Origin of the sequence: Streptomyces sp. NPDC003300 (genome assembly GCF_040610915.1) — a bacterium.
In the GTDB taxonomy this organism is placed as follows: domain Bacteria; phylum Actinomycetota; class Actinomycetes; order Streptomycetales; family Streptomycetaceae; genus Actinacidiphila.
On the sequence record NZ_JBEXNE010000002.1, the window covers coordinates 400690 to 458360 of the forward strand.

Sequence of the window (57671 nt, forward strand, 5' to 3'; positions counted from 1 at the left end):
CCGTGACCCGCGCCGACGGCATCACGAACGGCGCGGGTCGCACTCCGGTCAGGCGCTGTAGACCTCCAGTTCGGAGAGCTGCCCGGCGGGCCAGCCGGTGTTGGCGGTGAAGTTCAACCGCACGTAGCGCGCGGTGACCGCCGACGGCAGGTTGATCGTCACGGAGTTCCCCGACGCGGGGTTGAACGTGTAGTTCTGCGCGGGGATCTGGGTGGTCAGCGGGACGCTGGGGCCGGCCTGTACGGAGATGGTCTGGGAGCGGGTGCTCCAGGCGGTGGGCGGCGGCAGCTTGAGCACCAGCCGCTTGACGGTGGTGGTGAGGCCGAGGTCGACCTGGATCCACTGCGGGAAGGCGTTGTTGTTGCTCTCCCAGTACGAGTTGGGGTCGCCGTCGACCACGTTGCCCGAGCCGTAGACCTGGGTGTGGCTGCTCTCCGAAGTGGCCTTGCCCAGGGCGAGGTTGGTGCCCGGCGGCACGGTCGTCGCGTCGGTGGTGACGCTGACCTGGTTGGACGCGGGGGACACGTTGCCCGCCGCGTCGACGGCCTGGACGGTGAAGGTGTAGGCGGTGGACGGGCTGAGCCCGGTGACGGTGGCGGTCGTGGCGTTGCCCGCCGCGCTGCCCGCCTGGGTGCTGGTGGAGCCGGTGACCCGCATGATCCGGTAGCCGGTGACGCCGACGTTGTCGGTCGAGGCGGTCCAGGCCAGCGCGGCGGTGGTGTCGGTGTGCCCGGTGACGTGCAGCGTGCCGGGCGCGGTCGGCGGTACGGTGTCGCCGCCGCCGGAGACCAGCGGCTGGGTGGGGCGGACCGCGGTGAGGGCGATCTGGCCCTTGAGCATCTTGCCGCCGTCGCCGGTCAGCCGCAGGTAGTAGTCCGAGGAGCAGGCCGTACCGTCCTCGTCCAGCGCCAGGAAGCCGGAGTTGGTGGGCGTCCACGCCTGGGACTCGGCGGTCTTGGCGATCTGGTTGCCCTCGTTGTACTCGTCGAACATCGAGATGTAGATGCCCTGCACCCCGGCCCGGCAGACGTTGTAGAACTGCCGCCACATGAAGTCGCCGTGCGCGCGCTGCCGTCCGGAGACGTCACCGGGCAGGACGCACGGCTGGTAGTCGATGCCGTGCGCGGCGCAGTCGGCCTCGTCGCCGACGGTGTAGGTGTTGTAGGCGTTGTCGGAGTCGCCCGCGTTGCCGATCGCGCCGACCATCCACGGCGAGATCATGTTGAACGCGTGGTAGACGTCCGAGTAGCCGGTGCGGGTGCCCGCGCCGCCGGTGCGCCACTCGCGCGGCACCCCGCCGATGACGTAACAGCCCTGTCCCTTGAACCAGTTGATGACGTCGATGCAGGCGTCGGTGCTGAACGGGTGGTTGTTGTCGTTGAAGCCGAAGCCCCAGATGCAGACGACCGGCTTGCCGTTCTGCGTCGCGTACGCCGAGGAGGCCGTGTGGGCCTTCATCTTGTTGGTCCAGTCCGTCTTGATCTCGGACTGCATGTTCGTCCAGCCGGTGACGTCGTACATGATGTAGAACTTCCGGCTGTGCGACTCCGCGGCGCTGCGCACCTTGGTGGCCATCGCGTCGCGCGTCGGGCCTTCGCCGCCGGTGGGGTTGAAGCGCTGGAGCGCGGCGGTGTCGATGCCGTACTGCTGCATCCACTGGAAGTGCGTGTCGACGGTCTGCTGGTCGTAGGACGAGAAGAGCGTCGCGGGCTGGCCGTTGCCGAGGGCGGCGTATCCCGTCTGGTAGGTGTGGGTGTACTCGCGCATGTCCGGCCAGCTACTGATGCCGGTGTTGGACGGTGACGGGGTCTGGCCCCAGTTCTGCGTCCAGTGCCACCAGCCGTTGATCGGGGCGCCGTCGCCGATGCAGGCGAACCAGCCCTGATAGCCGACCGTGACCTTCCCGACCACGTCTCCCGGCCCGCTGGCCGCTGTCGCGCTGCCCGCGGCGGCGGTCTCCGCGACACCTAGGGTTCCTGCCGCAGTGGCCGCTATGGCGGCTTGCAGGAAGACCCGGCGTGTGACACCCATCTGGACTCCTCCGATCGGCTGTCAACTCCCGCCGCCCGCGCGGCCGTCGGGCACTCGGGTGAGTGCTCGGGCGAGTGCTCTGCGGCAGGGGCCGGAAGTCTGGTGCGGGGGATCGTAACGACAGGGTTACGTGAGCGCAATAGATCGCGCAGCAGGCGAAATAATTGACAGAGATGACGCAAGAACCGTTCTGTCGTGGTTTTCGGTGGTGCCGCGCGGGATGGGCGCAAAGGTTCACAAGATTGGAACCGGGATCTCAGCGGAATCCAAGAAACGATTCATACGGTCCTCCGCATGGATGACGAACAGACGTCCGGCGGAGCTGGGGGTGACGCCGGGAGCGGGGCCGGAGACGTGGCCGGAGACGTGGCCGGAGACGTGGCCGCGGACACAGCCTGGGACGATGCCGGGAACGAGACGGGGAGCGGGGCCGCCGCGCACTGGTGGACCCGGCGGCCCCTCGTCGTGTCCACCACGACACTCGCGGTGATCGCGGTGCTGACGCTGGCCACCATCATCCAGTCGCCGTCCGCGCGGGCCGGGGCGGACGGAAAGGCGACCAGCGGCGCGACGGACAAGGCGTCCCCCTCCCCCGCCCCCACCACCGCGAAGCCCTTCACCCCGGCGCAGGCGCCCTCGACCGCCACGCCCTCGACCACCACGCCGCCGACCACCACTCCGCCCTCCCCCTCGGCCGCTCCCCCGCAGAAGACGACGGCCACGCCGGCGCGGGACACCCAGGCCGAACTGCGCGCGGCGATCAAGGCCCTGTCCGACACCGGCTCCGGGCACTTCTCGGTCGCCGTGACCGAACTGGGCGGGGACAGCGACGACAGCGGCAGCACGGTCGCCACGTACGACAGCGGCGACACGACGGCGTACGACACCGCGAGCATCGTCAAGGTCGACATCCTGGCGGCGCTGCTGCTCCGGCATCAGCGCGCGGGCACCCAACTGACCTCCGAACAGCGTGACTTGGCCACCGACATGATCGAGCAGAGCGACAACGACGCGGCGCTCGCACTGTGGGAGGCCATCGGCGGCGGGCCGGGGCTGGCGTCCGCCAACGCCTCGCTCGGCCTGAGCCACACCACCCCCGGCAGCGGCGAATTGTGGGGCCTGACCCAGACCACCGCCGCCGACCAGATCACCCTGCTGCGCGCGGTCTACGGCGACGGCGACGACTCCCCGCTCAGCGCCGCCTCACGCGACTACATCTCGGACCTGATGCACGCGGTCACCGCCGACCAGCGGTGGGGCGTGTCGGCCGCCGACTCCGACGGCGGCGACTACGCGCTCAAGAACGGCTGGCTGCCGCGGAGCGCCACCGGCCTGTGGGACGTCAACAGCATCGGGAAGGTCGAGCACGACGGCCATACGCTGCTGGTCGCGGTGCTCTCCGGCGGCCATGTGTCGGAGCAGGACGGGATCGCGCTGGTGGAACGGGTCGCGGAGGCGGCGGCGAAGGCCGTGACGTAAGGAGAAGGCCCGTCCCGTAGGAAGCCAGGAAGCCGCCCAGGGGTGCCCGGGACTCCGGCGCTCAGGCCGCCGACCAGGCGATGACCGGCGGTACGACGCGGGCGCACAGCGGGTGCCCCTCGGGGCCGGTGAGGCCGAGGCGCCCGGTGAGCCGCCCGGACCGTACGGCGGCGGCGAGCACGTCCGGCTCGACGGCTTCGAGCAGCAGCTTGGCGCGGCGGAACACCGCGAAGGACCCGTCCGCGCCGACCCCGCCCCAGGACAGATAGACGAAGCGCCCGCCCGGCCCGCCCTGCACGTACGGGCCGGTCAGCTCGGCGCCGTCCGCGACCGTCCGCGCGACGCACTCCAGCGTCCATACGGCGCGGTCCGCGTCGCCGGGGGTCGGGTCGAGCAACTCCCCCGGTTTCGCGCGCCGTTGAACGGCGACGTGGATGTCCGTGTATCCGGGGAAGCCCGGGGCCTCGGCGCAGGCGCGACCGGGAAGGTCGGTGCCTTCGATACGGAGCGTGACGGGCGTGGAGGTGCCGGGCGTCGCTGGGGCCATGCGGTCATTCTGGCATTCCGCCCATCCGGCCGGACGGGTTTGTCAGTTTGGATTGACGCGACATTGCGCGTCAGCCTAGCCTGACACCCATGGATACCAACAGTGTCTCCGCGGCCGTGAACTCGGACGACCCCGCGGTCGGCCTGCGGGCCGTCGGCGCGCTGCACCGGCTCGCCGAACAGGTCGAGGCCGCGCATGTGGCGCTGGCCCGCCGGAAGGGCTGGTCGTGGGAGCAGATCGGCGACGCCCTCGGGGTGTCGCGTCAGTCGGTGCACGCGAAGTACGGAAAGTGAGGCCCCCGATGCCGGAGAACACCGCTCACGCCCGGTTCAAGCTCGTCATGGAGCAGGCGGGCGAGGAGGCCGCCCGGCGCGGCGACCGCCGGATCGGCACCGATCACCTGCTGCTCGCGCTGCTCCGCGACGAGTCCGCCCAGCCCGCCCGCGCCCTCGGCGTCACCCTCGCCGAGGGGCACGCCGCCCTCGAAGCGCTCGACCGGGCCGCCCTCGGCTCGCTCGGCATCCACCTCGACATCCCCCTCGCCCCGCCGCCGGTCCGCGGCCGGCGGCGTATCACCCTCAATTCGGCCGCCCGCGCGACCGTCGTCGCCGCCAAGCGCGAGGCCGAGCGCGAGCGGCGCGGACGCCGTATCGAGCCCCGCCATCTGCTGCTCGCGCTCCTGCCCGCCCCGCACCCCGACCCCGCCGCGACGCTGCTCAGCGCCCTGGACCTCGACCCGGCCACCGTCCGCGAACGCCTGGCGGGCTGCTGAGCCCACCGCCGCCGGGCGGTCCTACGCCTCCGCCGGAGCCAGATCGTGCGGCGCGATGCCCAGGACCCGGTGGAGTTCGCGCTCGCCGAGCGCCGTGACCTTCACCGCGCGGCCGGTGCCGATACGGGTGGCCCAGGCGCGGGTGAGGACGAGGCGGCAGAGTTCCGCGCCCGCGGTGCCGCCCAGGTGGGGGCGCCGCTCGGTCCAGTCGAGGCAGGGACGGGCCAGCGGGCGGCGGGACGAGGGCGGCCCGGACAGATCCGCGCCGAGGCCGGTGAACCAGGCCACGCCGTCGTCGGTGAGGGCGAAGCCGGTGTCCTGCCGGAGCAGGCCGTTGCCGGTCAGCGCGTCGGTGAGGGCCACGCCCAGCCGGCCGGCGAGGTGGTCGTAGCACGTACGGCCGCGCGCCATCGCCCGGCCCGCGCTGTGCGCCCGCAGCCCGGCGCCCGTGGTCCGGGGTACGGCGACGGCCACCCGTTCCGCCATGTCCTCGACGAATCGAGCCGCTTCGGGGCCGGCCAGGCGTACGTAACGGTGCCGCCCCTGGTGTTCGCGGGCCAGCAGCCCGCCGTCGACCAGGCGGGTCAGGTGCTCGCTCATGGTGGACGGCGCGACCCCGCAGTGCCGGGCCAGCTCCCCGCTGGTCCAGGCCCGCTTGTCCAGCAGCGCCAGGCACACCGCGGCCCTGGTCTCGTCGGCCAGGAGCGCGGCGAGGGCCGCGAGCCGGGGGACGGCGGGGTCGGCGAGCGCGGGGGTACGGGGGTCGCCGGTCCTCGGCGCCCCCGGGGTCCTGGTGCGGGTGGTCATGTCCCCATCCTCGCCCCGCGACGTTTCGGCGGCCACCGAAAGGCCGGGGGCGGGAGGGCGCGGGGTCCGAGGCGCTACGGGGACGGGTGTCGGTGCGGGGACGGGGGTGGATACGGGGTTGGGCGTCGGTGCGGGGACGGGCGTCGGTGCGGGTTCGACCGTCGGTACGGAGTTGGGCGGCGGTGCGGGTTCGACCGTCGGCGGGAACCGTCCTTCGGCCCCGAGCCCGGACCCGCGCAACGGACGGCGGGCCCGGGCTGGTTGGACCGGCTGCTCGTGTGACGAGGCGTCAGTCGGTGGGCGCGGCCACGTCGATGAGCACCTTGCCGATGACGCTGTCCTCCACCGCCTGGTGGGCTCGGGCCGTCTCGGCGAGCGGGAAGCGGTGGAAGGGCAGCCCGGCGTCGGGGCCCGCGTGGAGGGCGTCGTCGGCGACGGCGGCCGTGACCGCCGCGACGGCGTGGGCCTTGGCGGCGGGCGGGACCGTATAGACCAGGACGCCCTGCCAGCGGAGGTTGAGCGCCATGGAGGGGCGGACCGGCACGGTGGCCGAGGCGTCGTCGTCGGCGTAGAAGGCGATGACGGCGTCGGGGGCGGCGACGGCCCGGTCGAGGGCGGCGTTGGCGGCCGGGGCGACCTCGACCACGATGTCGACGCCGTCCGGGGCGATCCGGCGGATCTCGGCGGCGGCGTCCTGGGCGCGGTAGTCCACGACGTGATGGGCTCCCGCGGCCCGCGCGAGGTCGCCCTTGGCGGGTCCGCTGACCGTGCTGACGACGGTGGCCCCGGCCCAGCGGGCGAGCTGGATCGCGGCGTTGCCAACGGCGCCCGCGCCGCCCGCGACCAGGACCGTACGTCCGTCGAGGGCGCCGGGGGCGAGGCGCTCGGGGCCGCCGTCCGCGACGGTGAGGGCGCGGTGCGCGGTGAGGGCGGGGATGCCGAGGCTCGCGCCGAGGTCGAAGGAGGCGTGGTCGGGCAGGGCGACGGCCTGGCCCGCGGGCAGCGCCACGTACTCCTGCGCGGTGCCGTCCGCACGGCCGTACGCGGCCTCCCAGATCCAGACGCGCTCGCCGATCCGCGTCTCGGGGACGCCGGAGCCGACCGCGTCGATGACGCCGGAGCCGTCCTGGTTCGGCACCTGCGCCGAGGCGGGGGCGGTGTTGCGCCGCGACTTCCAGTCCGTCGGGTTGACGCCGGAGACGTGGACGCGGACCCGTACCTCGCCGGGTCCCGGCTCCGGGACCGGGCGCTCGGTGAGCGTGAGGACGTCGGGGCCGCCGTTGCTGGTGTAAGTGATCGCCTTCATGCCGCGTACAAGTGACGTGCCCGCCCGTTTCTTCCCCGTGGCCGGAATCCACTGGTCCATTTGATCCGCCCGCCGCGTAAATCCCGGTGCCCGCCGGGCGGCCGGGTGATCCTTGGCCGCAAAGCACCGGCCAGGCCGACTCTGGCCGGGACCACCGGCCGGGCTGCCCCCTGGCCGCGGCTATGAGGCGGCCGGGACATCCCCGGCCGCGACCACCGGCACGACCTGGAGCGCCCATGACCACTCCGGATTCCCCCGTCGACCGCACCGGCACCTTCTACGAGGCGGTCGGCGGCAGTGACGCGCTGCGCCGCCTCATCGACAGCTTCTACGAGCAGGTCCTCGTCGATCCGCTCCTCGCCCCGGTCTTCGTGCACTTCACCCGGGCCCATGTCGACCATGTCGTCGTCTGGCTCACGGAGGTCTTCGGCGGCCCCGCCGAGTACACCGCCCGCCTCGGCGGCCACCAGGCCCTGCTCTCCCAGCACCTGGACCTGCGGATCACCGAGGAACAGCGGGCGCGCTGGGTGGAGTTGATGCTCGCGACCGCCGTGAAGGAGCTGCCCGCCGACGCGTTGCTGCGGCAGCGCTTCGCCGAGTACATCGAGTGGGGCACGCGGATCGCCATGTCGGTCTCCCACCAGGAGAGTTCCGATCTCGGCGACCCCGGTCCCGTACCGCACTGGGGCTGGGACGGGCTGGCGCGGTAGTCCGGGTATTCCGTGAGTAAAAATTCGTCGCCGACGGCTCCGGCGGGCATATTCGGAATAGCCCCGTCCGAAATTCTCCCCGGCGGGAATCGGCAGGTGGACGTTTGCGCATTCACCGCTCAACCCCTTTACCGGGCGGCCGAGTTCGGAGTCGTAGCCCTTTTGGGCAGCTGTTCGCCCGGCAAGTGCGCTTGTTATGGTGCCGGGCATGAAAACCTCCGAAACGCTGACACCGTTACTGCTCGATCATTTCGGCCAGAACCAGCACGAGGAGAACGTCGAGCTGCGCGCGCTCGGCCCGGTGGCGCTGGTGGAACTGCCCGGCGGGGTACCGGCCTGGGCCGTCACGCACCACGAGACGCTGCGGCAACTGCTGGTCGACCCGCGGGTGTCGAAGGACCCGCGGCAGTGGCCGCGCAACACCGAGGGGCGGCTGCCCGAGGACTGGCCGCTGCTGAACTTCGTCAGCCTCCCCGGGATACTCACGCGGGACGGCGCCGAGCACCGGCGGCTGCGCGCGCTCGCGGGCCAGGCGATGACGCCCCGCCGAACCGCCGCGCTGCGCCCGCGGATCGAGGAACTGGCCCACCGCCTGCTGGACGAAGCGGCCGCGCGCGGCGACGAGTTCGACCTGCGCGAGGATTACGCGCTCCCGCTGCCGGTCAAGGTGATCGCCGAACTGCTGGGCCTGCCGCCGATGGACGGCGAGCGGCTGCGTACGCTCTCCGACGCCGTGCTCAGCAGCCACCCCGCGGCCAAGGGCAACCAGACGCAGGAGGCCCAGGACCAGCTCCTGGTCCTGCTCGCCGAGGCGGCACAGGCCAAGCGCGAGAGCCCCGGCGACGACCTGACCAGCGCGCTGATCGCCGCCAGCGAGGAAGGCGACCGGCTGAGCGAGGACGAGGTCGTGGTCATCATGCTCACCGTGCTGGTCGGCGGTCACGAGACCACCGTCAACCTGATCACCAACGCGGTCAGGGCGCTGCTCGCCAACCCGGAACAACTGGCACGGGCCCGGTCCGGCGAGGTCTCCTGGGGCTCCGTCATCGAGGAAGTCGTGCGCTACGACTGCCCGGTCGGCCACTTCCCGCTGCGCTACGCCCTCGAGGACATCCCGGTCGGCGACGTGGTGATCCGGCGCGGCGAGGCCATGCTCGCCTCCTACGCCGCGGCCGGCCGTGACGACCAGCAGTTCCCCGACGCCGACAGCTTCGACGTCGCGCGCCCCAATTCCCGCCAGCTCTCCTTCGGTAACGGCCAGCACTTCTGCATTGGCGCCGGACTGGCGCGGCTGGAGGGCGAGATCGCGCTGAGCGTCCTGTTCGAGCACTTCCCGAAACTGCGGTTGTCACGGCCGTCGGGGTGCCCGGTGCGGTCGTTCATCATCAACAGCGCCAGCGAACTGTGGGTTTCCGGTTCGGGCTCGGGTTCTTAACTCCGGTTCCAGCTCAGGTTCTTAACTCCGGTTCCAGCTCGGACTCCGACTCCGGCGAATGGGCCGTAATTTCCTGGGCTCCGCTGACGCCTTCGGTGGACACGAGGGTTCACCGCTGCTCGTAAGCTGAAGGCGTGGCATTCATGAGCACCCCGCACCGCTGCTTCCCGTGACCGGGAGCCTTCGAGGGCGATGCCGGACGGCGTCGCCCTCCTCGGCGTGCCCATAACGCCGCCTTCTGGCTCGTTCCGCCCGCGGAGCGGGAATCCGGGCGCGCGCGGGCGCGGTCCCTTCCTTTCACCGTTGCCAGGAGTGCTCTCCATGCCCGTGCCGCTTCCCCCTGCCCTCGCACAGATCCTCGACGTCCTGCGCTGCCCGATCTGCCGCGGCCCCCTCCGGCCGGACCGGGGCGCGTTGCGCTGCCCCGCGGGCCACACCTTCGACCTCGCCCGCCACGGCTACGTGGGCCTGCTGACCGGCACCCGCGCCGTCAGCGCCGACGACGCCGCCATGGCACAGGCCCGCGCCCGCTTCCTGGCCACCGGCGCCTACCTCCCCATCCGGCACGCCGTGGCCCGGCTGGCCGCCGACGCCGGGCCGGGCACCGTCCTGGACGTCGGCTGCGGCACGGGCTACTACCTGGCCGGTGTGCTCGCCCGGCTCACCGACGCCCGCGGCCTGGGGCTCGACGCCTCGGTACGCGCCCTGCGCTCGGCCGCCCGCGCCCACGAACGAGCCGCCGCGGCGAGCTGGGACGTCTCCCGCCGCTTCCCGGTCGCCGACCGCGCGGCCGACCTCGTACTGAACGTCTTCGCGCCGCGCAACCCGGCCGAATTCCGCCGGGTCCTGCGCCCGACGGGCCGCCTGATCGTCGTCCGTCCGACCGACCGCCACCTGACCGAACTGCGGCACCGCGTACGGGCCATGGTCACCGTCGACCCCGCCAAGGAACAACGCCTGCACCACGCCCTCGACCCCCACTTCATGGCAACCAGGACCGAGCGGGTCGACTACCTCGCCCCGCTCACCGGGTCCGACGCCCTGGACCTGGTGGGCATGTCACCGAGCGCCCGCCACGTGAGCCGCGCGGACGCCGGGAGCGGCCCGCTGCCAGGTCACGTGACCGTCTCCGTCCTGGCCACCGCCTACCGGCCGCGGTGACCGTCCGGCGGCGGAGTCGGCGCTGGCCTAGGACCTGTCCAGGGCCGACTCCGCCGCCGCCAGGATCTCGGTGACGCGCAGGCCGAAGCGGGCGTCGCAGGCGTGCGGAGTGCCGGAGGTGAGCGCGGTGATGGCGTGGGCCAGGGAAGCCGTCGCCTCACCCGCGACGCCGTCGGGGTAGGTCACGACGCCCTGGTCGCCGCGCAGTTCGATGACCACGCCCGCGGCGGCGGGCGGCGCGGTCAGCGTGAGGGTGGAGGTGCTGGAGGCACCGAATTCGTGACGGAGCGTCAAATGTACGGTGTCGCCGGGGCCGTTGGCCGCGGTGACGGCGGTGACGTCCCCGAGTACGGGCAGCAGGACGGACAGCGCGTGCGGGCCGACGTCCCACAGACCGCCCTTCTCCCGCCGCCACGGCGAGTCCGCGAAGGGGTTCTCGTCTCCGGTGAAGACGGCGCTGTACCAGTCCGTGCGGCCGGTGTACCACTCGCCGCGCGCCGCCTGCTCCTCGATCCACCCGGCTGTCGCCGGGTCGAAGCGCAGGGTGAAGAAGACCACCGACCCGACTCCGGCCGCCGTGACGGCCTCGGCCACCGCCTTCGCGTCCTCCACGGTCGTCGCCACTGGCTTGTCCAGCAGCAGGTGACGGCCCGCGCGGGCCGCCGCCACCGCCAACGGCGCCTGCAAATGCGGCGGCAGCGCGACCGCCACCGCGTCCACATCCGCGATCAGCGCCTCCGCGTCCCCGTACGCCCGCGCACCGAACTGCGCCGCCACCTCAGCCGCCGCCTCCGGCCTCCGGCCCCAGACCCCGACGAATTCCACCTCCGGGTGGGCGGCGAGAGCGGGTCCATGGGCGAGCCGGGCCCAGGGGCCGGTGCCGAGAAGTCCGAAGCGCATGGTCATGACGCCGAGCCTACCGGCGTCCCGCCCGGTCACGGCTACCCGGCGGGGTCCGCCGCCGGGGTGCGGCTGCGCGAGGGGCCGGGCTCCTGGGGTGCGCTTGCGTGAGGTGGGTTCGCCCTTACGGCACCGCTGCGCGGTGGGGTTCGCCGCTGGGTGCGGCTGCGCGAGGGGGGCTGGGCTCCTGGGGTGCCCCTGCGCGGGGGCTGCGCCCCTCCGGTACCGCTGCGCGAGGTGGGGTTCGCCGGTAGCCAGCGAGCCGAAGGCGGCGCCGGTGTTGAAAGGGAGAACGCGCACAGCGACCGAGGAACGAGGGAGCGAGCACGATCGACCGTCGACACCGGATCTAAGCCGCCGGAGGCGAGAGGGCGGCAAAAAAAGGGGATCGCGGTGAGCTGACACAAGAGGGCTCCCACGCACGGTGAGGATGCGCGAGGCGGCTCCCCGCACGGTGGGCTCACGCAGGACGGCTCACACGCACGTGTTCGCCGTGGGTGGGTGCCGTCTCGCGTGAGGTCGCCGTGGGGTGCCTGCCCCCCGGGGTCAGTTGACCGTGGTGGGTGCCGTCTCGTACCAGTTCACCGTGGTGCGAACCGCCTCGCGCGAGCTCGCCCTGGGGGTGCCGTCTCCCGTGGGGCCACCATGGTGGGTGCCGTCTCGTACCAGCTCACCGTGCGTGGGTGCCCTCTCGCGCGGCTGAGCGTTGCGGGTGAACGTGGGTGGGGCCGTCTCGCGTGAGGTCGCCGTGGGGTGCCTGCCCCCCGGGGTCAGTTGACCGTGGTGGGTGCCGACTCGTACCAGTTCACCGTCGTGCGAACCGCCTCGCGCAATCTCACCCTGCGGGGGAGCCGTCCTTTCTATGCGCACCCCGATCCCCTTTTTTTGCCGCCCTCTCGCCTCCGGGCGCTTAAGCCCGGTGTCGACGGTCGATCGTGCTCGTTCGCTCGTTCCTCGCTCTCTGTGCGCGTTCTCCCTTTCAACACCGGCGCGCCCTTTGGCTCGCTGGCTACCGGCGAACCCACCTGCGTAAACGCACCCCAGCGGTGAACCCCACCGCGCAGCGGTGCCACAGGGGCGCAGCCCCACGCCCAAACGCACCCCAGCGGCCAACCCCACCTGCGCAGCCCTGCCGCAAGGGCGCAGCCCCACGCGCAAACACACCCCAGCCGCCAACCCCACCTGCGCAGCCCTGCCGCAAGGGCGCAGCCCCTCGTGCAAACACACCCCAGCGGCGAAGCCCACCGCGCAGCGGTGACAGGCGGGGCTCCTGGGGCGTTGCCGCTGGTCACGTAGGGGCGTTCACAGTGGGTTAACACGTGGGCAACAGTCGGGAAAAGGGATTTTGCGACGCTGCGGGTGGCTCGATCAGCGCAGCTCGGCCAGCACCCGCGAAGACTGTTCGTTAAGGATGGCGTCCCGTGACCTACAAGGCTGAGTACATCTGGATAGACGGCACCCTGCCGACCGCGAAGCTGCGTTCCAAGACGCGCATCCTGGCCGACGGCGCCGAGCTCCCGATCTGGGGCTTCGACGGTTCCAGCACCAACCAGGCGGAGGGCCACGCGTCCGACCGCGTACTCAAGCCGGTCTCCTCGTTCCCCGACCCGATCCGCGGCGGGGACGACGTCCTGGTGATGTGCGAGGTCTTCAACATCGACGGGACGCCGCACGAGTCCAACACGCGGGCCGCGCTGCGCGAGGTGGCGGAGAAGTTCGCGGCGCAGGAGTCGCTGTTCGGCATCGAGCAGGAGTACACGTTCTTCCAGGGCTCGCGTCCGCTCGGGTTCCCCGAGGGCGGGTACCCGGCGCCGCAGGGCGGCTACTACTGCGGGGTCGGCGCGGACGAGATCTTCGGCCGTCCGGTGGTCGAGAAGCACCTGGAGAACTGCCTGGCCGCGGGCCTGGGCATCTCGGGGATCAACGCCGAGGTCATGCCGGGGCAGTGGGAGTTCCAGGTCGGGCCGCTGAGCCCGCTGGAGGTCTCCGACCACCTGTGGGTGGCGCGCTGGCTGCTGTACCGCACGGCGGAGGACTTCGGCGTCTCGGCGACGCTGGACCCGAAGCCCGCCAAGGGCGACTGGAACGGCGCGGGCGCGCACACGAACTTCTCCACCAAGGCGATGCGCGAGGGCTACGAGGCGATCATCGAGGCCGCCGAGTCGCTGGGCCGCGACGACAAGCCGCTGGAGCACATCAAGAACTACGGCGTAGGCGTCGAGGCGCGGCTGACCGGCGCGCACGAGACCGCTCCGTGGAACGAGTACAGCTACGGCGTCTCCAACCGCGGCGCGTCGGTGCGTATCCCGTGGCAGGTCGAGGTGGACCAGAAGGGCTACATCGAGGACCGCCGCCCGAACGCGAACATGGACCCGTACGTGGTGACCCGGCTCATGGTGGACACGTGCGGTACGGCGCTGGAGAAGGCCGGACTGGTCTGACCTGCGTCAACTCCGTTGTACAGGGCGCCCGTCACGGTCAGGTGACGGGCGCCCCGGCGCGTCGGGACCGCCGCGCGCGAGCGGTATCTCGTGACCATCGGATGATCCACTCGTTTGACGGGGCGTGAACACGCGCTCAGCAGAAAGCGATTCCGCCGATGACGAGCCCGGCCCGGTCGCTGTGGAAGAGGCGGAGGCGGCGCTCGTCGAGCACTACCCGCGCCTGGTACGGCTGGCGTATCTGGCGCTGCCCACCGCGCTCGGCACGCATCGCAGAGTGCTGACCGCGCACCGCCTGGTGCAGCGGTCGCTGCCGCGCGACCGGCGGTATCCGCCGGGGACGGCGGGTGCGTCGGACGGGCCGCGCGGTGAGGCGTACGCGCTGCTGCGGCACGAGGTGTTGCGCGAGGCGCTGGCCTACGGGCGGCACGGCGGCGGCCGTTGGGGCTGGCGGGAGCGTGTGCGTACGGCCGCCGCCGGTGGTACGGCGCTGCCGCAGGTCGTCGGCTTGCGGCTGCATCCGCGGGCGGGCGGCAGCGAGGAGTTGGCGCTGGACCGGGCGCTGGCGGAGTTGGCGCCCGAGGCACGGGCGGCGTTCGCGCTGCGCGGGGTCGAGGAGTTGGCCGACGCCGAGGTGCTGGCCGTGCTGAGGTCCGCGGGCGCGGCCGATCCGCGCGGCGCGATGCGGGCGGCGGCGGCCGTCAAGGGCGGCCAACACCTGCTGACGGCCGGTGAGTTCGATCCCTGCACGCTCCAGGTGGGGCCGACCGACCTGCTGCGGCGCAGGCAGCGCAGGCGCGCGGGGCTGGTGACCGGGGCGGCCGTCGCGGTGGCCGCCGTGCTGGTGTCCGGCTGGGCGGTGTGGGGCAGCGGCGGCGACGGCGGTACGGCGTCGTACGCGGCGCCGGGCTCTCCCGCGTCCGGTGCGGGGGACGCGGCCCGCGCGCTCGATCCGGCCGCTCTCGTACGGCCGGACGCGGCGCTGTGGGCGTCGACCGCGCGGATGGACTTCACGGCGTGGCCCGCGCGCGGCGGCCGGGCCGACGACAAGGCGCTGCTCGGCCGGGCGCTCGCGGTGTGGGCGCGCCCCGGCGCGGACGTGGACGTCTCCTCGACGCCCGGCACTCCGCGCAACGCCCCCGCCCAGCCGCCGCAGTTGCTCTTCGCGGGGAATGTCGACGCGGCGGCGGTGGTGATCTTCTACGACGGTCTGCGGATCGTCCGTTACGCGCAGCCGCGCAGCGGTTCGGGGCGCGCCGCGCTGGACTTCGCGCAGGTGCAGGACGCCGATGTGACGACGGCGGCGGCGGTCGTGGTCGACCGGGTGGACGGCAACACCCGTTTCCTGACCGCCCCGTGGATCGCGGACGCGCAGACCCGCGATCTGATGCGGCCCAACGTCCTCGGCGCGCCGCTGCACCGCGACGCGGACGGGGTGACCGATCCGGTACGGATGCCGGGCGCGGGGGCCGCCGCGGGTGCGTGCGGCGGCGCCTGGCCGGTGGTGCAGCTCAAGTCGTCCTCGAGGATCGTGGAGAGCCACACCTTCCTGCTGACCGACCTCGGCGACCTGTCGCCGGTACACCTCACGTACACCCCGCCTCCGGGCGGCGGTGTCCCGGCGCGGCAGCCGCGTGAGGCCACCGGGGCTCAGGCGCTGGTCAGTTGGGCGCACAGCGCCTGCTATCTGGGCGAGTTGCGCGGGCAGGGCGTGAAGGCCGTCAACAACTGGGAGTTCGCCCGTACCCCGCTGCCCGAGGGCGGCGGGGAGGCGTCCTGGACCTGCGCCCGCGCCGACACCTGGCGCGGCCCGGGGCAGGCCACCGTGACCTTCGTCCCGCCGTCCTCCCCCGCCGCCGCGCCCGGCACCGTCGCCGGCCGGCAGACCGACGGCAACGCGTGCAGCCGCTTCGGCCAGCACGTCATGGCGGGCGTCATGTGGCAGTCCCCCCGCTCCCACTGGTACCTCGTCGCCGCGGGCAGCCGCGACGTCACCCGGATCACCGCCACCGCGGGCGTCCACGCCTCCGCCGACGGCCCCTACCTCTCCACCCGCGCCCCCCGCGGCACTCGCGCCACCCTCACCGCCCACCTCACCACCGGCGCCACCCTGACCCCGCTCCCCGCCTCGTAGCGCCCGGGGCCGCCGGAGCTATTCGTGGGCCGGTTGGGGGGTGGGGGCTGCGGTGGGGACGGTGAGGCGCATGCGGACGTGGTCGCCGGTGCGGCCGTCTTCCTGCCAGCCCTGGTGGGTGTAGAAGGCGCGGGCGCGGGCGTTGGGGGCGAAGACCTCCAGGCGGGCGGTGGTGAGGCCCGCGGCCTGCCAGACGGCGACGCAGGCGCGGTGCAGGGCGGTGCCGGTGCCGGTGCGCCAGACGGAGGGGTCGATGTGGAAGTGGAAGAGGGTGTCCTCGTCGTGCCGGGCGGCGAGCACGGCGAAGCCGACCACCCGGTCGTCCCTGACCGCGCACAGCACGGTCCGGTCGTCCGAGGAGATGGCCCTGGCCGTACCCACGCGCTGTCGTTCCAGCTCCGCGGGGCCGCTGTACTCCTCGGCCGGGAGGTGGCCCGCGTAGTAGCTGGCGCGGGCGCGGGCGTGGATGTCCGATATCGCGCTCAGGTCTTCGGGCGTGGCAGGGCGGACCCTGATGTGCGGGGAGCTCATATGGGCGTGGACGCATCCAGGGCAACATTGGTTCCCTCCGGCGTACGACCCGGCCGTAAAACTTGACGCGCCAAGGGGAGCCCGCGGTTCCCGCCGTCCGCGATTCAGTGCGGAAACGGCCGGATCGCGGGCTCCCCTCACGGGCGCCCGACGGTCCTCAGCGACCGGTCCTGAACACCGCCACCGTCCGGCCCGGCACGGTGAAGGTCCCGGTCCCCGCCGCGTACGTCGAGGTCCTGACGACCGGGTCGGTCCCGGCCGCCTGCACCGGGTGCAGGGCGTACGAGGTTCCGCGCGCCGCCTCCACCCGCTGCTTCTGGGTCGTCGGCGTCGCGTTGAAGACGATCACCAGGTCGCCGGCCTTCATGGTGATGACGCCGGGCGTCTCGTCGGGGCCCGACAGCGGGAAGGAGACCTGCTGTTGGACCTGGGCCGCGGTGCCGAGCCGGAAGGCGGGCTCGGCGGTGCGGATCCGCAGCAGATCCTGGTACGCGGCGGAGGCCGCGGTGATCTGCGCGCAGCCGGGGCTGAGCTGGGGCTGCGTCAACAGCGGCTTGGCGTAAGGCCACTTGGCCTGGTTGTCGGCCGCGGGCGGAAGTCCCCGGCCGAAGCCGGTGCCGTCGGCGCACTGCCAGTGGATCGCGTTGAACCAGTCCCCGGAGTCGAAGGAGTTGCGGTCGAGGGACTTGGAGCGCAGCAGGTCCGAGCCCGCCTGGTAGAGCGCGGGCCCCTGGGAGAGCGCGGCGGTCGCCTCGGCGACGACCTGCATACGGGCGCGGTCGGCGGCCGAGGTGCCGACGGGGAGCTTGAAGGCGAGGGCGTCGTAGAGGGATTCGTTGTCGTGTGCGTCGACATAGGCGAGGGCGTCGCCCGGCGCGTCGGCGTATCCGGCGGGTGCGCCGTTGTAGTCGATCTCGGCTCCGGTGACCCGTTTGCCCGCCGAGTCGGTGAAGCCGAACTCCTTGAGGTTGCCGGTGAGTCCGACCTTGATGAGGTCCTGGTAGTGCAGCAGCCGGGCCTTCTGCTCGGCTGGCGTGCCGTTGTTCACCGAGGAGTTGGGGTCGGTGTAGAGGCCGGAGGCGAAGCCCTGCACGCCGGGGTCCTCGTCGAACGGACTGCCGCCGCGTACGGCGTCGCGCGCCCGGTCGGAGAAGGTCGCGATGCCGGTGCCCGCCATGTTGGCCTGGGTGGCCTGGACGAAGCGGGCGTCGTCGGCGACCTCGCCGAAGTTCCAGCCCTCCCCGTAGAGGATGATCTTCTTCCCGTCCACGCCGTCGTGACCGGGCGTCAGCGCGTCCAGCGCCTTGCGGACGGCGAGGATGTTCGCCTTGGGGTGGTGGCCCATCAGGTCGAAGCGGAAGCCGTCGACCTTGTACTCCTTGGCCCACGTGACGATCGAGTCCACGACGAGCTTGCCCATCATGGTGTTCTCGGGCGCGGTGTTGGCGCAGCAGGTGGAGGTGGCGACCGAGCCGTCCGGCATCAGCCGCTGGTAGTAGCCGGGCACGATCTTGTCGAGGACGGAGGTGTCGGCCTGGCCCGCCGCCGAGGTGTGGTTGTAGACGACGTCCATGACCACGCGCAGGCCCGCGTTGTTGAGGCCCTGCACCATCTGCCGGAATTCCGTGGTGCGCTGCGGCCCGTCGGGGTTCTTGGCGTAGGAGCCCTCGGGCACGGTGAAGTGGTAAGGGTCGTAACCCCAGTTGTAGGCGTCCTTCGCCGCCGCCGCGGTCACGCACGCCTGCTGCCGCTCGCTGTCGGGCGCGTACGAGGCCAGGTCGCAGGCGGGCTTCGCCTGGTCCCGCTCGCGTTCGGGCACCGTCGAGAAGTCGAAGGCGGGCAGCAGGTGGACGTAGTTGACGCCTGCCGCGGCGAGCGCCTTGAGGTGGGTCATGCCCGCGGACGAGGTGTCGGTGAAGGCGGCGTATTTCCCGCGGTCGGCGGCCGGGACGGTGCTGTCGGCCACCGAGAAGTCGCGGATGTGCAGCTCCTGGATCTGCGCCCGGCCGATCGGCGCCGCGGCCGGTTTGGCCTGCCGCTCCCAGCCCTTGGGGGCGAGCTTCGGGTCGTCCAGGTCGACCAGCAGGCTGCGCTCGGAGTCGGTGGTCAGCGCGACCGAGTAGGGGTCGGTGACCTTGTTGACCACGAGCTTTTGGACGCTGGGGGCCCAGACGGTGACGTCGTACAGATACGTCTTCCCGGTCCACGACCGGCTGCCGGTCACCGACCAGACGCCGCTGGCCTTGTCCCGCCGCATCGGTACGGTCCTGCCGTCGATCTCCACGCTCACCCGGTGCGCGGTCGGCGCCCACAGCGACAGCCGCGGGGTGCCGTGCGTGAAGACCGGGCCGAGGGTGTCCTTCGCGGCGGCGGCGCCGTAGACCGCGTCGAGCACGCCCTGGGTCTGGACGCCCGTCGCGGCCAACAGGGCTCCGTTGGCGGCGCGTTGGGTGGCGATGATCTGGCCGCTGAGCGCGTCGGTGGCGCGGGCCCGGTCGCGCGGGTCGATCGTGAAGGCCGAATACCCCTTGAGCTGCGGGTACTTGGCGAGCTGGGCGGCGGTGAGACCGGTCGCGGTCTTCGTCAGCCGCAGCCACTTGCCCTCGCTCGACAGCGCGCCGTCCTTGACGGTGATGCCGCCGTCGGGCGCGTAGACGAGCTGCTGGGACGCCGCCGCGGCGGAGGTCTGCCAGGCGACGGTGTCACGGTCGATCCACTGGGCCTGCGACTTGGTGAGGTCCAAGTCAGCTCCTGATCCCTGGGGTTGCGGCAGGAGATACTTTTCCGTGCCGCCGAGCAGCCACACCTCGTGGCCGGTCCCGGTCAGGTCGAGCGACTGGTCGCTGGGCAGGTCCTTCGCGTCGCCGTTGTGCAGGATGTAGCTGAGCGAGGTGGCGCCCGCGGCGAGCGGGACCTCGTACACCGCGCCGTAGGAGTCGATCCGGGCCGGCCTGACGGGCGAGGACCAGTCGGTGGGGGTGGCCGCGCCGGTCCAGACGTGCAGGCCCCAGCCGGTGTAGTCGCCGTCCGCGCGGTGGTAGTGCAGGACGGCCTTGCCGGTGTCCTGCGGCGGGTAGGCGCCGTCCGGCGCGGTCGTGGCCACGTCCGGGCTGCCCTGCTTGATCCACACCTCGCCGGTCGCGGTGAGGTCGATCGCGCGGTCGCCGTCGGTGTCCTTGACGCCGTCCTTGTTCACGACGATGAAGCCGACATCGGACGCGCCGGGCTTGAGCCTCACATAGGCGAAGGCGCCGTACGCGTCACGGCCGGTGAAGGCGTGGCCCGCCGGGTACGTGGTGGCCTCGCCGTCGGCGATGTCGCCCCAGGTGTACAGGCCCCAGTCCGCGTAGTCGCCGTCGGTCCGCTGGTAGTGGACCACCGCGTAGTCGTGGCTGATCGCGGTGGGCGGCGGGGTGACCGGGGTCGTACCGGTGCTGGTCGCGGCGGTGGCCGCGGCCGTACGTCCGGCGGCGTCCACCACAACGGCCTTGTAGCGTACGGGCGTTCCGGCCGCCGTCTTCGGGTCGATCGTCTGCGTCACCTTGTACGGGGCGTGGTCGGCAGAACCGAGCACCTGCCACGTGGCGTTGCCGGTCTGGGCGGCGAAGACGACCCGGTTGAGGCCGCCGCCGCTGACGTCGGCCGTCAGCTCGACGGTGCCGGTGGCGCCCGCCTCGGGTGCGGCCAGCGTGATCGTCGGCTTCGCGGTGGGCGCGGGCAGCGGCCCCGCGGCCTGGTAGACCACCGAACTCAGCGCGGGCACCGTCACCTTGAGCGAACCGTCCGCGCCCGTGGTGAGCGTCCCCGTCGTCCCGTACAGCGCCCGGTACGCGGCCTTCGCCGCGCCCGCAGCCGGGATCGTGACCGTCTTCGCGGCCGTCGCGTTGTTGGCCGCCACCAGGTAGTCGTCACGCGTCTTCGCGTCCGTGCGGGAGTACGCGTAGACACCGGCCGCCGTGCCGGGCTCCGCGTACCGCTCGGTCTGGACCCCGTCGCGCAGCGCCGGGTGGTCCTTGGTGAGCTTCGACAGCGCGGCGATGGCGCGGTAGAGCGGGTGCGTCGGGTCGTACGCGTCGTCGGCGTGCGTGCGCGCCGTACCGATCTCGTCGTCGTCGAGGTAGTCGGCGACCTGGGAGGCGAACATCGTCTGCCGGGCGTCCTTGTCGCCGCCCGCGCCCGTGAAGCCCTGCTCGTCGCCGTAGTAGACGACGGGGTTGCCGCGGCCGAGGAACATCACCTCATTGGCCAGCCGGTCCCGTCGCACCAGCTCGGCGTCGTCCGCCGCCGGGTTGTCCTGTTTCAGGAAGGAGCCGATCCGGCCCATGTCGTGGTTGCCGAGGAAGGTGACCTGCTCGTACGCGTTGGCCTTGTCCGTCGTGTAGCGGTAGTCCTGGCCGTAGACCCCGGCGAGCTTCGCGGGCGCCGCGCCCTGCGAGGCGTAGGCGCGGGCCGCGTCCTGGAAGGGGAAGTCGAGCGTCGCGTCGAGGCGGCCTTGCGTGACGTACGGCGAGGTGATCGCCGGGTCGGCGGAGTACGTCTCGCCGAACATGAAGAAGTTCGGCCGGCCGTGCCTGGCCGCGTAGTCGTCCAGCGCGGTCGCCCACTGCGTCCAGAACGGCAGGTCGACGTTCTTGACTGTGTCGATCCGGAAGCCGTCGATCGCGAAGTCCTTGACCCACTTCTCGTAGATCCGCTCCATGCCGCTGACGACCTCGGGCCGCTCGGTCCACAGGTCGTCCAGGCCGCTGAAGTCGCCCTGGTCCGCGCTCTCGCCCGCGAAGGTCGAGTCGCCGCGGTTGTGGTACATCGTCGGGTCGTTGAGCCAGGCCGGCACCTTCGCGTTCCTCTGGTCCGCGGGCACGATGGGCGTGCGCGGGAACGACGCGGTCGTGACCTTCGGGAACGTCGCCTTCCCGGCACCGTTCCCGCCGTCGGCGTAGGTGCTGTCGTCGAAGGGGGTGCCGTCCGCGGCGAGGTACGGGAACGCGCCCTTGGACAGGTAGGTGTACGTGTTCTCCGCGTTGCCGATGACGTCGGCCGTGTGGTTGGTGATCACGTCGAAGAAGATCTTCATGCCCTTGGCGTGCGCCGCGGTGATCAGCCTGCGCAGGTCCTCGTTGGTCCCGAAGTGCGGGTCCACCTGGGTGAAGTCCGTGATCCAGTAGCCGTGGTACCCGGCGCTGGCGTCCGTGCCCGTGCCCTGCACCGGCCGGTTCTTGAAGATCGGCGCCATCCAGATCGCGGTGGTGCCCAGGCCCTTGATGTAATCCAGCTTCTGCGTCAGGCCCTTGAGGTCACCGCCCTGGTAGAACCCCTTGTCCGTGGGGTCGTACCCGGTGGTCAGCCTGCCGCCGGTCAGACCGCCCTTGTCGTTGGCCTTGTCCCCGTTGGCGAAGCGGTCCGGCATCACGAAGTAGAACTGCTCACGCGTGGCGTCGTGCCGCGCGGCCTGCCCGGCGAGCGCCTTGTCCGACGGCGGTGGTGGCGGGGCGGGCACGCCGTGTGCGGACGCGGCCGGTACGACCAGCGCCACGAGCGCGGCGAGCGCCGTGGCGACGGCGGTGCTTCTGATACGTCTACCGGTCCGCGACCGGTACGCGGGCAGCCTGAACGGCAGGGCCACGGGCGGTTCTCCTTGCGACTACTCCGCCTGACGGCGGAAAGGGGACAGCCTCGCGCCGGGGCCCCACGCGCATGAAAACCCGGTGCAGCTCCGGCATCGGCGCCGGAACGAACTTGACCGGGACCGTATCCCCGCGGGGAGGCTTACAGCAAGACCTTGTAAGGGATTCCAGCATGCGATACGCCGGGAACGCTCCTCAACTCCCCTTCCGTACAGGTCTTCCCGCCGTCCGGCACCCCCCGGCCGTCCGCGGTCCGCACCGCGTTCCGCCTCCCCGAGCGGGTGTCGCACGGTGGTAACGCGTTCGTCACATCGGAAGGGTTCTTGCAGAAAGTTGCTTGCAAGGACTTTCGCAAGGGATTGCATCGCTGTTACGTTCCTGCCCAGCCCGAGCAGTGGAGCCAGTCGGATCTGGGCGAACGGGCACTTCCCTCTTCAAGGAGTCAGGTATGCGACGCGGCATATCCGCCGTGGCGATGGCCGCGGCCATCGTTCTCGGGGTGACCGCCTGTGGCGGTAGCAGTGACAGCAAGGATGACAAGGCGTCGGCGGCGAAGGACCCGGCGGCGGTGACCGGGTCGATCACGTACTGGGACACCTCGGACGCGAAGAACGAGGCTCCGACGTACAAGGCGCTGATCGCGGACTTCGAGGCGAAGTACCCGAAGATCAAGGTGAACTACCAGAACGTGGACTTCACCACGGTGGAGCAGAAGTTCAAGGCGGCGGCGCAGAGCGGCAAGGGCGCGCCGGACGTGATCAGGGCGGACGTCGGCCTGATCCCGGAGTACGCGTCGCTGCACTACATCGCGCCGCTGGACGGCACGGCCGCGCTGACGGACGCCGACGACTTCCTGGCGGGGCCGCTGAACACGACGAAGTACGACGGGAAGACCTACGGGGTGCCGTCGGTGACGGACACGCTGGGGCTGCTCTACAACAAGGACATCTTCGCGAAGGCGGGGATCGCGGCGCCGCCGAAGACGTGGGACGAGCTGATCGCGGACTCCAAGACGATCAAGGAGAAGGTGCCGGGGGTCGCGGGCACGTACGTGAACCCGGACTCGTACTTCCTGTTCCCGCTGCTGTTCGGCGAGGGCGCCGACCTGGCGGACCCGGCGGGCAAGAAGATCACGATCAACTCGCCTGAGGCGGTCAAGGCGGTGACCAAGGCCAAGGAGGTCTACGACACCTCCTCGCTGAAGGTCGACTTCGCGAGCGCGTACGACAACATGCAGACGTCCTTCAAGACCGGCAAGGTCGCGATGCTGATCCAGGGCCCCTGGTCGGTCAGCGACGACCTGGCGGGCAGCGCCTTCCAGGGCAAGGAGAGCAACCTGGGGTACGCGCCGGTCCCGGCCGGTTCGACCGGCAAGGCGCTGGCGCCGACCGGCGGTCACGACCTGGCGGTCTACCAGGGCTCGAAGAACCTGGACGCGTCGTACCTGTTCACGCAGTTCATGACCTCCTCCAGCAGCCAGCAGCAGATCGCGCTGAAGAACGGCACGCTGCCGACGCGCACGTCCGCGTACACCGCCGAGGTCACCAAGAACCCGCAGATCGCCGGGTTCAAGCCGATCATGGACACCGCCCGGCCGCGGGTGGCGCTGCCCCAGGTCGGCAGCCTGTTCACGCCGCTCCAGCAGCAGTACATCAAGATCCTTCAGGGTGAGACCTCCGTGAAGGACGGGCTCGACACGGCGGCGAAGGAGTTCGGCAAGCTGCTGCCCGGATTCACCGTCCAGTAGCCCCCTTTTCTCCGGGCCGGCCGGCCGGGGCCCCGCCACCTGAACAGGCGGGGCCCACGCGCCCGGCCGGCCGGTCCGGTCCACTCCTGAACAGCCACAAGACCCGACAGAGCCGAGGAGCGATGACCACCGCCACCATGGACACCCCCGCCCGGGGCAAGGCCCCCCGGCCGGGCCTCAGGACGTCGCTGCGGCGGTCCTGGGACAAGTACTGGTACGCCTGGGTGATGGTCGCCCCGGTGCTCATCGTCATCGGCGTGCTCGTCCTCTACCCGCTGGTGTACGGCATCTACCTGTCGCTCACCAACGCGACCGAGATGAACGTCGCCAAGGACATCGGCCCGGTCCACATCGGCGCCACGTACGACTTCGTGGGCCTGCACAACTACTGGCAGATCATCTCCGGCAAGGACGGCGACTTCTACCCGCGGCTCCAGTGGACGGTCATCTGGACCGTGTCCTGCGTCGCGATCACGTACGCCATCGGCCTCGGCATGGCGATGCTGCTCAACCGCCCGGTGCGCTTCCGCCTCTTCTACCGGCTCGCGCTGATCCTGCCGTGGGCGGTCCCCGCCTTCATCGGCGTCTTCGCCTGGCGGCTGATGTTCAACTCGCAGTACGGCGTCTTCAACGACATCATCACGCACATGGGAATGCCCGCCCAGGACTGGCTGGGCACCCCCTTCGCGCAGAAGATCGCGGTCATCATCGTCAACGTCTGGTGCGGCGTGCCGTTCATGATGGTGGCGACCCTGGGCGGCCTCCAGTCCATACCCAGCGAGCTGTACGAGGCGGCCGAGATGGACGGCGCGACGCCGTTGCAGCGGTTCCTCAACGTGACGCTGCCGGGCCTGCGGCCGGTCACCAGCACGGTGATCCTGCTGAGCACCGTGTGGACGTTCAACATGTTCCCGATCATCTTCCTGCTGCTCGGCAACAACACCACAGGGGACACCGACATCCTGGTGACATACGCCTACGAGAAGGCGTTCACCGGAGTGTCCGACTATTCGGGCGCCGCGGCCTACGGCATCGTCATCCTCCTCATCCTTGTGGCCTTCTCCACCTTCTACCGCCGCCAGTTGAAGTCCGAGCAGGCATAGGAGCCGGATCACCATGAGTGCCACCACCCACAGCGGCCCGGCCGCCACCGCCCCCGCCGCCCGTACCGGCGCGGCCCCCGGGTCCGCCGCGCGCCGCAAGTACCGCCCGCGCGGCACCCGCAGCCGCGGCGCCTCGCTCGCGCTGCACGCCACCTTGCTGGTGGCGAGCGCCGTCGCGGTCTTCCCCGTGCTGTGGATCGTCTTCATCTCGCTGGGCCCCAGCACCTCGTGGCAGCAACCCGGCGAGGTCATGCGCCATCTGAGCCTGGGCAACTACCGGTTCGTGCTCTTCCACACCAACTTCCCCAAGTGGTTCCTCAACTCGGTGATCGTGGCCGCGGCCACCACGGTGCTCGGCGTGCTGATCGCCTCCAGCGCCGGATACGCGATCTCCCGGATGAAGTTCCCCGGGCACAAGTCGCTGATGTGGACCTTCCTGATCACGCAGATGTTCCCGGTGGCCGTGCTGATCGTGCCGCTGTACAACCTGATGGCGCAGCTCGACCTGATCGACACCTACCTCGGCCTGGTGCTGGTCTACTGCACGATCTCGGTGCCCTTCTGCGCCTGGATGCTCAAGGGGTACTTCGACACGATCCCGCGCGACATCGACGAGGCGGGCCGGGTGGACGGCCTGACCCCGTTCGGCACCTTCTGGCGGCTGATCGTGCCGCTGGCCCGGCCGGGCCTCGCGGTCACCGCCTTCTACAGCTTCCTCACCGCGTGGGGCGAAGTCGCCTACTCCAGCCAGTTCATGAGCAACAAGCACTCCACGCTGGCGGCGGGCATCCGCACCTTCGCCTCCGACCAGCGCGCCGACTGGGGCAGCATGACCGCCGCCTCGGTCGTGATCGCGATCCCCGCGGGCATCGTCTTCCTGCTCGTCCAGCGCCACCTGGTGGCCGGCCTCACCGCCGGAGGCACCAAGGGCTGAGGCCCGCGAGGGCCCCGCGAGGGCCCGACCGTCCGCACCGCACCACGTACGTAAGCCAGTTGTCGTTCCCCCGCCGCCGAAGGCCCGGAACAATGAAGGAAGCCATGAGCCAGCACCTCACCCACGCGCCCAGCTCCGCCACTGCCGACGCCGCTGGCGACGCCGGGGCGGAGCGCAGAGACTGGTGGCGCGACGCGGTCATCTACCAGGTCTATCCGCGCAGCTTCGCCGACGGCAACGGCGACGGCATGGGCGACCTGCCCGGGATCACCGCCCGGCTGCCGTACCTGCGCGAGCTGGGTGTGGACGCGGTGTGGCTGTCGCCGTTCTACGCCTCCCCGCAGGCCGACGCGGGGTACGACGTGGCCGACTACCGGGCCGTCGACCCGATGTTCGGCAGCCTCACCGACGCCGACGACCTGATCAGGGCCGCGCACGCGCTGGGCCTGAAGGTCATCGTGGACCTGGTGCCCAACCACTGCTCGGACCAGCACGAGTGGTTCAAGCGGGCGCTGCACGAGGGACCGGGCTCGCCGCTGCGGGACCGCTTCCACTTCCTGCCCGGCAAGGGCGTGGACGGCGAACTGCCGCCCAACGACTGGGAGTCCATCTTCGGCGGCCCGGCCTGGACCCGTACCCTCAACCCGGACAGCACGCCCGGCGAGTGGTACCTGCACCTGTTCGCGCCCGAGCAGCCCGACTTCAACTGGAACCACCCGGCGGTGCACGACGAGTTCCGCTCCGTGCTGCGCTTCTGGCTGGACCTGGGCACCGACGGCTTCCGGATCGACGTCGCGCACGGCCTGGTGAAGGCCGATGGCCTGCCGGACATCGGGCACGCGGAGCAGCTCACGCTGCTGGGCACGGCGGCGATGCCGTACTTCGACCAGGACGGTGTGCACGAGATCTACCGCGGCTGGCGCCGCATCCTGGACGAGTACGCGGGAGACCGGATCGCGGTCGCCGAGGCGTGGACGCCGACGATCGAGCGGGCCGCGCTCTACCTGCGCCCGGACGAGCTGCACCAGGCGTTCAACTTCGAGTATCTGAGCACCCCTTGGGACGCGCCGGAGCTGCGCAAGGTCATCGACAAGTCGCTGACAGCGATGAGCGCGGTGGGCGCGCCCGCCACGTGGGTGCTGTCCAACCACGACGTGACCCGGCACGCGACGCGCTTCGGCAACCCGCCGGAGCTGGGGACGCAGCAACGTGAGCCGGGCGACCGGGAGTTGGGGCTGCGCAGGGCGCGGGCCGCGGTCGTGCTGATGCTGGCGCTGCCGGGTTCGGCGTATCTCTACCAGGGCGAGGAGCTGGGCCTGCCGGACGTGACGGACCTGCCGGACGAGGTACGGCAGGACCCGTCGTTCTTCCGCGCGGCCGGGCAGGACGGCTTCCGCGACGGCTGCCGGGTGCCGATCCCGTGGTCGGGCGACGAGGCCCCGTACGGCTTCGGTCCGGCGGGCGGGCCGAGCTGGCTGCCGCAGCCGAAGAGCTGGGCGGGCCTGAGCGTCGAGGCGCAGACGGGCGACCCGGCGTCGACCCTCGAGCTGTACCGGGCGGCCCTGGCGGTGCGCCGGGAGCACCCGGCGCTGGGCGCGGGCGCCGCGGTGACGTGGCTGGACGCGCCCGAGGGCGTACTGGCCTTCCGCAGGGGCGGCGGGGACGAGCCCGGCGCCGGGAGCTTCGTCTGCGCGGTCAACCTGACCCGCGAGCCGGTGACGGTGACGCTTCCCGGCCCCGGGCGGATGCTGCTGTCCAGCGACAGCGGCCTGCACGCGGGCGCGGGCACTGCCACTGGCTCCGGTTCCAGCAGCGGCTCCGGCTCCGGCTCCGGCTCCGGCGGCGGTAACGTCAGCGGTGACAGCGATGTCAGCGGCGGCTCGACGGCGGGCGTCCCGAACACGGAGAATGCCAGCATTGAGCTGACTATCTCCGCAGACACGGCAATTTGGTGGGCGATCTGACGTGGTGGCGTTCCGTCCCCTAGCATCCGGTGCTGTGACCGCGCGGCTCGCTGACATCGCAGCCCAGGCGGGGGTCAGTGAAGCGACGGTCAGCCGGGTACTCAACGGCAAACCCGGTGTCTCCACGACCACCCGCGAATCCGTACTGGCCGCGCTCGACCTCCTGGGGTACGAGCGGCCGGTCCGGCTGCGCCAGCGCAGCGCCGGACTGGTCGGGCTGATCACCCCCGAGCTGCTGAATCCGATCTTCCCCGCGTTCGCGCAGATCATCGGACAGGCGCTGACCCGCCAGGGGTACACCCCGGTGCTCGCCACCCAGACGCCCGGCGGGTCCACCGAGGACGAACTGGTGGAGATGCTGGTCGAGCGGGGGGTCGCCGGGATCATCTTCGTCTCCGGTCTGCACGCCGACTCGGCCGCCGACATGGAGCGCTACGCCAGGCTCCAGGGCCAGGGCGTGCCGTTCGTGCTGATCAACGGCTTCTCGGAGAAGGTCGACGCGCCGTTCGTGTCGCCGGACGACCGGGACGCGGTCCGGCTGGCCGTCACCCATCTCGCGGCGCTCGGCCACCGCAGGATCGGCCTGGCCGTCGGGCAGAAACGGTACGTCCCCGTACAGCGCAAGATCGAGGGCTTCACGGCGTCCATGGCGGACGTGCTGGGCATGGCGGAGGACGAGGCGCAGACACTGGTCCAGCACTCGCTGTACACGCTGGAGGGCGGTCAGGCGGCGGCCACGGCGCTGATCGCCTCGGGCTGCACCGCGATCGTCTGCGCGTCGGACATGATGGCGCTCGGCGCGATCCGGGCGGCCAGGCAGCAGGGCCTGTCGGTGCCGGAGGACGTCTCGGTGGTCGGATACGACGACTCGCCGCTGATCGCCTTCACCGATCCGCCGCTGACCACCATCAGGCAGCCGGTCGCGGCGATGAGCCAGGCCGCGGTGAACGCGCTGCTGGAGGAGATCGGCGGCACGCCGGCGCCGCACAGCGAATTCGTCTTCCTGCCCGAGCTGGTCGTTCGAGGTTCAACAGCCGCCGCGCCGGCCGCGCGGAACACGCCCGTGCCCGCACAGAAACCCTCCTCAAGGGGGACGGGCGGCACGCAGGATCCGACCGAAGGCTGACCTGCGATACGGGGCGAATCTGGCAGACTGGTGTCCCATGGGGGAACCGACTGCGAAGACTATGGGCGGCCGTACGACCGCCTCGCCGCGCTCCACCGGTTCCACTCCCCCGGATGGAGCGACCGGCGTGGCCCGCACGGAGCCGCGCCACACCCTCATCAGGCGCATCCGCACACCCCGCAGACCCCGGCTCTGGTTCGAGATCCTGCTGATCGGCGTCAGTTACTGGGTGTACTCGCTGATCAGGAACGCGGTTCCGGAGCAGAAGGCCGTCGCCCTGCGACACGCCGCGTCGGTGTGGTCCTTCGAGAACCACCTCGGTCTGGCGATCGAACGGTCCGTCAACCACGCCGTGAATTCGGCGACCTGGCTGATCGTCATCATGAACTACTACTACGCCACGCTGCACTTCATCATCACCATCGGTGTGCTGGTGTGGCTCTACCGCCGCCATCCGGGGCGGTACGGCCCGGCCCGTCTGGTGCTCTTCGTGACCACCGCCATGGCCCTGGTCGGCTTCTACTTCTACCCGCTGGCGCCGCCCCGGCTGATGACGGGCGGCGGCTTCATCGACACCGTCGAGGTGCACCACACCTGGGGCTCGCTGTCCTCGGGCAATCTGGCGCATGTGTCGAACCAGTACGCGGCCATGCCGTCGATGCACATCGGCTGGTCCCTGTGGTGCGGGATCACCATCGCGATACTGGCCAAGCACACCTGGGCGAAGGCGCTGGGCGCGCTGTACCCGATGTTCACCCTCACGGTCATCATCTCCACCGGCAACCACTTCTGGCTGGACGCGGTCGGCGGTGTGGTGTGCCTGGCGGTCGGTTACGGGATCTCGTACCTGGTCTACGGGCGCTGGCTGTACCGGATGCCGCGCCAGCCGGTGGACGCGGTGTCGGCCCGGGCGTCTGACCCTCAGACGGCGTGATGCGGCGCCACGTACAGCGTCTGGAGCGCGAAGCCGTGGTAACCGGCGGTGTCGGCGAGGCGGGTGCTGGTCGTACCCCCGCCCGCCCCGTCCAGGGCTGACACGGCGTCCAGCGCCACCCAGGGGCCGACCGGCGGGCGCAGGAAGCTCAGCACGAGGTCGAGGTTGCTGAACAGGTGGGTGCGGAAGTCCAGCGCGGCGCTGAAGCCGCTGGCGCCGTCCGAGACGAGGACGGCCCGCTGGGTGCCGGAGGTCGTCTCGCCCGCGACGAGCGGGAACTTCGGGCGCACCCACACCGTGGCCGGTCCCGGCGTCGTGACGAATCCGGCGAGGTAGCGGTAGTCCATGGACGCGATCCAGCCATGGTCCAAGTGGCCGGGGAGCGGGTCGGCCGGGACGACGTCGTCGGGGTCCGGCAGCGGCGCGGCCTGGACGGGGACGTCCGGTACGAGGCCGGGTGAGCGGCGGCGCCACCAGGCGCGGGCCGACAGGACGACCCGGCCCTCGACGATCAGCTCGCCCGCGAGGAGCTGGGCGCGCCTGCCGGGCTTGAGGACGGAGGCGCGGACGCGGACCGGGCCGACGGGGACGGGGCCGTGGAAGTCCATGGCGATTTTCGCGAGGTGGCCGTCGGGGTGGCCCTCGGGGCCGCCGTCGGGGTCGCCGTCCCGTGCCGTCGCCGCGATCAGGGCCTCGAACTCGCGGACCAGCAGCGCGCTGGGCGGGCCGCCGTGCTGGAGGTCGGGCGACCAGGGCCCCTGGGTGGCGTCCGTCGCCACGAAGGACCCGTCCGGGTCGGGCTCGTAGAAAGCGGTCGGCTCGCCCATCCCTGCTCCTCCGGCTCGTGTACGTTTCGCATTCCGTAACACCTGACCCCACCGTATGATTTCGGAATCAGAAGCGTCAAGGAGGGTCGGATGGAGGGTGGCAGCGGTGGCCCCCGGCCGGGCGGCGAGGTCCGTGGCTCGCGCACCGGGCGGCCCCTGATGGCCGCGCTCGATCTGCTGGGGCGGCGCTGGGCGCTGCGCATTCTCTGGGAGCTGCGGGACGGGCCGGTCGGTGCGCGTGACCTGCGTGAACGGTGCGACGCGATGTCGCCCAGCGTTCTTTATCAGCGGTTGCGGGAGTTGGCCGCGGCCGGGCTGCTCGCGCAGGGGGATCAGGGGCGTTACGGGCTCACGCCTCTGGGGGCGGGGCTGGCCGAGGCCATCGCGCCGTTGGATCACTGGTCTCGTACGTGGGCGGAGACGCTTTCCGACTAGGCGGGGTGTTCTTGCCCGCCCGCCCACCCGTGCGGGTGTTTTTTCGTCTGCGGGTGCCGCTTGTGCCTGGTCGGTGCCGGTCCGGGGCACCTCCTCGAAATCCGTATCACCTGGCCTTTACGAATCCGGCACCCGGCCGTCAACGTATTTCTGCGGGGGCACCCCGGCCCGTCCCCTCCTCGCTCGTCGGCGTCCGCCTGTCCGGTGGGGGTTGCCGGGAGGGGTGGCAAGGACCGTGAGGGCGCCCCGAGCGTCCTCCGCCCGGGGCTGGGCGGGTGGCACCCTCACACGGTCCGCGGGTGGACGGGTGTCCAAGACCGTGAGGGCGCCCCGCCGTTCCGCCCCCCTTCCCCACATCCGGGGGTGGAGGGGGTCGGGGGCGGAGGGGGAGGGGTTCGAAATGCTGCCGGATATTTGTGGCGCAGGAGAGGTCACCGGATAGGGAGTACCAGAAGCGCCGTAAATATACCGATTTCGAACCCCTCTCCCGCAGCCCCCGGCCCCCGGCCCCCGACCCACGCACGACCCGAGCCCACCCGACCCGAGCCGACCCGAGGCGGTGCGAGGCGGGCTACTCGTAGGCGTAGAAGAGGCGTTCGACGACGGCGCGGGCGCGGCGGGTGCGGCGGCGGTAGTCCTCCAGCATGTCGCCGACGTGGCCGGGCGGGTAGCCGAGGTAGCGGCCGACGGCGGCGAGTTCGCGGCCGTCGCTGGGGAAGGTGTCGCCGGGGCGGCCGCGGACGAGCATGACGGCGTTGCGGACGCGGGTGGCGAGAACCCAGGCGTCGTCGAGGACGGCGGCGTCCTCGGGGTCGATGAGCCCGGCCTCGCGGGCGGCGGCGAGGGCCGGGCGGGTGCCGGTGGTGCGCAGGGCGGGCAGCCGCCCCGCGTGCTGGAGCTGCACGAGCTGAATCGTCCACTCGACGTCGGACAGCCCGCCGCGCCCGAGCTTGGCGTGCGTCGTGGGGTCGGCGCCGCGCGGCAGCCGCTCGGTCTCCATCCGGGCCTTCAGGCGCCGTATCTCGCGGACCGCCTCTTCTTCGAGGCCGTTCTCCGGGTACCGCAGCGGGTCGACCAGGGCGGTGAACCGCGCGCCGAGATCCGCGTCGCCCGCGACCGGCAGGGCGCGCAGCAGCGCCTGGTTCTCCCAGATCAGCCCCCAGCGCCGGTAGTAGGCGGCGTACGACGCGAGGCTGCGGACCATGGGCCCGCTCTTGCCCTCGGGCCGCAGATCGGCGTCGACCAGCAGCGGCGGGTCCGCGGTGGGGATCTGGAGCAGGCGGCGCAGTTCGTCGGCGACGGCGAGCGCGGCGCGGGTGGCCTCGCCCTCGTCGGCGCCGTCGAGCGGTTCGTGGACGAAGAGCACGTCGGCGTCCGAGCCGTAGGCCAGCTCCCGGCCGCCGAAGCGGCCCATGCCGATGACGGCGAAACGGGTGGGCAGCGGGTGCGCGTCGTTGCCGGTGACGTGGTTGACGGCGGCGCGCAGCGCGCCCGCGAGCGTCGCGGCGGTGAGCCCGTAGATGGCGGTGCCGACGCGGTCGACCAGGGCGGCGGGGTCCGGCGGCTCGTCGGGCGTCTCCTCCTGGTCCTCCTCGTCGTCGCCGTAGGTGTCGATGAGGTCGGCGGCGGCGGTACGGAACAGCTCGCGGCGGCGTACTCCGCGTACCGAGGCGATGGCCTGCTCGGGGGTGTCGGCGCGGTCGACGGCGGCCAGCACCTCCTGCTCCAGGGCGGCGTGGTCGCGCGGCACGAGACCGTCGGCGGCGCCGAGCAGCGCGACCGCCTCGGGGGCGCGCATCAGCAGGTCGGGGGCGAGCCGCCCCGAGGAGAGGACGCGGGCCAGCCGCTGCGCCGCCGCGCCCTCGTCGCGCAGCAGCCGCAGGTACCAGGGGGTCTTGCCGAGCGCGTCGGAGACCTTGCGGAAGCCGAGCAGCCCGGCGTCGGGGTCGGCGGAGTCCGCGAACCAGCCGAGCAGCACCGGCAGCAGCGTGCGCTGGATGGCGGCCTTGCGGCTGACGCCGCTGGCCAGCGCCTCCAGGTGGCGGACGGCGGCGGCCGGGTCGGCGTATCCGAGCGCCTGGAGGCGCTGGCGGGCCGCGTCGGTGCTGAGCCGGGTCTCCTCGCCGCCGAGCTGGGCGACCGCGTCCAGCAGCGGCCTGTAGAACAGCTTCTCGTGCAGCCGCCGTACCTCCATGGCGTGCCGCTTCCACTCCCGGTTCAGCTCGGCGACCGGGTCGGCGCGGAAGCCCAGGCCGCGGCCGAGGCGGCGCAGTCCCGCCTGGTCGTCGGGGACGAGGTGGGTGCGGCGCATCTTCTGGAGCTGGATGCGGTGTTCCATCAGCCGCAGGAAGCGGTAGGCGTCGTCGAGCGCGGCGGCGTCGGTGCGGCCGACGTAGCCGCCCGCGGCGAGGTCGGCGAGCGCGGTCAGCGTGGTGCCGCTGCGCAGCGACGGATCGGTCCGGCCGTGCACGAGCTGGAGGAGCTGCACGGCGAATTCGACGTCGCGCAGGCCGCCGGGGCCGAGCTTCAGCTCGCGGTCGATCTGGGCGGCGGGGATGTTCTCCACGACGCGGCGGCGCATCTGCTGCACGTCGGTGACGAAGTTCTCGCGCTCGGCGGCCTGCCAGACCAGCGGGCGGATCGCGGCCAGGTACTCCTCGCCGAGCGCCTCGTCCCCGGCGACCGGCCTGGCCTTGAGCAGCGCCTGGAACTCCCAGGTCTTCGCCCACCGCCGGTAGTAGGCGAGGTGGCTGGAGAGCGTACGGACCAGCGGCCCGTTCTTGCCCTCGGGCCGCAGATTGGCGTCGACCGGCCAGATCGTGCCCTCGGCGGTGGTGTCGGAGCAGATCCGCATCATCCGGGCGGCCAGCCGGGTGGCGGCGCGTACGGCCGTGCCCTCCGCGTCCTCCTGGCCCGCCGTCTCCTCGGCCGGTTCCGCCACGTAGACGACGTCGACGTCGGAGACGTAGTTCAGCTCGTGGCCGCCGCACTTGCCCATGCCGATGACGGACAGCCGGCAGACGGCGGCGTCCTGCGGGCTCTCGGCTGCGGCTATCGCCAGCGCGGCGCGCAGGGTGGCGGTGGCGAGGTCGGCCAGTTCCGCGGCGGTACGCACCAGGTCGCTGGTGCCGCACACGTCGCGGGCGGCGATGCCGAGCAGGCAGCGGCGGTAGGCGACGCGCAGCGCGTCGGGGGTGTCGGCGCCCGAGAGGGCCCGGACGAAGTCGGCGACGCCCGGGTGCAGGTCGGCGGACTCGTACATCACCAGCGCGTGCCAGTGGGCGGGGTGCCGGGCGAGGTGGTCGCCGAGGGCCTCGGAGGCGCCGAGGATGCCCAGCAGGCGGTCGCGCAGCGGCTTCGCCGTCATGACGGTGTCCAGCAGCGTCCGCCGCTCCGCCGGGTCCAGCTCCTCCGTGAGGCGTACCAGGCTGATCAGCGCCTGGTCGGGGTCGGCCGTCGCGCCCAGCGCCTCCAGCAGCACCGGGTCCGTCCTGACCGTCGACAGCTCGGGCAGCTCCAGCAGCCGCTCGGCCGCCGCCGGGTCCGTGAAGCCGTGCCGCAGCAGCCGCGTGAACGTACTGCTCCGGCGTCCCTGCATCGGCCCTCCCGGCGGGTCATGTGGTGTGGCGGGGTGACGCTCGACTGATTTGGCTTGGCTCCGTGGTGGCGCGTGACCGTGACCCGTGGCGCGTGTCCCGTACCCCGGAACGGTCCCGCGCAAGCCCGGATCGATCAAGGCTTCGGTTTGAGCGTAACCCCCTGCGGGGGGCTCGGTAGCCGGAGTGCGGCCACCAGCCCACCCGACCCCGATCCCGCGCCCCGCACACGGCCCGATCCACCGCCCCGCCCCAGCGACCAAGAGGCCCGCACGGGCGTGGGCGTAAACACATGACCCGCGCCACGCGGCACGGCCCGGCCCCGTACGGCACGCATGGCATGGGCGCAACCGCACGACCCGCACGGTGAGGGCGCAACCACATGACCCGCACCACGCGGCGCGCGCAGCGCGGACTCACCGACCACACCACCCCCCTCCCGGCCGGAGGCCCCCGCCGTGCGGGCGGACATCGCGGGCTTGGCCACGCGGGAGAGTGGCGCGGCGTGGTGGGCGGGGCTGCCCGGTAGGGGGCAGGGGGGCGGCGCCCCAGCAGGAGGGTTGTGGGAGCCGGCGGCAGGCCGTACCTCGGTGTTCGCCTTCATTTCACCCGGCGCCCGCTCGCCCTGACGTGATCGGGCTCTTAAAATTTGTCATGTACAGCGGTTCCTCGTCCTTCCCCCCACTACCGGAGGTACGCCGTGCACGGCTGGACTCTGCCCCGCCGCAGCCGCACCGCTCTGTTGTCCGCAGTCGGCCTCGCCGCCGCGTCCGCCGGTCTGTGGACCGGTCTCGGCGGCTCGGCGCACGCGGCCGGTTCTGTGCCCACCCCCGACCACACCCTCGTGGTGGTCATGGAGAACCACGCGTACAGCCAGGTCATCGGCAGTTCGAGCGCGCCGTACATCAACTCGCTGGCGACCGGCGGCGCGAATCTCACGCAGAGCCACGCGATCACGCACCCGAGCCAGCCGAACTACTACGCGCTGTTCTCCGGGTCCACGCAGGGCGTGACGGACGACAGTTGCGTGAAGATCGGCTTCAGCTCGGCCGCGAATCTCGGCTCCGAGGTGATCGCCGCGGGCAAGACCTTCGGCAGTTACAACGAGACGCTGCCGAGCCAGGGTTCGACGACCTGCAAGAGCGGCAACTACGCGCAGAAGCACAACCCGTGGTTCGGCTTCGGCAATGTCCCGACGTCGACCGCGAAGACCTTCGCGCAGTTCCCGACGGACTACTCGACGCTGCCGCGGATATCCTTCGTCGTACCGAATCTGTGCAGCGACATGCACGACTGCTCGGTGGCGACCGGCGACACCTGGATCAAGAACAACCTGGGCGCGTACGCGACGTGGGCGAAGACCCACAACAGCGTGCTGGTCGTGACCTTCGACGAGGACAACTCGCTGAGCGGCAACCGGATTCCGACCGTCTTCTACGGTCAGCCGGTCACCGCGGGCAGTTCGTCCGCGACCAACTACAACCACTACAACCTGCTGCGCACACTGGAGGATCTGGCGGGTACCTCGGGACACGCGGGCAACGCCGCGTCCGCCGCGGACATCACCGGCATCTGGACCAACTGACCGATGTACGTCAGCGAGAGCCGCGGCAGCACGCCCGCGACACCCGCACCGACGAGCGCGGCGGACAGCCCGACGACAGCGCCGACGACCGCCCGGGGCCCGCGTCCCGGGCGGTCGTCCGCGGTCACCTCGACGGTGCTCGCGCTCGGCGCGGTCAGCCTCATCACCGATGTGTCGTCGGAGATGGTCACCGCGGTGCTGCCGCTGTACCTGGTCACCGGGCTCGGGCTCTCCCCGCTCGGCTTCGGTCTGCTCGACGGCGTCTACAACGGATTCAGCGCGGTGGTACGGCTGGTCGGCGGGCATCTCGCCGACCGCGGCGGGCGGCACAAGGCGGTGGCCGCCTTCGGGTACGGACTGTCCGCGCTGTGCAAGCCGCTGCTCCTGGCCGTGCACACGTTGCCCCTGATCGGCGCGGTGCTCGCCGTCGACCGCACCGGCAAGGGCCTGCGGACCGCGCCGCGCGACGCGCTCATCTCGCTCTCGGCGCCGCCGGAGTCGCGGGGCCGGGCGTTCGGTGTGCACCGCGCGATGGACACCACCGGGGCGCTTCTCGGGCCGCTGGCCGCCTTCCTGATCCTCCGTCAGGCGGCGGAAGGATACGACGCGGTCTTCACCGTCAGCTTCTGTGTGGCGGCGGTCGGCGTGGTCGTGCTGCTGCTGTTCGTGCCGTCGGGCGTACGGCGGTCAACTCCCGTGCCTGACAAGGACGTTGACCGGCCGTCCTTACGGGCCGCCGTGGGGCTGCTCGGGCGGCGGGAGCTGCGCGGGCTGGCGCTGTGCGCGGTGGCGCTCGGGCTCGCCACCGTCAGCGACTCCTTCGTCTATCTGCTGCTGCAACGCCGACTCGGCGTCCCCGACCGGTGGTTCGCGCTCCTCCCGCTGGGCACCGCCGCCGCCTTCCTGCTGCTCGCCGTGCCGCTGGGCCGCTGGGCGGACCGGGTCGGCCGCTGGCGGGTCTTCGTCGGCGGCCACTTCGCGCTGCTCCTGGCGTACGGGCTGCTCCTCGCCCACCTGCGGGCGGGCGTACTGCCGTACGCCGTACTGGCGTTGCACGGGGCCTTCTACGCCGCCACGGACGGCGTGCTGATGGCGGCCGCGGCCGGTTCCGTACCGGCGGCGCTGCGCTCCAGCGGGCTCGCGCTCGTACAGACCGGGCAGGCCGCAGCGCGCTTCGTCTGCTCCATAGCCTTCGGGGCGGCGTGGACCGCGTGGGGCGACCAATCCGCCCTGACGGGGGCCGCGTTGGCACTGACGGCGAGCGTCGCGCTGTCGGTCCGGCTGCGGCCGTCACGGACTCCCACGGCACCGGAGGCGACGGCATGAGCGGGCGGGTCGAGGGCGGTATGAGCATGCGCAACCGGCTGCTGGTGCTGCTGGCCAGCATCACCGTGCTGGCGTGCGTGGCGGGGGTCGCGGTGTGGCGGGCCGCCGACCGGGCCGACCGGAAGAACCAGGTGCAGGCGGGCGGCCCCGCCGTCCGCGCCGGTACGGTCTCGCTGGCCGCCGGCGGCTCCCGTATCGTCTTCCGCTCCATGGCGTGGGGGCCGCACCGCGACGAGTTGGCCTCGGTGCCCGCCTCCGCGCCGGACGGGCCCCGCGTCGCGTCCGGCGTGAAGTGCCTGCGCTTCTACGCGGCGGGCGGCACCGGCATCTGCCTCCAGGCCAAGCGCGGCGCGGTCAACGACTCGTACGACGCGGTCGTCCTGGACTCGGCGCTGCGCGCCACCCGCCGTGTGCCGCTCGCGGGCATCCCGACCCGTGCCCGTGTCTCGCCCAGCGGGCGGATGGCCGCCTGGACCGTCTTCGTCGGCGGCGACTCGTACGCGGGCACCGACTTCTCCACCCGCACCTCGATCCTGGACACCCGCACCGGGACCCTCCAGTCGTCCCTCGAGGACTACGCCGTCACCCGCGACGGGCGCCGCGTGCGCGCCGCCGATATCAACTTCTGGGGCGTCACCTTCGCCGACGACCGGCACTTCTACGCCACGCTCGCCACCGGCGGCCACACCTACCTCGTGCGCGGCGACGTCGCCGCCCGTACCGTCACCACGCTGCGCACCAACGTCGAGTGCCCGTCGCTCTCCCCCGACGGCACCCGGATCGCCTTCAAGAAACGCGTGCCCGGCCTGCCCGCCGACGCCCCCTGGCGCCTCTACGTCCTCGACCTGGCCACCTCGCGCGAGTGGCCGCTGGCCGAGACCCGCAGCGTCGACGACCAGGCCGTGTGGTCCGACAACGCGACCGTCGTCTACTCCCTCCCCGGCGACTACGGCTCCGACCTGTACACCGCCCCCGCCGACGGCACCGGCGCCCCCCGCCTCCTCACCCCCTCGGCCCTGGCCCCCGCCTGGCTGCCCTGACCCCGGAGGTGACGTCCCCCGGGGCGGCCCCGCCTCGGGGGGCGCGGGTCAGCAGACGCGGACGGACTGCGCGGAGGAGAGGTCGCTGTCGGTGTAGCCGGGCGGGCGGCCCGAGTAGTCCTGGGCGACGCTGCCGATGGGGTTCTTGCCGTCGCGGCCGTAGTAGAAGGTGGTGCGCACCCCGCCGACCTGGTTGTTGTTGATCCAGGTGGCCTGCTCGTCGATGGCGATGTTGTGGACCGCGCAGGCGTTCCACGGGCCGAGCCAGTACCACGTGTTGGTGTCCGTGTTGTGGATGTGCAGGCACATGTCGCCCACCGGGGGGAGGTTGCAGTCCACCGCCTGGGCGGGGGACGCGGCCACGAAGCCGACCGTGCCGGCGAGCAGCGCGCCGCTTACCGCGAGGGTGACCGTCCGCTTTCCGATACGCATACTCAAGGGCCTCCTTGTTCGCAGGAATTGACCGAATTCCGCACCCGGAGCCGTGCCGACGCATTGCCGTTCACGGTCGCGCGTAAACGCGCACCGATTCTCCGGGCAGCCCCAAGTAGACGCCGACGTTGGCCGGGATTGCCATTGATTGGATGACGTTCCAATGTTGGGCTGGCGGTTCGGACGTCCGCCCGATCCGTCCGGGAAGGCATCATGCTGCGTCTGTCGCTGGGCCCGGCCGAGCTGGCCAGGACCCGGTTCGCCATCTCACCGATGGTCGAACTGTTCGGTGTCCTGTCCACCGCCATGAGGTCGTCCCGCCGCGGGGAACGGCTCGGCGCGCTGCCGCGGCTGCTGCACGACCGGCAGATGCCCCTGCTGGCGGGGTTCTTCCAGGGCGAGGCGTGGCTGCCGGATTTCATCAGCCCCGCGCCCGCGCGGTTCGCGCCCAGCCTGGATGACGAACTCCACCGGATAGCCACCCTCGCGCCGACCCGGCTGGTGCAGGAAATCACCGTGTTCACCACGGGCTTCGCCGGTCAGGGCTTTCCCGGAACCGAGCTGTCCGCGCCGGTCCTGAGCCAACTCGACCGGGGGGAAACCGCATTCGTCCAGAAAGCGGCTCAGGAACTGCACGCTTTGTGGAACCACACACTCGCAGCGCGCTGGCCGGTGATCCGTGGCCGCCTCGAAGCCGATATCAACGCCCGTTCCCAGCTCATGGCCCGGCAGGGAACCGGCGCGGTCCTGGATTCCCTGCATCCGGACACCAGTTGGCACGACGGCACACTGACCGTCCGCAGCCCGTTCCGCACCACGGTGCCGCACGCGCCGGCCGTCGTCATGATCCCCACCGTCACCGGGGACCTGACGCCGGGCCTCGACCCGATGTTCCAGCACGACACGATGCTCTGCTATCCGGTGTCCCGCGCTCCGTCAGGCCGCCGCGCCGCACAGGGCGGCCACCCGGCGGCCGACGTCCTGGGGGCCACCCGGCACAGCCTGCTGCTGTCGCTGGGCCGCCCCCTCACCACCACGGAGCTGGCCGAGCTCCACCACCTGGACCCGTCGACCGTCTCCTACCACCTCACGCGCCTGCACCGGGCGGGTCTCCTCACCCGGACCCGCCACGGCCACCGCGTCTACTACCGCCGCACCCCGCAGGCCGAGCAGCTCCTCTCGGCTACAGGTTCGGGAGGTTCTTCCGCAGCTCGAAGGCGGTGACCTCGGAGCGGTACTCCTCCCACTCCTGCTTCTTGTTGCGCAGGAAGAAGTCGAAGACGTGCTCGCCGAGGGTCTCGGCGACGAGTTCGCTGCGCTCCATGAGGGTGATGGCCTCGCCGAGGTTCTGCGGGAGGGGCTCGATGCCGAGGGCGCGGCGCTCGGAGTCGGACAGGGCCCAGACGTCGTCGTCGGCGCCGGCCGGGAGTTCGTAGCCCTCCTGGATGCCCTTCATGCCCGCGGCGAGGAGGACGGCGTAGGCGAGGTAGGGGTTGGCGCCGGAGTCGATCGAGCGGACCTCGACGCGGGTGGAGCCGGTCTTGCCGGGCTTGTACATGGGGACACGGATCAGGGCCGAGCGGTTGTTGTGGCCCCAGCAGATGTACGAGGGGGCCTCGCCGCCCGCGCCAGCGGTGCGCTGGGAGCCGCCCCAGATCCGCTTGTAGGAGTTGACCCACTGGTTGGTGACCGCGGCGGTCTCACCGGCGTGCCGGAGCAGGCCCGCGATGAAGGAGCGGCCGACCTTGGAGAGCTGGAACTCCGCGCCCGACTCGTAGAAGGCGTTGCGGTCGCCCTCGAAGAGCGACAGGTGGGTGTGCATGCCGGAGCCGGGGTGCTCGGAGAACGGCTTGGGCATGAAGGTGGCGTGCACGCCCTGTTCGAGGGCGACCTGCTTCATGACGAGCCGGAAGGTCATCACATTGTCGGCGGTGGAGAGCGCGTCGGCGTAGCGCAGGTCGATCTCCTGCTGGCCGGGGGCGCCCTCGTGGTGCGAGAACTCCACCGAGATGCCCATGGACTCCAGCATCGTGATGGCCTGGCGGCGGAAGTCCATGCCGACGTTCTGCGGGGTGTGGTCGAAGTAGCCGGAGTTGTCGGCGGGGGTCGGCCGCCCGCCGTCCATCGGCTTGTCCTTGAGCAGGAAGAACTCGATCTCGGGGTGGGTGTAGAAGGTGAAGCCGAGGTCGGAGGTCTTGGCGAGCGCGCGCTTGAGGACGTAGCGCGGGTCGGCGTACGACGGGGAGCCGTCGGGCATGAGGATGTCGCAGAACATGCGCGCGGTGCCGGGGCTCTCGGCGCGCCAGGGCAGGATCTGGAAGGTGCTGGGGTCCGGCTTGGCGATCATGTCGGACTCGTACACCCGGGCGAAGCCCTCGATGGCGGAGCCGTCGAAGCCGATGCCCTCGTCGAAGGCCTGCTCCAGTTCGGCCGGTGCGACGGCGACCGACTTCAGGTAGCCGAGCACGTCGGTGAACCACAGGCGGACGAAGCGGATGTCCCGCTCCTCCAGGGTGCGGAGAACGAACTCCTGCTGCTTGTCCATATCCATCCATCCTTGCCGGTCAGGCCACCTGCTCCCCGCCACTGGCCATATCGGGGACGCACATCCGGGATTGCGAGCCGAGCATCCCATCACGCGATTTCCGGCGCGTTGCGGGGGCCCTCTCCCCCATAGTGCCTGCCCGCGACGAGTCCTTCATCATCGCGCGGCGCCTGATCGCGGCGCCTGATCGGTGACGGCGCGAAACGGCCGGTGTTTTAATAAGGGTAGCCTTACCTAAGGCGTACGTCTGTTCGCCACAGCTGCGTACCCGTACGAGGAGCCGTACCCGTGGGCACACGCACGCGTGGCGGCGGCCGTCGCGGGGCCCGCCGTCATCGTCGGCTATCTGCTGGACGCCGACTGGCGCCTCACCGACCGCTGGCCGCAACCGCTGATCACGACCGCTGACCGTGGGGTCCGCGCTACCCGAAGGTGTCGATGCTCGCGATCTTCCAGGTGCCGTCCTGGTGCACGGCGTCCACCGCGAACATCGCCGCCGCGTAAGTGGTCGCCGCGTTCGCGGACTTGGCGGTGCTGGTGTTGCTCTGGTCGGCGAAGACCAGGACGCGGGCGCGGTCGCCGTCGAGCAGTTCCACGCCGGTGTCGGTGACGGTCGTGGTCAGCACGAGCTTCTGCGCCGGTGCCTGGGCGCGGACCTGGGCGAGCATCGTCGCGTACTGCTGGACGGCCTTTCCGGTCAGTACGCGCTTGGCCGCGTCGTCGGTGCGGGCGGTGTCGGCGTAGTTGTAGGAGAAGACCGCGTTCACGGCCTGGGCGACGGTGCCTTTGACCTCGCTGGTGCGGGCGGTGTCGGTCAGCGCGGTGTTGCCGGAGGCCACCGAGTCGCGCAGGTCGGACGCCTTGCCCGCGGACCAGGCGGCGAGGCCGCCGAGCAGCACGGTCAGCAGGGCGAGACCGACGGTGAGGACGGTGACGGGGCGCGGGCGCCACTTGCGCGGGCCGCTCCCGGCCTCGGGTTCAGCGTCGGCGGCCGTGCCGGTGGGAGTCCCGGCGGTGACGTCAGCGGTGACGTCGGCGGCCTTGTCGGACGTACGCGGCGGCCGGGCCGGGCGGGTGCGGACGGCGGTCGCGGCGCGGCCCCGGGCGGGGCGCTCCGAACGGTCGCCGCCCTCCGCCTCGGTCTCCGGGCCGGTGTCGGAGTGGACGTCGGTGTCAATGTCGGTCTCGGGGTCGACGTCGGTGGCGGCTTCCGCCGTGCGGGTCACGCGCTCGCGCGGCGGCGCGGTGGCCGCCAGGCGGCGTTGGCGGTTGATGAGGTGGCGGGCGGTCGACATGGGCGGCGGTCCTCTCGCGGACGGCGGGGCGGCTTACTGGCCGTCGGTGGTGGACGGGGACGGCCTCGCGGTGGCGGTGCCGCCGCTCGGGGGCGAGGACGCGGACGGGTCCGCGGCGCTGTCGCCCATCGGGGCCTGGCCGAGGGCGCTGAGCTTCCAGCCCGTGTCGGTGCGGGTGAGTTCGCCGAGCATCCGGCTCTCCTTGACCGCGGGCTTGGCCTTGGGCGCCTCGACGGTGATCCGCAGCGCGATCATCACGCTGGCCTTGCCGGTCCTGGTGTCGAGTTCGGTGACCGCGCCGGACAGGATCTTCGCGGTGCTGACCGTCTGGGCCTGCCGCACCTGCTTCTCGAACGCGGCCCGCCCCTGCACCAGTTGGCTGTGCAGGTCGCCGGTCGTGGAGCTCTCCCAGATGTCGAGCCCGTGGTCGACGTCGGAGTGGTCCAGGGTGTTCATGTTCTGCACCGCCTGCTCCCCCGCCGCGAGCACCGTGTCGCGGGTCCGGGCGAAGGCCGCGTCGTCGTCGTGCGCGGCCCCGTACCAGGACCAGCCGGTCAGGGCGGCGGCGACCGCCGCGGCGACGGCGAGCGCGACGGCCGTGGCGAGCAGCGACCGGCTCGGCGCGCGCAGCCGCGCCCCGAGCCGGTCCCGCGACCCGCCGCCACCCTTGAAGGGCATCCGTGCCATCCGTCTTCCTCCTACCGGGCCTTGAGATCGGTGATCCGCCAGTGGTCGCCGTCGAGCCTGGCGGTGACCGAGAGTTGGGCCGCCGCGCTGGTGGCCGCGGCGCCCTTGCGCTGGGCGGTCTGGTCGAGGAAGACCAGCAGCCGGGCGTGGTCGGCGGTGAGCCGGACGACCCCGGCGCGCACCACCCGTGTGGTCAGGGTGAGTTGCTGCTCGGCGACGCGCTGCCGGATCTGCCCGAACAGCGCCTGGTACTGGTCGGCCGCCGCGCCGTCCAGCAGGTCGCGGGCGGCCCGCTCGGTCGACCCGGTGTCCTCCGGCGTGTACGCGAAGATCTTGCCGAGCGCGTTGCTGACGTCCCCGACGACCCGGTTGGTCGCCTCGGTGTCGGTCAGCGCGCGGTTGTCCGTCGCGGCCGGGTCGGTCAACCGGTGGGCCGCGTAACCGAATCCGCCGCCGCCGAGGAGCAGCAGCACGATCGCGGCGACCGCCGCCGTACGCCGCGCACCGTACGGCCACCGCCAACGCCGTCCGGCGGCGGCCTCGTTGGCCTCCGCCTCGTCCGGAGCGGCGGCCCCCGATGCGTCGGTCTGCGGCGCCTCGGCCTCCGCCGCCTCGGCCTCGGGCTCATGCGTGGTGCTCACTGGGCCGCCTCTCCTAGCTCGCGCCGACGGGCACCGCGGTGAGCGCCGTGAGTTTCCAGCCGTCCGAGGTACGGGACAGGCCCGCCTCGAACCGCTTGCGGTCGGTGGTGGCCGCGCCGCCGCGCGGCATGACCCGGACCTGCACGGTCGCGATGAGCTTCGCTGTACCGGCCCTGGTGTCGAGTTCGGTGACCGCCGCGTCGGTGACCGTGCCCCGGGTGGAGGTGCCGGACTGCTTGAGCGCGGCGGCGTCCGCGGTGTGCGTACGGCTCATGCGGTCGTGCAGCGGCCCGGTCGTCGTGTCCAGCCAGGCCGCGAGGTCGCGGTCCAGGTGGGCCGCGTCCACCGTGTTCAGCCGGGTGATGTCCCGCTGCCCGTCGGTCAGTACGGCGTCGCGGGCCTTGGCGTAATTGAGCGTGCCGTCGCCGCGCGTGTCCGCGTACGACCAGGCGCCGAGCGCGCACACCACGGCGGCGACCGCCCACGCGGTGACCCAGACCAGGGTGGACCGGCGGGCGCTCATCGGGTGCCCCCGAAGCCCGTGCCCCCGAAACGCGTGTCCCCGAAGCCCGTGCCCCCGGAGCGCGTGTCACCGAACCGCGTGTCACCGAGGCCGAGCAGATCCGCCATCGTGCCGCCGGTGGGCCCGGTCGGCAGCGAGGGCAGGCCCAGCGCTCCCGGCAGCACGCTCGTGCCGTACGTCGTCGTCCCGGTGGACGGGCCCGCGGCGGACGGGGGCCCGGCGCCGGTCGGCAGCACCGAGCCGGGCTGCACGGGGTTCGGGACGCCCCCGCCGTTCGGGGCGTTGGCCGAGCCGCGCACGTCGGTGCCGGAGGAGGCGGGGGCGGTGCAGCGGGCCGCGGTGTTGAGGGCGGTGGCGGGCGCCTTGGTGTCGAGGCCGTTGCGGTACGTGGTGCCGCCGTATCCGGAGGTGCAGGGCAGCGGGGAGAAGAAGGTGACGGCCATGCCGAAGTGCAGGCCCTTGCCGTCCACCGCCGTCGATCCGGCGGCGGCCACCGCGGGCACCTTGACCAGGAATTCCTCGATGCCGTGCTGCCGGGTGACGGCCACGTCCGAGGTGGTCAGCAAGTTGGCGAGGACGACGCTGAGTTGGGGTCCGACGTCCCGCAGCAGCGCGCTGACCTGCCCGGCCGCGTCGGGCGCCGCGGCGATGAGCCGTCGCAGGTCGGTGTCGGAGTCGTTGAGCTGCTTGGCGAGCTGACTGGCGCTGCTGGCGAAGGACTTGATGGCGTCGCCCTCGTCGGCCTGCGTGCGCAGCACCGTCCGCCCGTCGGCCATCAGCGTGATGTTGCCGGGCAGGTTCATGTCCGCGGCGGAGATGAACTCGCCGCTGGTGTCGAGCAGCGACTGGAGGTTGTCGCCCTGTCCCGCGAACGCCTTGCCGAATTCGTCGACGACGGTCTGAAGGGACTTCAACGGGACCGATCCGGCCAGGCTGTTGACGCTGGTGAGCAGGTTGGTGACGGGCGCGGGGATGGTGGTGTCGGCGCGTTCGACGCGGGAGCCGTCGGCGAGATACGGCCCCTGGTCGGTGGTCGGCCGCAGGTCGATGTACTGCTCGCCGACGGCGGACAGGCTGGCGACGACGGCCTTGAGGTGGGAGGGGATGTGCGGCGCGGAGTCGTTGATCCGCAAGGACGCCTCCACGCCGTCGTCGGTGAGTCTGATCGGGCCGACCCGGCCGACCGAGACACCGCGGTAGGTGACGTTGGCGTGCTCGAACAGGCCGCCCGCTTCAGGGAGTTCGACCTTGACGGTGTAGTAGCCGCGCAGGCCCACGTACCGGCCGAGGTCGGCGTAGCGGACGCCGATGAAGCCGAGCACGAGCACGGCGATCAGCAGGAAGGCGATGTTCTTGGCGATGGTGACGCGGGTCAGCATCAGCGGCCCCCGGTCCTGGTCGAGCCGGTGACCGACGGCAGCGGCAGCGGGATGCCCGCCTCCCGCAGCTTCTTGTCGACGGTCCTCGTCCGGTCGGCCTTGGTGTGCGCGGACATCGGGTTCTCGGGGTCGGGCGGGTAGACGTTCCCGGACGCGGGCATCTCGGGGATGAGCTGCGTGCCGGGTACGGCGGTCAGGTCGAGGTAGACGTTGAGGTAGTCGCCCTTGACGCCGTTGAGGACCTCGTCGGTGAACGGGTAGGTGACCAGCACCTGGAGCGAGTCGGGCAGCGCGTCGCCCGCGTCGGCGAGCCGTCGCAGGGTGGGCGCGAGGGCCTTGAGGTCGGCGACCATGTCGTCCTTGCTGCGGTTGACGGTGTCCACCGCGACGCCGGAGAGCGTGTCCAGCGAGCGCAGCATGGTGACCAGCGAGCCGCGCTGCTGTTCCAGCACCTTCAGTCCGGGGCTGAGGCCGGTCAGTACGGTGCCGATCTTCTGGTCGCGGGCGGCGAGGGTGGCGGACAGTTCGTTGACGCCGTCGAGCGCGTCGGTGATGTCCTGCTTGTGGGCGTCGAGGTCGCTGACGAGCGTGTCGACCTGGTGGAGCATGGAGCGGATCTGCGGTTCGTTGCCGGTCAGGGCCTTGTTCAGCTCCACCGAGATGGTCTTGAGCTGGGCGACGCCGCCGCCGTTGAGCAGCATGGACAGTGCGCCGAAGACCTCTTCGACCTCGGGGTTGCGGTTGGTGCGCGAGGCGGGGATGACGGCGCCGTCGCGCAAGGTGCCGCTGGCGGCCCGCGTGCCGGGCGGCGCGGAGAGCTGGATGTACTTCTCGCCGAGCAGGCTGGACTGTTCCAGGTGCGCGTACGCGTTGGCGGGCAGTCGCACCTTGCCGTTGACCTTCATGGTGACGGTCGCGGACCAGCCGTCGGCGCCGAGGCCGATCTTGGTGACGCGGCCGACGGCGACGTCGTTGACGCGTACGGACGCCTGCGGGACGAGGTCGAGGACGTCGGCGAAGTCGGCCTTGACGGTGTAGGGGTGGCCGCCGAGGTCGGCGCCGCCGGGCAGCGGCACGTTCTGGACGTTCAGCGAGCAGCCGGCGAGGGCGAGCGCGAGCAGCGCGGTCCCGCCGACGGTGGCGGCGCTCCCCCGGGTGTGCGGACGCTTCATCGGGCCGCCCCCTTGGTGTAGACGGTGCCGACCGCCGGCAGGGGCAGCGGCAGGGTCTTGGCGTCCTTGGCCGCGGGTGTGAAGTCGGAGCCGGTCCTTGCGGTGTCCTTGGCGGCGGCGGGCGAGATGTCGCCGCCCATGCTCAGTTCGTTGATGTTGGCGCGCCCGTCGATGGTGCCGTGCTGCGGGTCGTAGGCGTTGAGGAGGTTGTCGGCGGCCAGCGGCGCGGTGTCGAGGAGTTCGGCGAGTGAGGCGCGCTGGTCGACCAACGTCTGGGTGATCGGGGCGAGTTTGCCGATGCTGGTCTTCAGCCGGGCCCGGTTGTCCTGGATGAAGGTCTTCACCTGGCCGAGCGCGGTGGACAGTTGGTGCAGCGCGCCGCCCAGGTTCTCCTTGTCCTCGGCCAGGAAGCCGCTGACGGTGGAGAGTTGGTCGGTGGCGGCCCGTACCTTGCCGTCGTTGTTCTTCAGCATGGTGGTGAAGGACTGGAGGTAGGACAGGGTCGCGAAGAGGTCGTCGCTGTGGCCGTTGAGGGTCTTGGTGGCCTGGCCGAGCTGGTCGATGCTGTCGCCGATGGCCTTGCCGTTGCCGTCGAGGTTCTTCGCGCCGGTGTCGAGGAGGTTCGACAGGGCGCCGGTGGCGTTGGCGCCGTTCGGGCCGAGGGCGTCGCTGAGCCGGGTGATGCTCTCGTAGAGCTGGTCGACCTCGACGGGGGTCGCGGTGCGGGTGGCCGGGATGACGGTGCCCGCGGTGATCCGGGGGCCGCCGGTGTAGGCCGGGGTGAGCTGGATGTAGCGGTCGGCGACGACGCTGGGCGCGACGACGACGGCGCCGGCTCCCGCGGGGACCTTCACCCCGTGGTCGAGGACCAGCACGACCTTGACCTGCTTGCCCTGCGGCTTCACCGAGTCGACGGTGCCGACCTTGACGCCGAGCACGCGCAGGTCGGATCCGGCGTAGACGCCCACGGCGTGGTCGAAGTAGGCGGTGATCCTGGTGCCGTCGGGGCCGCCGAAGAGGCGTACGCCGCCGTAGGCGAGGGCCGCGAGGACGACGGCGAGCACCGTGCCGAGGGCGATGGCCCGCCGCCCTCGCGCGGCGCGGCCGATGGATGCCTTCACGATGTGCCTCCCGTCGCCTTGGGCGGTTCGCACCCGGTCGTCGGCTGGGTGCCCGGGGGCAGATAGCTCTTGGGGACCAGGCCGCACAGATAGCTGTCGAACCAGCGGCCGTTGCCGAGGGTGTTGCCGACCAGCCGGTAGTAAGGCCCGGCCAGGGCGAGCGCCTTGTCGAGGCTGGACTGGTTGGCGAGCAGTACGCCGGTGACCCGGTCGAGGGCGTCCAGGGTCGGGCCGAGCTGCCGGTTGTTGTCGGCGACCAGGCCGTTGAGCTGGGTGCCGAGGTCCTGGGTGCCGGTGAGCAGCGCGTGGATGGCGTCGCGGCGCTTCTGGATCTCGCCGAGCAGCAGGTTGCCGTCCGAGATCAGCGTCTGGAAGCGGCTGTTCTGGTCGGAGAGGGTCTTGGTGAGCTGCTTGCTGCCCGCGAGCAGGTCGGCGAGCTGGGCGTCCCGGCTGGAGATGGTCCGCGACAGCGACGACAGGCCGGTGGCGGCGCTGCGCACCGAGGCCGGGGTGTCCTTGAAGGTGTCGGAGAGGGTCTGGAAGCTGGCGGCGAGCTGCGTGGTGTCGATCGACCCGAGGGTGTTGCCGAGGCCGTCGAGCGCCTGCGTGACGTCGTACGGCGAGGTGGTGCGGGTCCTGGGGATGCGCTGGCCGGGGTTCTGCGCGCGGCTGCCGAGCGGGTCGACGGCCAGGTACTTCTCGCCGAGCAGCGTCTTGATGCCGATGGCGGCGGTGCTGGCGTCGCCGATCCAGGTGTCCTTGACGCGGAAGGTGACCTTGACCTGGGCGCCGTCCAGCGACACCCCGGTGACCTTGCCGACCTTGACGCCCGCGACCCGCACCTCGTTGCCGGACCTGAGCCCGGCGGCCTCGGTGAAGCTCGCGCTGTACGTGGTGCCGCCGCCGATCAGCGGGAGCGCGTCCGCGTTGTACGCGACCAGGCCGGCCAGGGCGAGCACGAGCAGGCCGACGGTGCCGACGAGGACGGGGCTGCGTTCGCGCAGCGGCCGGAAGAGGGGGCGGCCCCGGCGCGCGGGGGCGCGGAAGCGGAGGCGCGGGGTCGGTATGCGGGGGCGGTTCATGACCGGCACCTCGATTCGGTGATCGCTATGCCGGTGGGCGGCTTGCTGCCGTCGGAGGTGGTGACCCCGGCGACGGTGGCCTGGCAGAGGTAGAGGTTGAGCCAGGAGCCGTAGGAGGCGAGCCGGCCGATGGTCTGGAGCTTGGCCGGGGTCTTGGTGAGGAAGTTCTCCAACTGCGGTGTGTTGTCGGCGAGGTTGGTGGACAGCCGGCCGAGCTGGGCGATGGAGTCCTTCAGCGGCTGGCGGCCGTCGGTGAGCAACCCGGCGGTGCTGGTGGTGAGTTGGGAGATCGCGGTGATCGACTGGCCGATCGGTTCGCGGTCGGAGGCGAAGCCGCTGACGAGCTGCTGGAGCGAGGTCACCAGGTCGTTGAACCCGGCCTCGCGGGTGTTCACCGTGGTGAGCACCGAGTTGAGGTTGTCGATGACCTGGCCGATCACCTTGTCCTTCGCGGCGAGCGTCGTGGTCAGCGAACCGACGTTGCTGATCAGGCTGTCGACGGTGCCGCCCTCGCCCTGGAGCACCTGGACGATCTCGCCCGCGAGCTGGTTGACGTCCTTGGGCGACAGGCCCTGGAACAGCGGCTGGAAGCCGTTGAAGAGCTGGGTGAGGTCGAGGGCCGGGGTGGTGCGCTGGAGCGGGATGGTGTCGCCGGGGGCGAGCGCCTGGCCGACCGGTCCCGTGCCCTGCTGGAGGTCGATGTACCGCTGGCCGACCATGTTGAGGTACTTGATGGTGGCGGTCACCGAGCCGGGCAGCTTCCGGGCGCGCTGCACCGAGAAGTGCACCTGCGCGACGCGGTGGTCGACGACCTTGATCGAGTCGACCTGGCCGACCTTGACCCCGGCGATCCGGACGCTGTCGCCCGAGGTGAGGCCGGTGGCGTCGGTGAACCGGGCGTTGTAGCCGGTGGTGTCGCCGACGTCGGTTCCGCCCGCGATGCTCACCGCGAGGACGGTGGTGGCCAGCGCGGTGACCAGGATGAAGATCAGCGACTTGACGATCGGTCCGACGAGGCTGCGGCGCTTCACCGCACCGTCACCTCCGCCCCTCGGTAGACGGGACCGGTGAGCAGGCTGCTCCAGTCGGGGAGCGAGCCGGGGTCGGTGCCGATGCCCGGCGCGAGGAGTTCGTTGATCAGCTCGTTCTCCTGCGGGGAGTTGGCCGGAGAGTCGGTGGTGGTCACGCTGGACGTGGACGCCGTGGACGCCGTGGACGCGGTGGACGTGGTGGCGGTCGGCGAGGTCGCGGACTTCGTGGAGTGCGTCGCGGCCGGTGCGCCGCCGCGGCCGGTGTACGGGACCGGGTAGCACTGCGGGCCGCCGCTCGCGTCGTACACCGGGGTGTCCTTGCCGGGTACGTACTTGCCGCGGGACGGCACGCTGGTGAGGTCGACGTGCAGTCCCGGCTCGTGGGTGCCCTTGCCGAGCGCCTTGTCCATGACGGGGACGAAGGCGGCCAGGGTGCGCAGCGTGCAGGGGAAGGACGGGGAGTACTTCGCGAGCAGCCCGAGGGTGCCGCGGCTGTCGGCGGTCAGCCGGATGATGGTGTCCTTGTTCTGCCGCAGATACGTCGTCAGGTCCTGCGCGGTGGCGGTGGTACTGCCGTACACGCTGTTGAGGTCGGCCTGTTCCTCGGCGATGGTGCCGCTGGTCCTGGTGAAGTCGGTGAGGGCCTGCACGATGTCGGGCGCGGCGGCGTTGTAGACGTGGCTGACGGTGACGAGCTGCTTGATGTCGTCGTTCAGCACGGGCAGTTCGGGGTTGAGCTTGGTCAGGTAGCGGTCGAGCTGGACGAGGGTGGTGCCGAGCTGGGTGCCGCGGCCGTCGAGCGCGGTCGCGACGGCGTTGAGGGTCGCGGCGAGCTTCTGCGGCTGGACGGCGGTGAGCAGCGGCAGCACGTTGTCGAGCACCTGCTGGAGCTCGATGGCGTCGCTGGAGCGGTCCTGGGCGATGGTGCTGTCGGCGGCGAGGGTGGGGCCGCCGCCGGTGGTGTCGGTGCCCGCGGGGGGTACGAGGGCCACGAAGCGTTCGCCGAACAGCGTGGTGGGCAGCATCTGCGCGGTGACGTCCGCGGGGATGCGCTTGAGCTGGCCGGGGTCGATGGCGAGGTTGAGCCGGGCGCCGTCGCCGTCGGCGCTGATCGAGGCGACCCGGCCGACGACGACCCCGCGCAGTTTCACGTCGGCGCCCTGGTGCATCTCGTTGCCGACGGTGCCGGTCTCCAGGTGGACGGTCGCGGTGTCGCTGAACGTCTTGTCGTAGACGGCGACCGCGAGCCAGGCCAGCAGCGCGGGCACCAGCAGGAAGACGACGCCGGCGGTCCTGCGGCGGGCGGTGGCGCCGCCGGTCGGGCGGCGGCGCGGGGCCGGGGGCGCTCCGGCGGGACGGGTGTCGGTGGTGGTCATCCCGCCACCCGCACCGTCGTGGTGGCGCCCCAGATCGCCAGGCTGAGGAAGAAGTCGGTGATCGAGATGATCACGATGGCGTTGCGCACCGAGCGGCCGACGGCGATGCCGACGCCCGCGGGGCCGCCCTTGGCGGTGAATCCGTAGTAGCAGTGGGCGAGGATCACGATGACGCTGAAGATCAGCACTTTCAGTCCGGAGAGCAGGACGTCCTGCGGGGACAGGAAGAGGTTGAAGTAGTGGTCGTAGGTGCCCGCGGACTGGCCGTTGAACATGACGGTGACCATCCGGGAGGCGACGTAGCTGCTGAGCAGGCCGATGCCGTAGAGCGGGACGATGGCGACGACCCCGGCGATGATCCGGGTGGTGACCAGGTACGGCATGCTGCGCAGGCCCATGCCCTCCAGCGCGTCGATCTCCTCGTTGATCCGCATCGCGCCGAGCTGGGCGGTGAATCCGGCGCCGACGGTGGCCGACAGGGCCAGGCCCGCGACGAGCGGGGCGATCTCGCGGGTGTTGAAGTAGGCGGAGATGAAGCCGGTGAACGCGGCGGTGCCGAGCTGGTTCATCGCCGCGTAGCCCTGGAGGCCGACGACGGTGCCGGTGGCGAGGGTCATGCCGATCATCACGCCGACGGTGCCGCCGATGACGCCGAGGCCGCCGCTGCCGAACACGACCTCGGCGAGCAGGCGTTGGACCTCTTTGAGGTAGCGGCGCAGGGTGCGCGGGATCCACAGCACGGCGGTGATGTGGAAGATGAAGTGGTCGCCTGTCTCGTCCAGCCAGTGCAGCCAGCGGCCGGTGTTCCGGCGTCGGCGCGGCCGTGGTCCGTCGGGCGGCGGCTCGGCCTGCGGGGTGTCCTTGTCCAGGAGCGCCATCGCTCAGGCTCCCTTCTGCGGGACGAGCTGGAGGTAGATCGCGGTCAGGACGACGTTCACCAGGAACAGCAGCAGGAAGGTGATGACGACGGACTGGTTGACCGCGTCGCCGACGCCCTTGGGGCCGCCCTTGGGGTGCAGGCCGCGGTAGGCGGCGACGATGCCCGCGATGAAGCCGAAGATCACGGCCTTGATCTCGCTGATGTACAGGTCGGGGAGCTGGGCGAGCGCGGAGAAGCTGGACAGGTACGCGCCGGGGGTGCCGTGCTGGACGATGACGTTGAAGAAGTAGCCGCCCGCGGTGCCGACGACCGAGACCAGGCCGTTGAGGAAGACCGCGACGAGCATCGTCGCCAGGACGCGCGGCACGATCAGCCGCTGCACCGGGGAGACGCCCATCACCTCCATCGCGTCCAGTTCCTCGCGGATCTTGCGCGAGCCGAGGTCGGCGCAGATGGCGCTGCCGCCCGCGCCCGCGATGAGCAGGGCGACGATCAGCGGGCTCGCCTGCTGGATGACGGCCAGCACGCTGGCGCCGCCGGTGAACGACTGGGCGCCCAACTGCTGTGCCAGTGAGCCGACTTGCAGGGCGATGACGGCGCCGAAGGGGATCGAGACCAGAGCGGCGGGCAGGATCGTCACGCTGGCCACGAACCAGAACTGCTCGATGAGTTCGCGCATCTGGAACGGCCTGCGGAAGGTGTCGCGCACGGTGGTGGCGGCGAGCGTCATGAGCTGCCCGGTCTCGCGCAGCGCGCCGGTGCCGGGGATCGGGCGGCGCGGCACGGTGACGCGTTCGGGGCGCGGCGGGGTCGGCTCGGGTCCCGGTCCCGGGACCCGTACGGGCGCGGTCATGCGGGCTCCCCCTGGACGGGGACGAGTCCGGCCTGTACGGCTTCGCGGGTCGCGGCCGGGAGCTGGTCCCACATGGCCAGGACGCGGGCCCTGCGGCGCTGTACCGCCTGCCGGGGCGGCAGTCCGGGTGACGGTTCGAGCTGCGGCGCGACGCGGCGCGGGGCCGCGGGCAGCTCGCGGCCGTTCAACTGCTCGCGGGCCAGGGCCGCTTCGTCCTTCTCCTCCGACATCCCGATCGGTCCGTCGCGGCGTCCGCTGAGGAACTGCCGTACGACCGGCTCGTTGCTGGTGAGCAGCAGCTCGCGGGGGCCGAAGGCGACCAGTTCGCGGCGGAAGAGCATGCCCATGTTGTCGGGCACGGTCGAGGCGATGTCGAGGTTGTGGGTGACGATCAGCATCGTCGCGTCGATCTGCGCGTTGAGGTCGATGAGGAGCTGCGAGATGAACGAGGTGCGGACCGGGTCGAGGCCGGAGTCGGGTTCGTCGCACAGGATGATCTGCGGGTCGAGCACCAGGGCGCGGGCGAGTCCCGCGCGTTTGCGCATGCCGCCGGATATCTCGCCCGGCAGTTTGCCCTCGGCACCGAGGAGGCCGACCATGTCGACCCGCTCCATGACGATGCGGCGGATCTCGGACTCCTTTTTCCTGGTGTGCTCGCGCAGCGGGAAGGCGATGTTGTCGAAGAGGTTCATCGACCCGAAGAGCGCGCCGTCCTGGAACATCAGGCCGAACATCTTGCGCGCCTCGTAGATGTCGCGCTCCGGGCTGTTCACCATGTCGACGCCGCCGACGAGCACCCGGCCGCGTTCGGGCTTGAGCAGGCCGATGAGCGATTTCAGGAATACCGTCTTGCCGGTTCCGGAAGGGCCGAGCATCACGCTGACTTCACCGGGCGGCAGTGTGAGCGTGACGTCCTGCCAGACGTTCTGCGTACCAAAGGACTTGGTGAGTCCTTCGACGATCACTTCGATTCCCATTGCACCTCCCGGAGCTGATCAGTGGTGGGGCGGTTCGGGAAAGGCGATCTCCGGATCGCATCCCGAGGCCGCGATGGGCACGCACAGCGGTCCCTGGATGAGATTCAGTGAGTTGCCGTGCCCCGATATCGCCGAGGTGAAGAGGGAATTCAGGTTCTCTCCGTGGCTGCCGCAGCCGGTGAACGGGGGAATGTAGAGGTCGTCCTGGGCCAGCGGCCCGCCGTCCTGCACTCCGTAGTCCGTGGGTCCGGTCGGGCGGCCGGTCAGTGAACTGCGGTCGTAGCCGACGAGTTTGATGTCCAGCGGCGCCGAGGCGCGGCAGTCGGCGCCGACGTCCAGCGGTACGCCGTTGACCTTGACGTCGGACAGCCGCAGTTCCTGCTTGCCGTAGATGGTGCTGGTGGTGATCGTGCCGAGGTTGCTGGTGCCGACCGTGACGACGGTCATCAGGCCCTTGGGGAGCAGTTCCATCCGGGCGGTGACCGGCACGAACCCGAAGGTCAGGAAGGTGGTGTCGGACGGCGGCAGGGCCAGCTTCGCGATCGAGTCGATCTCGAAGTACTGCTTGAGCGGGTCGGGGTCGGTGAACTCCGTCCAGATGCTCTTCTGCACGACGGTGACGCGGGTCGGCTTCTTGGTCAGGTCGTTGATGACCGCGGCGCCCTTGAGCTTGAAGACGTTGGAGTAGCCGGTGACGTAACCGCACTGGGAGTACGGGGGGAACGGCGGGTCGCCGGGGCCGGGGCTGCGGACGGCGTTGGGCGGCCGGGGAATGGAGTCCATGACCGCGGGGTCGGTGTCGCCCTCCGGCGGGTCCTCGCAGTCGTGCACGCCGGAGTGCGGGGGCGAGGCCAGCGTGATGGTGTTGCGGCCGTCGGACCGGGCGGCGTCGGGGGCTCCGTCGCCCGCGCCCTCGCCGGTCTTGCCGACGCCCGCGCGGGAGCCGGTGCGCGGCGTGGGGGCGGCGGCCGAGGAGCCGCCGGGCGCGGTGGCGTGGCCGGGTCCCGAGGAGCCGCCGGGGGTGCCGGGGACGGAGACGGTACCGAGGAGGTCGCCCTGGTCGGGCTTGGGGGCGCAGGTGCCGATGATGTCGGCGGCGTCCTTGGCGGCCTGGCCCGTACCGGCGGAGTCCGCGGCCGTGCCGGTCGCGCTGTCGGCGCCGGACGCGCTGTCGCTGTCGGTGCCGGTCGCACTGTCGGTGCCGGTGCTCGGGGAGTCGGGCGGTGCGGACGCGGGGTCGGTCACGGGGCTGAGCTTGAGGTCCAACTCCCCTGCGGTGAAGCGCACTTCGCCGGAGGCGGTGACCGTCAGCGGCGGCACCGCGCCGCCGAAGGTGAGCACCAGGTCCCCGTCGCCCTTGAGGGGTGTCGAGGGGGCGGTCAGTCCCGGCCATACGGCGTCCGCTCGCGAAGTGCCCTGCGCGACATGGGCGGTGAGGCTCGCGGCGCCGGTCAGGGCTGTGGTGCCGGCGGGCAGCAGCGCCTCGGCGCCGGCCCGCGGCATGGTGACCGTCGCCGTCAGGTCGCCCGGCTGGATGGGCTTTCCGACCACGGCGGTGTCCGGGTAGTTCTGCACCAGCGCGACGGTGACGTCCTGGACGACGGCCTTGTCGGTGCCGCCGGAGCCGTCGGCGGCCGTACCGGCGGGGAAGGCGCACGCGTATCCGAGGGTCACCTTGCCGTCCGGGCCGCTGGCCGCGGAGTCGGGTCCTGGCAGCAGTCCGGCCAGGAGCGCCGCCGCTGCGACAGCGGCGAACCGCACCGCGCGGCGCGGCTTCACGGCACCCCTCATTACGGAACTCCTCAGGAAGGCGTCGGCGACGCAGGACATTACGGTCGAGTAATAAGGCCCCACAAGTGATCGACCGGACGAATATTCGACGGCGTGGACCGGGGCGGATTTCCTGTCACCGAATGACAAAACACAAGCGGAGTTTTGTCCTCCAGTGCGTGTTCGGGACCCCGGCCGCCACTGCGGCGGTCCGGGGTCCCGGTTCGGCCGGCGCGGGCTTCAGCGGTCGCGGCGGCCGGTGTTACGCGAGGGGCGGGCTCAGGGAGAGACGACCTTCAGCGTCGTGGGGGTCACGACGTAGCCGGCCGAGTAGGTGGCCAGGTCGTTGTTGTTGATCAGGCCGAGGCACAGACCGGAGACGTTGTACGCCTTGAGGGTGCCGCCGGTGATGGCCAGCGTGTGGGTGGAGTTGGTGTACGTGGCGTTGAGGGTGGCGCCGTTGCCCACGCCGCTGGGGTCGGCGAAGGTCGCGTTGCACAGACCGGACAGGGTGGCCTTGACGCCGGTCAGCGTGCCGGTGGTGACGCCCGCGGACGTGGTGGCGGCGGTGCCGGTCAGCGTCCACGGGGTGCCCTGGGCGGCGACGGAGAAGGTGATGCCGCCGACCTTGCAGGTGTTCCACGAGACGGTGTTGATGGTGCCGAGGGTGCCGCCGTGCGAACCGTTGGTCACGGTGGCGGTGGCCGCCGACGAGGTGCAGGTGAGCTTGGTGCCCGTGGTGGTGTCGGTCAGCGTGGGCGTGGTGGCCGTCGCGGTGATCGCACCGGTCGACGAGCTGCCCGAGACGGTGTACGTGACGGCCGAGGCCGGGCTGACCGCGAGGCCGAGCGCCGCCGCCATCGCGGCACCGGTGACCATGGTTCCCTTGGCGGTCCTGGAGAGCTTGTGCACGGGCTGATCCTTCCTGGGAGATGACGTACCTGATAAACCGGCTTCCGCGTCTTCCATGTGTGGCGGGAAGGGGAATTCGGTTACGACTCACTACCTGGAACGTGGCACCGATTCCGCTCGGTTGCCCTTGCGGAGCAGGACGTTACGCACGGGTAACCCGGAGGCGCAATAATCCCGGCCAAGATTCTCCGGCGGACCCTACTCTCGGGTATTTTTCTGTCACGGAAGCAACAGTGCGCCGGGATTTTTTATAAGCAAGTGAGCAAGTCGGCCGCACGGTGCGCGCATCGGCCGGCCCGACGGGCGATCACCCGGAGTGCAACCATGGCCATCGGTCGCCGTCGCCCACCGTCGCGGGCCTGACACGTTTCCGTGTGCAAGGTGCTGCGTTCCGTACGCGATTGGTCTATGTTGCAGCGAGGTTGCCCGCGACTACCATGCGTGGCACACCACTTCACCGGTTCACCGGCCAGCAGGGCCGTCGCGGGAGGGGGGTACGG

The 57671-nt window shown here is 71.5% G+C and carries 45 protein-coding genes and 1 pseudogene (1 of these 46 running past the window's edge); 20 read left to right on the top strand and 26 right to left on the bottom strand.

Annotated elements, in window-relative coordinates; all coding sequences use genetic code 11:
* Nucleotides 1–6, top strand: partial view of a serine hydrolase domain-containing protein gene (locus ABZX65_RS04285; protein WP_355334373.1) — the 3' portion only. Its footprint begins 1239 nt before the window's first position; 6 of the gene's 1245 nt are visible here — the last part of the coding sequence; its start codon lies off the left edge, out of view; it ends in the stop codon at nucleotides 4–6.
* A 42-nt stretch (nucleotides 7–48) separates the two neighbouring features.
* Here ABZX65_RS04285 and ABZX65_RS04290 read toward each other — a convergent pair whose 3' ends face one another.
* Nucleotides 49–2031, bottom strand: a complete 1983-nt coding sequence (locus ABZX65_RS04290) for a discoidin domain-containing protein (RefSeq protein WP_355334376.1) — start codon at nucleotides 2029–2031, stop codon at nucleotides 49–51.
* A gap of 747 nt (nucleotides 2032–2778) precedes the next feature.
* Here ABZX65_RS04290 and ABZX65_RS04295 point away from each other — a divergent pair.
* Nucleotides 2779–3510, top strand: a complete 732-nt coding sequence (locus ABZX65_RS04295) for a serine hydrolase (RefSeq protein ID WP_355334722.1) — start codon at nucleotides 2779–2781, stop codon at nucleotides 3508–3510.
* 61 nt (nucleotides 3511–3571) lie between these two features.
* Here ABZX65_RS04295 and ABZX65_RS04300 read toward each other — a convergent pair whose 3' ends face one another.
* Entirely contained in the window at nucleotides 3572–4057 is a 486-nt protein-coding gene (locus tag ABZX65_RS04300; protein WP_355334378.1) for a DUF5990 family protein, read from the bottom strand.
* Nucleotides 4058–4146: 89 nt separating this feature from the next.
* On the opposite strand from ABZX65_RS04300, the gene ABZX65_RS04305 reads away from it, so the two are divergent.
* Nucleotides 4147–4350, top strand: coding sequence for a helix-turn-helix domain-containing protein (locus ABZX65_RS04305; RefSeq protein WP_355334380.1), 204 nt, complete (start codon nucleotides 4147–4149; stop codon nucleotides 4348–4350).
* Nucleotides 4351–4358: 8 nt separating this feature from the next.
* Nucleotides 4359–4829: a Clp protease N-terminal domain-containing protein gene (locus ABZX65_RS04310; RefSeq protein WP_355334382.1), complete on the top strand. Its 471-nt coding sequence runs from the start codon at nucleotides 4359–4361 to the stop codon at nucleotides 4827–4829.
* Nucleotides 4830–4850: 21 nt separating this feature from the next.
* On the opposite strand, the gene ABZX65_RS04315 is transcribed toward ABZX65_RS04310, so the two are convergent.
* Both ABZX65_RS04315 and ABZX65_RS04320 read right to left on the bottom strand, forming a co-directional pair.
* Nucleotides 4851–5636, bottom strand: coding sequence for a winged helix-turn-helix domain-containing protein (locus ABZX65_RS04315; RefSeq protein WP_355334384.1), 786 nt, complete (start codon nucleotides 5634–5636; stop codon nucleotides 4851–4853).
* 289 nt (nucleotides 5637–5925) lie between these two features.
* Complete coding sequence (locus ABZX65_RS04320) at nucleotides 5926–6942, bottom strand: NADPH:quinone reductase (RefSeq protein WP_355334386.1); 1017 nt, start codon at nucleotides 6940–6942, stop codon at nucleotides 5926–5928.
* 236 nt (nucleotides 6943–7178) lie between these two features.
* Between ABZX65_RS04320 and ABZX65_RS04325 the strand changes: the two genes are divergently transcribed.
* The 3 genes from ABZX65_RS04325 (at nucleotide 7179) to ABZX65_RS04335 (ending at nucleotide 10248) form a co-directional block, all read left to right on the top strand.
* Complete coding sequence (locus tag ABZX65_RS04325; protein WP_355334388.1) at nucleotides 7179–7652, top strand: group II truncated hemoglobin; 474 nt, start codon at nucleotides 7179–7181, stop codon at nucleotides 7650–7652.
* Between the two features lie 208 nt (nucleotides 7653–7860).
* A complete protein-coding gene (locus ABZX65_RS04330) occupies nucleotides 7861–9087 on the top strand; it encodes a cytochrome P450 (RefSeq protein ID WP_355334390.1) in 1227 nt (408 codons plus the stop codon).
* Between the two features lie 321 nt (nucleotides 9088–9408).
* On the top strand, nucleotides 9409–10248 hold the full coding sequence (locus tag ABZX65_RS04335; protein ID WP_355334393.1) for a putative RNA methyltransferase: 840 nt from the start codon (nucleotides 9409–9411) through the stop codon (nucleotides 10246–10248).
* Nucleotides 10249–10275: 27 nt separating this feature from the next.
* On the opposite strand, the gene ABZX65_RS04340 is transcribed toward ABZX65_RS04335, so the two are convergent.
* Entirely contained in the window at nucleotides 10276–11148 is an 873-nt protein-coding gene (locus tag ABZX65_RS04340; protein ID WP_355334725.1) for a Gfo/Idh/MocA family oxidoreductase, read from the bottom strand.
* Nucleotides 11149–12569: 1421 nt separating this feature from the next.
* On the opposite strand from ABZX65_RS04340, the gene glnII reads away from it, so the two are divergent.
* On the top strand, nucleotides 12570–13589 hold the full coding sequence (gene glnII / locus ABZX65_RS04345) for a glutamine synthetase (protein ID WP_355334395.1): 1020 nt from the start codon (nucleotides 12570–12572) through the stop codon (nucleotides 13587–13589).
* Between the two features lie 124 nt (nucleotides 13590–13713).
* Nucleotides 13714–15723 (top strand): hypothetical protein, encoded by a 2010-nt coding sequence (locus ABZX65_RS04350; RefSeq protein ID WP_355334397.1) that lies wholly within the window; start codon nucleotides 13714–13716, stop codon nucleotides 15721–15723.
* 18 nt (nucleotides 15724–15741) lie between these two features.
* Here the strand turns inward: ABZX65_RS04350 and ABZX65_RS04355 are convergent, their stop codons facing one another.
* Both ABZX65_RS04355 and pulA read right to left on the bottom strand, forming a co-directional pair.
* Nucleotides 15742–16254: a GNAT family N-acetyltransferase gene (locus ABZX65_RS04355; RefSeq protein WP_355334400.1), complete on the bottom strand. Its 513-nt coding sequence runs from the start codon at nucleotides 16252–16254 to the stop codon at nucleotides 15742–15744.
* 157 nt (nucleotides 16255–16411) lie between these two features.
* The gene (gene pulA, locus ABZX65_RS04360; RefSeq protein WP_355334728.1) at nucleotides 16412–21826 is read right to left on the bottom strand and encodes a pullulanase-type alpha-1,6-glucosidase; all 5415 of its coding nucleotides are present in this window, start codon (nucleotides 21824–21826) and stop codon (nucleotides 16412–16414) included.
* A gap of 500 nt (nucleotides 21827–22326) precedes the next feature.
* Here pulA and ABZX65_RS04365 point away from each other — a divergent pair, with 500 nt between their 5' ends.
* The 6 genes and pseudogenes from ABZX65_RS04365 to ABZX65_RS04390 all read left to right on the top strand — a co-directional run bounded on the left by ABZX65_RS04365 (nucleotide 22327) and on the right by ABZX65_RS04390 (nucleotide 29686).
* A complete protein-coding gene (locus ABZX65_RS04365; protein ID WP_355334402.1) occupies nucleotides 22327–23625 on the top strand; it encodes an extracellular solute-binding protein in 1299 nt (432 codons plus the stop codon).
* A 122-nt stretch (nucleotides 23626–23747) separates the two neighbouring features.
* Nucleotides 23748–24728: a sugar ABC transporter permease gene (locus ABZX65_RS04370; protein WP_188283291.1), complete on the top strand. Its 981-nt coding sequence runs from the start codon at nucleotides 23748–23750 to the stop codon at nucleotides 24726–24728.
* Nucleotides 24729–24741: 13 nt separating this feature from the next.
* Nucleotides 24742–25662, top strand: a complete 921-nt coding sequence (locus ABZX65_RS04375; protein ID WP_355334406.1) for a carbohydrate ABC transporter permease — start codon at nucleotides 24742–24744, stop codon at nucleotides 25660–25662.
* A 104-nt stretch (nucleotides 25663–25766) separates the two neighbouring features.
* Nucleotides 25767–27446, top strand: a pseudogene (locus ABZX65_RS04380) (glycoside hydrolase family 13 protein); the annotation flags it as partial.
* A 214-nt stretch (nucleotides 27447–27660) separates the two neighbouring features.
* The gene (locus tag ABZX65_RS04385) at nucleotides 27661–28752 is read left to right on the top strand and encodes a LacI family DNA-binding transcriptional regulator (RefSeq protein ID WP_355334408.1); all 1092 of its coding nucleotides are present in this window, start codon (nucleotides 27661–27663) and stop codon (nucleotides 28750–28752) included.
* Between the two features lie 37 nt (nucleotides 28753–28789).
* The gene (locus ABZX65_RS04390; RefSeq protein ID WP_355334411.1) at nucleotides 28790–29686 is read left to right on the top strand and encodes a phosphatase PAP2 family protein; all 897 of its coding nucleotides are present in this window, start codon (nucleotides 28790–28792) and stop codon (nucleotides 29684–29686) included.
* Here the strand turns inward: ABZX65_RS04390 and ABZX65_RS04395 are convergent.
* Nucleotides 29674–30513: a thioesterase family protein gene (locus tag ABZX65_RS04395; protein ID WP_355334413.1), complete on the bottom strand. Its 840-nt coding sequence runs from the start codon at nucleotides 30511–30513 to the stop codon at nucleotides 29674–29676. The two genes, ABZX65_RS04390 and ABZX65_RS04395, sit on opposite strands and share 13 nt — an antisense overlap.
* 90 nt (nucleotides 30514–30603) lie before the next feature.
* Here ABZX65_RS04395 and ABZX65_RS04400 point away from each other — a divergent pair, with 90 nt between their 5' ends.
* Complete coding sequence (locus tag ABZX65_RS04400) at nucleotides 30604–30948, top strand: helix-turn-helix domain-containing protein (RefSeq protein WP_355334415.1); 345 nt, start codon at nucleotides 30604–30606, stop codon at nucleotides 30946–30948.
* A gap of 571 nt (nucleotides 30949–31519) precedes the next feature.
* Here ABZX65_RS04400 and ABZX65_RS04405 read toward each other — a convergent pair.
* Nucleotides 31520–34546: a bifunctional [glutamine synthetase] adenylyltransferase/[glutamine synthetase]-adenylyl-L-tyrosine phosphorylase gene (locus ABZX65_RS04405; RefSeq protein WP_355334417.1), complete on the bottom strand. Its 3027-nt coding sequence runs from the start codon at nucleotides 34544–34546 to the stop codon at nucleotides 31520–31522.
* A gap of 698 nt (nucleotides 34547–35244) precedes the next feature.
* On the opposite strand from ABZX65_RS04405, the gene ABZX65_RS04410 reads away from it, so the two are divergent.
* Genes ABZX65_RS04410 through ABZX65_RS04420 form a run of 3 tightly spaced genes read left to right on the top strand, consistent with a single transcriptional unit; the run spans nucleotide 35245 to nucleotide 38495 of the window.
* A complete protein-coding gene (locus ABZX65_RS04410; RefSeq protein ID WP_355334419.1) occupies nucleotides 35245–36129 on the top strand; it encodes an alkaline phosphatase family protein in 885 nt (294 codons plus the stop codon).
* 3 nt (nucleotides 36130–36132) lie between these two features.
* The gene (locus tag ABZX65_RS04415) at nucleotides 36133–37455 is read left to right on the top strand and encodes an MFS transporter (protein WP_355334422.1); all 1323 of its coding nucleotides are present in this window, start codon (nucleotides 36133–36135) and stop codon (nucleotides 37453–37455) included.
* A gap of 20 nt (nucleotides 37456–37475) precedes the next feature.
* The gene (locus ABZX65_RS04420; protein ID WP_355334731.1) at nucleotides 37476–38495 is read left to right on the top strand and encodes a TolB-like translocation protein; all 1020 of its coding nucleotides are present in this window, start codon (nucleotides 37476–37478) and stop codon (nucleotides 38493–38495) included.
* A 48-nt stretch (nucleotides 38496–38543) separates the two neighbouring features.
* Here the strand turns inward: ABZX65_RS04420 and ABZX65_RS04425 are convergent, their stop codons facing one another.
* Nucleotides 38544–38927: a hypothetical protein gene (locus ABZX65_RS04425; RefSeq protein WP_355334424.1), complete on the bottom strand. Its 384-nt coding sequence runs from the start codon at nucleotides 38925–38927 to the stop codon at nucleotides 38544–38546.
* A 213-nt stretch (nucleotides 38928–39140) separates the two neighbouring features.
* Here ABZX65_RS04425 and ABZX65_RS04430 point away from each other — a divergent pair, with 213 nt between their 5' ends.
* Entirely contained in the window at nucleotides 39141–40151 is a 1011-nt protein-coding gene (locus tag ABZX65_RS04430; protein ID WP_355334426.1) for a helix-turn-helix domain-containing protein, read from the top strand.
* Here the strand turns inward: ABZX65_RS04430 and ABZX65_RS04435 are convergent.
* The 16 genes from ABZX65_RS04435 to ABZX65_RS04510 form a co-directional block, all read right to left on the bottom strand.
* A complete protein-coding gene (locus ABZX65_RS04435) occupies nucleotides 40111–41472 on the bottom strand; it encodes a glutamine synthetase family protein (RefSeq protein WP_188279782.1) in 1362 nt (453 codons plus the stop codon). The genes ABZX65_RS04430 and ABZX65_RS04435 overlap by 41 nt on opposite strands.
* A 422-nt stretch (nucleotides 41473–41894) precedes the next feature.
* Nucleotides 41895–42767, bottom strand: a complete 873-nt coding sequence (locus tag ABZX65_RS04440; protein WP_355334429.1) for a hypothetical protein — start codon at nucleotides 42765–42767, stop codon at nucleotides 41895–41897.
* Between the two features lie 33 nt (nucleotides 42768–42800).
* A complete protein-coding gene (locus ABZX65_RS04445; protein WP_355334432.1) occupies nucleotides 42801–43454 on the bottom strand; it encodes a hypothetical protein in 654 nt (217 codons plus the stop codon).
* A gap of 11 nt (nucleotides 43455–43465) precedes the next feature.
* On the bottom strand, nucleotides 43466–44095 hold the full coding sequence (locus ABZX65_RS04450) for a hypothetical protein (protein ID WP_355334435.1): 630 nt from the start codon (nucleotides 44093–44095) through the stop codon (nucleotides 43466–43468).
* Nucleotides 44096–44108: 13 nt separating this feature from the next.
* On the bottom strand, nucleotides 44109–44618 hold the full coding sequence (locus ABZX65_RS04455) for a hypothetical protein (protein WP_355334437.1): 510 nt from the start codon (nucleotides 44616–44618) through the stop codon (nucleotides 44109–44111).
* Complete coding sequence (locus tag ABZX65_RS04460) at nucleotides 44615–45997, bottom strand: MlaD family protein (protein WP_355334439.1); 1383 nt, start codon at nucleotides 45995–45997, stop codon at nucleotides 44615–44617. Before ABZX65_RS04460 ends, ABZX65_RS04455 begins: the two co-directional genes overlap by 4 nt.
* Nucleotides 45997–47169: an MCE family protein gene (locus ABZX65_RS04465; protein ID WP_355334442.1), complete on the bottom strand. Its 1173-nt coding sequence runs from the start codon at nucleotides 47167–47169 to the stop codon at nucleotides 45997–45999. The genes ABZX65_RS04460 and ABZX65_RS04465 overlap by 1 nt, the downstream gene beginning before the upstream one ends.
* Nucleotides 47166–48290, bottom strand: coding sequence for an MCE family protein (locus tag ABZX65_RS04470; protein WP_355334444.1), 1125 nt, complete (start codon nucleotides 48288–48290; stop codon nucleotides 47166–47168). The genes ABZX65_RS04465 and ABZX65_RS04470 overlap by 4 nt, the downstream gene beginning before the upstream one ends.
* Nucleotides 48287–49372: an MCE family protein gene (locus tag ABZX65_RS04475; protein WP_355334446.1), complete on the bottom strand. Its 1086-nt coding sequence runs from the start codon at nucleotides 49370–49372 to the stop codon at nucleotides 48287–48289. The genes ABZX65_RS04470 and ABZX65_RS04475 overlap by 4 nt, the downstream gene beginning before the upstream one ends.
* On the bottom strand, nucleotides 49369–50403 hold the full coding sequence (locus ABZX65_RS04480; RefSeq protein ID WP_355334448.1) for an MCE family protein: 1035 nt from the start codon (nucleotides 50401–50403) through the stop codon (nucleotides 49369–49371). Before ABZX65_RS04480 ends, ABZX65_RS04475 begins: the two co-directional genes overlap by 4 nt.
* A complete protein-coding gene (locus ABZX65_RS04485; RefSeq protein WP_355334450.1) occupies nucleotides 50400–51779 on the bottom strand; it encodes an MCE family protein in 1380 nt (459 codons plus the stop codon). The genes ABZX65_RS04480 and ABZX65_RS04485 overlap by 4 nt, the downstream gene beginning before the upstream one ends.
* Entirely contained in the window at nucleotides 51776–52657 is an 882-nt protein-coding gene (locus ABZX65_RS04490) for an ABC transporter permease (RefSeq protein WP_355334453.1), read from the bottom strand. Before ABZX65_RS04490 ends, ABZX65_RS04485 begins: the two co-directional genes overlap by 4 nt.
* Nucleotides 52658–52660: 3 nt before the next feature.
* Complete coding sequence (locus ABZX65_RS04495; RefSeq protein WP_188279770.1) at nucleotides 52661–53512, bottom strand: ABC transporter permease; 852 nt, start codon at nucleotides 53510–53512, stop codon at nucleotides 52661–52663.
* A complete protein-coding gene (locus ABZX65_RS04500) occupies nucleotides 53509–54489 on the bottom strand; it encodes an ATP-binding cassette domain-containing protein (RefSeq protein ID WP_355334456.1) in 981 nt (326 codons plus the stop codon). Before ABZX65_RS04500 ends, ABZX65_RS04495 begins: the two co-directional genes overlap by 4 nt.
* An 18-nt stretch (nucleotides 54490–54507) precedes the next feature.
* A complete protein-coding gene (locus tag ABZX65_RS04505; RefSeq protein WP_355334459.1) occupies nucleotides 54508–56280 on the bottom strand; it encodes a DUF6801 domain-containing protein in 1773 nt (590 codons plus the stop codon).
* A gap of 258 nt (nucleotides 56281–56538) precedes the next feature.
* Nucleotides 56539–57171 (bottom strand): hypothetical protein, encoded by a 633-nt coding sequence (locus ABZX65_RS04510; RefSeq protein WP_355334461.1) that lies wholly within the window; start codon nucleotides 57169–57171, stop codon nucleotides 56539–56541.
* Nucleotides 57172–57671 lie beyond the last annotated feature (500 nt).

Bases quoted from the DNA above. Each gene is read 5' to 3' on its own strand.
- ABZX65_RS04290 (WP_355334376.1), bottom strand. From the start codon at position 2,031: ATGGGTGTCACACGCCGGGTCTTCCTGCAAGCCGCCATAGCGGCCACT.
- ABZX65_RS04300 (WP_355334378.1), bottom strand. From the start codon at position 4,057: ATGGCCCCAGCGACGCCCGGCACCTCCACGCCCGTCACGCTCCGTATC.
- ABZX65_RS04305 (WP_355334380.1), top strand. From the start codon at position 4,147: ATGGATACCAACAGTGTCTCCGCGGCCGTGAACTCGGACGACCCCGCG.
- ABZX65_RS04310 (WP_355334382.1), top strand. From the start codon at position 4,359: ATGCCGGAGAACACCGCTCACGCCCGGTTCAAGCTCGTCATGGAGCAG.
- ABZX65_RS04315 (WP_355334384.1), bottom strand. From the start codon at position 5,636: ATGACCACCCGCACCAGGACCCCGGGGGCGCCGAGGACCGGCGACCCC.
- ABZX65_RS04320 (WP_355334386.1), bottom strand. From the start codon at position 6,942: ATGAAGGCGATCACTTACACCAGCAACGGCGGCCCCGACGTCCTCACG.
- ABZX65_RS04325 (WP_355334388.1), top strand. From the start codon at position 7,179: ATGACCACTCCGGATTCCCCCGTCGACCGCACCGGCACCTTCTACGAG.
- ABZX65_RS04330 (WP_355334390.1), top strand. From the start codon at position 7,861: ATGAAAACCTCCGAAACGCTGACACCGTTACTGCTCGATCATTTCGGC.
- ABZX65_RS04335 (WP_355334393.1), top strand. From the start codon at position 9,409: ATGCCCGTGCCGCTTCCCCCTGCCCTCGCACAGATCCTCGACGTCCTG.
- ABZX65_RS04340 (WP_355334725.1), bottom strand. From the start codon at position 11,148: ATGCGCTTCGGACTTCTCGGCACCGGCCCCTGGGCCCGGCTCGCCCAT.
- ABZX65_RS04355 (WP_355334400.1), bottom strand. From the start codon at position 16,254: ATGAGCTCCCCGCACATCAGGGTCCGCCCTGCCACGCCCGAAGACCTG.
- ABZX65_RS04365 (WP_355334402.1), top strand. From the start codon at position 22,327: ATGCGACGCGGCATATCCGCCGTGGCGATGGCCGCGGCCATCGTTCTC.
- ABZX65_RS04370 (WP_188283291.1), top strand. From the start codon at position 23,748: ATGACCACCGCCACCATGGACACCCCCGCCCGGGGCAAGGCCCCCCGG.
- ABZX65_RS04375 (WP_355334406.1), top strand. From the start codon at position 24,742: ATGAGTGCCACCACCCACAGCGGCCCGGCCGCCACCGCCCCCGCCGCC.
- ABZX65_RS04390 (WP_355334411.1), top strand. From the start codon at position 28,790: ATGGGGGAACCGACTGCGAAGACTATGGGCGGCCGTACGACCGCCTCG.
- ABZX65_RS04395 (WP_355334413.1), bottom strand. From the start codon at position 30,513: ATGGGCGAGCCGACCGCTTTCTACGAGCCCGACCCGGACGGGTCCTTC.
- ABZX65_RS04400 (WP_355334415.1), top strand. From the start codon at position 30,604: ATGGAGGGTGGCAGCGGTGGCCCCCGGCCGGGCGGCGAGGTCCGTGGC.
- ABZX65_RS04405 (WP_355334417.1), bottom strand. From the start codon at position 34,546: ATGCAGGGACGCCGGAGCAGTACGTTCACGCGGCTGCTGCGGCACGGC.
- ABZX65_RS04415 (WP_355334422.1), top strand. From the start codon at position 36,133: ATGTACGTCAGCGAGAGCCGCGGCAGCACGCCCGCGACACCCGCACCG.
- ABZX65_RS04420 (WP_355334731.1), top strand. From the start codon at position 37,476: ATGAGCATGCGCAACCGGCTGCTGGTGCTGCTGGCCAGCATCACCGTG.
- ABZX65_RS04425 (WP_355334424.1), bottom strand. From the start codon at position 38,927: ATGCGTATCGGAAAGCGGACGGTCACCCTCGCGGTAAGCGGCGCGCTG.
- ABZX65_RS04430 (WP_355334426.1), top strand. From the start codon at position 39,141: ATGCTGCGTCTGTCGCTGGGCCCGGCCGAGCTGGCCAGGACCCGGTTC.
- ABZX65_RS04435 (WP_188279782.1), bottom strand. From the start codon at position 41,472: ATGGACAAGCAGCAGGAGTTCGTTCTCCGCACCCTGGAGGAGCGGGAC.
- ABZX65_RS04440 (WP_355334429.1), bottom strand. From the start codon at position 42,767: ATGTCGACCGCCCGCCACCTCATCAACCGCCAACGCCGCCTGGCGGCC.
- ABZX65_RS04445 (WP_355334432.1), bottom strand. From the start codon at position 43,454: ATGGCACGGATGCCCTTCAAGGGTGGCGGCGGGTCGCGGGACCGGCTC.
- ABZX65_RS04455 (WP_355334437.1), bottom strand. From the start codon at position 44,618: ATGAGCGCCCGCCGGTCCACCCTGGTCTGGGTCACCGCGTGGGCGGTC.
- ABZX65_RS04460 (WP_355334439.1), bottom strand. From the start codon at position 45,997: ATGCTGACCCGCGTCACCATCGCCAAGAACATCGCCTTCCTGCTGATC.
- ABZX65_RS04465 (WP_355334442.1), bottom strand. From the start codon at position 47,169: ATGAAGCGTCCGCACACCCGGGGGAGCGCCGCCACCGTCGGCGGGACC.
- ABZX65_RS04475 (WP_355334446.1), bottom strand. From the start codon at position 49,372: ATGAACCGCCCCCGCATACCGACCCCGCGCCTCCGCTTCCGCGCCCCC.
- ABZX65_RS04485 (WP_355334450.1), bottom strand. From the start codon at position 51,779: ATGACCACCACCGACACCCGTCCCGCCGGAGCGCCCCCGGCCCCGCGC.
- ABZX65_RS04490 (WP_355334453.1), bottom strand. From the start codon at position 52,657: ATGGCGCTCCTGGACAAGGACACCCCGCAGGCCGAGCCGCCGCCCGAC.
- ABZX65_RS04495 (WP_188279770.1), bottom strand. From the start codon at position 53,512: ATGACCGCGCCCGTACGGGTCCCGGGACCGGGACCCGAGCCGACCCCG.
- ABZX65_RS04500 (WP_355334456.1), bottom strand. From the start codon at position 54,489: ATGGGAATCGAAGTGATCGTCGAAGGACTCACCAAGTCCTTTGGTACG.
- ABZX65_RS04505 (WP_355334459.1), bottom strand. From the start codon at position 56,280: ATGAGGGGTGCCGTGAAGCCGCGCCGCGCGGTGCGGTTCGCCGCTGTC.